This is a genomic window from Microbulbifer hainanensis (assembly GCF_014904735.1).
Lineage (GTDB): Bacteria > Pseudomonadota > Gammaproteobacteria > Pseudomonadales > Cellvibrionaceae > Microbulbifer > Microbulbifer hainanensis.
In genome coordinates, this window is record NZ_JACZCR010000054.1 from 1 (window position 1) to 57,671 (window position 57,671).

General features: G+C 57.7%; 52 protein-coding genes and 1 tRNA gene. 10 read left to right on the top strand and 43 right to left on the bottom strand.

The annotated features are described in order from the left end of the window. Positions 1-544: 544 nt before the first annotated feature. The 9 genes from IG168_RS19085 to IG168_RS19125 form a co-directional block, all read right to left on the bottom strand. Positions 545-1,015, bottom strand: a complete 471-nt coding sequence (locus IG168_RS19085) for a hypothetical protein (protein ID WP_193166208.1) — start codon at positions 1,013-1,015, stop codon at positions 545-547. Positions 1,016-1,123: 108 nt separating this feature from the next. Further along, the gene (locus IG168_RS20730) at positions 1,124-1,465 is read right to left on the bottom strand and encodes a DUF6500 family protein (protein ID WP_319024760.1); all 342 of its coding nucleotides are present in this window, start codon (positions 1,463-1,465) and stop codon (positions 1,124-1,126) included. Next, the gene (locus tag IG168_RS19095) at positions 1,458-1,724 is read right to left on the bottom strand and encodes a hypothetical protein (RefSeq protein WP_193166209.1); all 267 of its coding nucleotides are present in this window, start codon (positions 1,722-1,724) and stop codon (positions 1,458-1,460) included. The genes IG168_RS20730 and IG168_RS19095 overlap by 8 nt, the downstream gene beginning before the upstream one ends. A gap of 157 nt (positions 1,725-1,881) precedes the next feature. Then, a complete protein-coding gene (locus IG168_RS19100) occupies positions 1,882-2,337 on the bottom strand; it encodes a hypothetical protein (RefSeq protein ID WP_193166210.1) in 456 nt (151 codons plus the stop codon). 99 nt (positions 2,338-2,436) lie between these two features. Then, entirely contained in the window at positions 2,437-2,802 is a 366-nt protein-coding gene (locus IG168_RS19105) for a hypothetical protein (protein WP_193166211.1), read from the bottom strand. Positions 2,803-2,952: 150 nt separating this feature from the next. Continuing rightward, positions 2,953-3,465 carry an ankyrin repeat domain-containing protein gene (locus IG168_RS19110; protein WP_193166212.1) on the bottom strand — a complete coding sequence of 171 codons (513 nt, stop codon included), beginning with the start codon at positions 3,463-3,465 and terminating at the stop codon, positions 2,953-2,955. Positions 3,466-4,377: 912 nt separating this feature from the next. Then, the gene (locus IG168_RS19115; RefSeq protein WP_193166213.1) at positions 4,378-4,791 is read right to left on the bottom strand and encodes a hypothetical protein; all 414 of its coding nucleotides are present in this window, start codon (positions 4,789-4,791) and stop codon (positions 4,378-4,380) included. A 159-nt stretch (positions 4,792-4,950) separates the two neighbouring features. Then, on the bottom strand, positions 4,951-5,481 hold the full coding sequence (locus IG168_RS19120) for a hypothetical protein (protein ID WP_193166214.1): 531 nt from the start codon (positions 5,479-5,481) through the stop codon (positions 4,951-4,953). A gap of 159 nt (positions 5,482-5,640) precedes the next feature. Next, complete coding sequence (locus IG168_RS19125) at positions 5,641-6,036, bottom strand: hypothetical protein (RefSeq protein ID WP_193166215.1); 396 nt, start codon at positions 6,034-6,036, stop codon at positions 5,641-5,643. Between the two features lie 754 nt (positions 6,037-6,790). Between IG168_RS19125 and IG168_RS19130 the strand changes: the two genes are divergently transcribed. Further along, complete coding sequence (locus tag IG168_RS19130) at positions 6,791-7,843, top strand: integron integrase (protein ID WP_193166216.1); 1,053 nt, start codon at positions 6,791-6,793, stop codon at positions 7,841-7,843. Positions 7,844-7,909: 66 nt separating this feature from the next. Here IG168_RS19130 and groL read toward each other — a convergent pair whose 3' ends face one another. The 3 genes from groL to IG168_RS19145 form a co-directional block, all read right to left on the bottom strand. Continuing rightward, on the bottom strand, positions 7,910-9,550 hold the full coding sequence (gene groL, locus IG168_RS19135) for a chaperonin GroEL (RefSeq protein ID WP_193166217.1): 1,641 nt from the start codon (positions 9,548-9,550) through the stop codon (positions 7,910-7,912). Positions 9,551-9,602: 52 nt separating this feature from the next. Next, a complete protein-coding gene (locus IG168_RS19140) occupies positions 9,603-9,896 on the bottom strand; it encodes a co-chaperone GroES (protein WP_160153101.1) in 294 nt (97 codons plus the stop codon). Positions 9,897-10,127: 231 nt separating this feature from the next. Then, positions 10,128-10,619 (bottom strand): FxsA family protein, encoded by a 492-nt coding sequence (locus IG168_RS19145; protein ID WP_193166218.1) that lies wholly within the window; start codon positions 10,617-10,619, stop codon positions 10,128-10,130. A 150-nt stretch (positions 10,620-10,769) separates the two neighbouring features. On the opposite strand from IG168_RS19145, the gene cfa reads away from it, so the two are divergent. Then, entirely contained in the window at positions 10,770-11,921 is a 1,152-nt protein-coding gene (gene cfa / locus IG168_RS19150; protein WP_226877157.1) for a cyclopropane fatty acyl phospholipid synthase, read from the top strand. Between the two features lie 65 nt (positions 11,922-11,986). Here cfa and IG168_RS19155 read toward each other — a convergent pair whose 3' ends face one another. Continuing rightward, positions 11,987-12,748 carry an SDR family oxidoreductase gene (locus IG168_RS19155; RefSeq protein ID WP_193166219.1) on the bottom strand — a complete coding sequence of 254 codons (762 nt, stop codon included), beginning with the start codon at positions 12,746-12,748 and terminating at the stop codon, positions 11,987-11,989. Between the two features lie 75 nt (positions 12,749-12,823). Beyond that, the gene (locus IG168_RS19160; protein ID WP_226877158.1) at positions 12,824-13,822 is read right to left on the bottom strand and encodes a DUF481 domain-containing protein; all 999 of its coding nucleotides are present in this window, start codon (positions 13,820-13,822) and stop codon (positions 12,824-12,826) included. A gap of 72 nt (positions 13,823-13,894) precedes the next feature. On the opposite strand from IG168_RS19160, the gene IG168_RS19165 reads away from it, so the two are divergent. Next, positions 13,895-14,218 (top strand): MGMT family protein, encoded by a 324-nt coding sequence (locus tag IG168_RS19165; protein ID WP_319024761.1) that lies wholly within the window; start codon positions 13,895-13,897, stop codon positions 14,216-14,218. A gap of 13 nt (positions 14,219-14,231) precedes the next feature. Here the strand turns inward: IG168_RS19165 and IG168_RS19170 are convergent, their stop codons facing one another. From IG168_RS19170 to IG168_RS19205, 8 genes are all read right to left on the bottom strand, one after another. After that, on the bottom strand, positions 14,232-15,584 hold the full coding sequence (locus IG168_RS19170) for an AmpG family muropeptide MFS transporter (RefSeq protein WP_193166221.1): 1,353 nt from the start codon (positions 15,582-15,584) through the stop codon (positions 14,232-14,234). A 47-nt stretch (positions 15,585-15,631) separates the two neighbouring features. Continuing rightward, positions 15,632-16,228 carry a YbhB/YbcL family Raf kinase inhibitor-like protein gene (locus tag IG168_RS19175; protein WP_193166222.1) on the bottom strand — a complete coding sequence of 199 codons (597 nt, stop codon included), beginning with the start codon at positions 16,226-16,228 and terminating at the stop codon, positions 15,632-15,634. Continuing rightward, a complete protein-coding gene (locus tag IG168_RS19180) occupies positions 16,225-17,217 on the bottom strand; it encodes a threonine ammonia-lyase (protein ID WP_193166223.1) in 993 nt (330 codons plus the stop codon). The genes IG168_RS19175 and IG168_RS19180 overlap by 4 nt, the downstream gene beginning before the upstream one ends. Positions 17,218-17,315: 98 nt before the next feature. Further along, entirely contained in the window at positions 17,316-18,740 is a 1,425-nt protein-coding gene (locus IG168_RS19185; RefSeq protein ID WP_193166224.1) for an aldehyde dehydrogenase family protein, read from the bottom strand. Between the two features lie 203 nt (positions 18,741-18,943). Further along, complete coding sequence (gene ampE, locus IG168_RS19190) at positions 18,944-19,822, bottom strand: regulatory signaling modulator protein AmpE (protein ID WP_193166225.1); 879 nt, start codon at positions 19,820-19,822, stop codon at positions 18,944-18,946. A gap of 121 nt (positions 19,823-19,943) precedes the next feature. Then, positions 19,944-20,513, bottom strand: a complete 570-nt coding sequence (ampD, locus tag IG168_RS19195) for a 1,6-anhydro-N-acetylmuramyl-L-alanine amidase AmpD (RefSeq protein ID WP_193166226.1) — start codon at positions 20,511-20,513, stop codon at positions 19,944-19,946. A 128-nt stretch (positions 20,514-20,641) separates the two neighbouring features. Continuing rightward, complete coding sequence (locus tag IG168_RS19200; protein WP_193166227.1) at positions 20,642-23,203, bottom strand: DUF1631 domain-containing protein; 2,562 nt, start codon at positions 23,201-23,203, stop codon at positions 20,642-20,644. Between the two features lie 435 nt (positions 23,204-23,638). After that, on the bottom strand, positions 23,639-25,987 hold the full coding sequence (locus IG168_RS19205; protein WP_193166228.1) for a DUF1631 domain-containing protein: 2,349 nt from the start codon (positions 25,985-25,987) through the stop codon (positions 23,639-23,641). Between the two features lie 336 nt (positions 25,988-26,323). Between IG168_RS19205 and nadC the strand changes: the two genes are divergently transcribed. After that, positions 26,324-27,178, top strand: a complete 855-nt coding sequence (gene nadC, locus IG168_RS19210; protein WP_193166229.1) for a carboxylating nicotinate-nucleotide diphosphorylase — start codon at positions 26,324-26,326, stop codon at positions 27,176-27,178. A gap of 24 nt (positions 27,179-27,202) precedes the next feature. Here the strand turns inward: nadC and IG168_RS19215 are convergent, their stop codons facing one another. The 14 genes from IG168_RS19215 to IG168_RS19280 form a co-directional block, all read right to left on the bottom strand. Next, entirely contained in the window at positions 27,203-27,499 is a 297-nt protein-coding gene (locus IG168_RS19215; RefSeq protein ID WP_193166230.1) for a sll1863 family stress response protein, read from the bottom strand. Between the two features lie 155 nt (positions 27,500-27,654). Next, positions 27,655-29,214 carry a glycosyl hydrolase family 18 protein gene (locus IG168_RS19220; RefSeq protein WP_193166231.1) on the bottom strand — a complete coding sequence of 520 codons (1,560 nt, stop codon included), beginning with the start codon at positions 29,212-29,214 and terminating at the stop codon, positions 27,655-27,657. Positions 29,215-29,225: 11 nt separating this feature from the next. Beyond that, positions 29,226-30,623, bottom strand: a complete 1,398-nt coding sequence (locus tag IG168_RS19225) for an isoprenylcysteine carboxylmethyltransferase family protein (protein ID WP_193166232.1) — start codon at positions 30,621-30,623, stop codon at positions 29,226-29,228. 84 nt (positions 30,624-30,707) lie between these two features. Then, positions 30,708-32,444, bottom strand: coding sequence for a glycosyl hydrolase family 18 protein (locus IG168_RS19230; RefSeq protein WP_193166233.1), 1,737 nt, complete (start codon positions 32,442-32,444; stop codon positions 30,708-30,710). 476 nt (positions 32,445-32,920) lie between these two features. Beyond that, positions 32,921-33,652, bottom strand: a complete 732-nt coding sequence (locus IG168_RS19235; RefSeq protein WP_193166234.1) for a sulfite exporter TauE/SafE family protein — start codon at positions 33,650-33,652, stop codon at positions 32,921-32,923. Then, the gene (gene ccoS, locus IG168_RS19240) at positions 33,653-33,859 is read right to left on the bottom strand and encodes a cbb3-type cytochrome oxidase assembly protein CcoS (RefSeq protein ID WP_193166235.1); all 207 of its coding nucleotides are present in this window, start codon (positions 33,857-33,859) and stop codon (positions 33,653-33,655) included. Positions 33,860-33,879: 20 nt separating this feature from the next. After that, positions 33,880-36,321 (bottom strand): heavy metal translocating P-type ATPase, encoded by a 2,442-nt coding sequence (locus IG168_RS19245; RefSeq protein WP_193166236.1) that lies wholly within the window; start codon positions 36,319-36,321, stop codon positions 33,880-33,882. Then, positions 36,318-36,842: a FixH family protein gene (locus tag IG168_RS19250; RefSeq protein WP_193166237.1), complete on the bottom strand. Its 525-nt coding sequence runs from the start codon at positions 36,840-36,842 to the stop codon at positions 36,318-36,320. The genes IG168_RS19245 and IG168_RS19250 overlap by 4 nt, the downstream gene beginning before the upstream one ends. Positions 36,843-36,857: 15 nt before the next feature. Next, positions 36,858-38,276: a cytochrome c oxidase accessory protein CcoG gene (gene ccoG / locus IG168_RS19255; protein ID WP_319024762.1), complete on the bottom strand. Its 1,419-nt coding sequence runs from the start codon at positions 38,274-38,276 to the stop codon at positions 36,858-36,860. Positions 38,277-38,683: 407 nt separating this feature from the next. Further along, entirely contained in the window at positions 38,684-39,592 is a 909-nt protein-coding gene (gene ccoP / locus IG168_RS19260) for a cytochrome-c oxidase, cbb3-type subunit III (protein ID WP_193166238.1), read from the bottom strand. Then, positions 39,589-39,807, bottom strand: coding sequence for a cbb3-type cytochrome oxidase subunit 3 (locus tag IG168_RS19265; protein ID WP_193166239.1), 219 nt, complete (start codon positions 39,805-39,807; stop codon positions 39,589-39,591). The genes ccoP and IG168_RS19265 overlap by 4 nt, the downstream gene beginning before the upstream one ends. A 12-nt stretch (positions 39,808-39,819) precedes the next feature. Further along, positions 39,820-40,437, bottom strand: coding sequence for a cytochrome-c oxidase, cbb3-type subunit II (gene ccoO / locus IG168_RS19270; RefSeq protein WP_193166240.1), 618 nt, complete (start codon positions 40,435-40,437; stop codon positions 39,820-39,822). A gap of 11 nt (positions 40,438-40,448) precedes the next feature. Then, complete coding sequence (gene ccoN / locus IG168_RS19275; protein ID WP_193166241.1) at positions 40,449-41,906, bottom strand: cytochrome-c oxidase, cbb3-type subunit I; 1,458 nt, start codon at positions 41,904-41,906, stop codon at positions 40,449-40,451. Positions 41,907-42,049: 143 nt separating this feature from the next. Next, on the bottom strand, positions 42,050-43,270 hold the full coding sequence (locus tag IG168_RS19280) for an argininosuccinate synthase (RefSeq protein ID WP_193166242.1): 1,221 nt from the start codon (positions 43,268-43,270) through the stop codon (positions 42,050-42,052). 295 nt (positions 43,271-43,565) lie between these two features. On the opposite strand from IG168_RS19280, the gene pyrC reads away from it, so the two are divergent. The 5 genes from pyrC (at position 43,566) to IG168_RS19305 (ending at position 48,124) form a co-directional block, all read left to right on the top strand. Beyond that, positions 43,566-44,597, top strand: coding sequence for a dihydroorotase (pyrC, locus tag IG168_RS19285; protein ID WP_193166243.1), 1,032 nt, complete (start codon positions 43,566-43,568; stop codon positions 44,595-44,597). A 95-nt stretch (positions 44,598-44,692) separates the two neighbouring features. Next, entirely contained in the window at positions 44,693-45,370 is a 678-nt protein-coding gene (rnt, locus tag IG168_RS19290; RefSeq protein ID WP_193166244.1) for a ribonuclease T, read from the top strand. Between the two features lie 116 nt (positions 45,371-45,486). Beyond that, positions 45,487-47,427 carry an extracellular catalytic domain type 1 short-chain-length polyhydroxyalkanoate depolymerase gene (locus IG168_RS19295; RefSeq protein WP_226877159.1) on the top strand — a complete coding sequence of 647 codons (1,941 nt, stop codon included), beginning with the start codon at positions 45,487-45,489 and terminating at the stop codon, positions 47,425-47,427. 106 nt (positions 47,428-47,533) lie between these two features. Then, on the top strand, positions 47,534-47,737 hold the full coding sequence (locus IG168_RS19300; RefSeq protein WP_193166245.1) for a hypothetical protein: 204 nt from the start codon (positions 47,534-47,536) through the stop codon (positions 47,735-47,737). A gap of 192 nt (positions 47,738-47,929) precedes the next feature. Then, positions 47,930-48,124, top strand: a complete 195-nt coding sequence (locus IG168_RS19305; RefSeq protein WP_193166246.1) for a hypothetical protein — start codon at positions 47,930-47,932, stop codon at positions 48,122-48,124. Between the two features lie 75 nt (positions 48,125-48,199). Here IG168_RS19305 and secF read toward each other — a convergent pair whose 3' ends face one another. The 4 genes from secF to queA form a co-directional block, all read right to left on the bottom strand. Then, positions 48,200-49,201: a protein translocase subunit SecF gene (secF, locus tag IG168_RS19310; protein WP_193166247.1), complete on the bottom strand. Its 1,002-nt coding sequence runs from the start codon at positions 49,199-49,201 to the stop codon at positions 48,200-48,202. A 25-nt stretch (positions 49,202-49,226) separates the two neighbouring features. Further along, a complete protein-coding gene (secD, locus tag IG168_RS19315) occupies positions 49,227-51,095 on the bottom strand; it encodes a protein translocase subunit SecD (RefSeq protein ID WP_193166248.1) in 1,869 nt (622 codons plus the stop codon). 358 nt (positions 51,096-51,453) lie between these two features. Then, positions 51,454-52,572 carry a tRNA guanosine(34) transglycosylase Tgt gene (gene tgt / locus IG168_RS19320; protein ID WP_193166309.1) on the bottom strand — a complete coding sequence of 373 codons (1,119 nt, stop codon included), beginning with the start codon at positions 52,570-52,572 and terminating at the stop codon, positions 51,454-51,456. Positions 52,573-52,634: 62 nt separating this feature from the next. Beyond that, positions 52,635-53,699: a tRNA preQ1(34) S-adenosylmethionine ribosyltransferase-isomerase QueA gene (gene queA / locus IG168_RS19325; RefSeq protein ID WP_193166249.1), complete on the bottom strand. Its 1,065-nt coding sequence runs from the start codon at positions 53,697-53,699 to the stop codon at positions 52,635-52,637. Positions 53,700-53,841: 142 nt separating this feature from the next. Between queA and IG168_RS19330 the strand changes: the two genes are divergently transcribed. Then, positions 53,842-53,928: transfer RNA gene (locus IG168_RS19330), tRNA-Leu, on the top strand. A gap of 199 nt (positions 53,929-54,127) precedes the next feature. Here the strand turns inward: IG168_RS19330 and IG168_RS19335 are convergent. The 3 genes from IG168_RS19335 to IG168_RS19345 all read right to left on the bottom strand — a co-directional run bounded on the left by IG168_RS19335 (position 54,128) and on the right by IG168_RS19345 (position 56,158). Next, entirely contained in the window at positions 54,128-54,571 is a 444-nt protein-coding gene (locus tag IG168_RS19335) for a GIY-YIG nuclease family protein (protein WP_193166250.1), read from the bottom strand. A gap of 348 nt (positions 54,572-54,919) precedes the next feature. Continuing rightward, on the bottom strand, positions 54,920-55,585 hold the full coding sequence (locus IG168_RS19340; RefSeq protein ID WP_193166251.1) for a hypothetical protein: 666 nt from the start codon (positions 55,583-55,585) through the stop codon (positions 54,920-54,922). Positions 55,586-55,654: 69 nt separating this feature from the next. Continuing rightward, on the bottom strand, positions 55,655-56,158 hold the full coding sequence (locus tag IG168_RS19345) for a hypothetical protein (protein WP_193166252.1): 504 nt from the start codon (positions 56,156-56,158) through the stop codon (positions 55,655-55,657). Between the last annotated feature and the right edge of the window lie 1,513 nt (positions 56,159-57,671).

Here is a 57,671-nt window from a genome sequence, read left to right on the forward strand (position 1 = left end):
AAGCCTGAGTTCTCTTCTTACCCATGGTACACCTCCGTGTTAGGCCGAAACCTAACTATACAGAGTGTCTACTAAGCGTGGGTAAGTCTTGAACCTAACGCCGCCAGCATGCGCAGCTTTGCAGTGGAGGCGAAGCCGCAACGAAAAAGCCGTCGCCGTGCCTGGCCTTGTTAGGTGTTCCCTCAGGTTTGCAGCTATTTTTTATAGGCATAGTAGGTTCTTACTGCCTTTTTATCCCCATTTGCGACCGTTACTCGTAGCATTCCGTCGTCGATGGATATGTTTCCACAAGTGCTACTGTGGCAACCGTCCTTTTCTAACAGGTCTCTACAGATGGGGCACTCCAAGTAGTGACCCGACCAACCCTTTTCAGTTGGTCCGTGCGAACAAAACTCGACTTTAAAGTTGCTAGAAAGCTCATCTAGTGTCGTGCGCCCTGGGAATTTCACATTTACACCTAACGCTCGGTTTAGGGGCGGCTGGAGCGTAGCGTAAGCCGTCCCAGCCGCGCATTTCGCGGCGATTACAACCGCTTGTTAGGTTGCTAGAACACTACGTAGCGCGGACTTTCTTGAGTCGAAGCAGGGCTGAGTTCCGCGGGCCAATGCCCTTTTTCGAACCATTCCCACTGTGCTTCCAATTCAATTGGAGGACATATTTCCTCCAAAATAAATATCGCTTGTAATGCAAACGTCCATGCCGCATGGTATGCAGCTATATTTGGCGCATACCATACGTCCTCCCCTTCAACAAATGGTACTCTTTCTTTTGCTTTCTCCAAGCAAAAGTCCAATAACTTATCCCAGTAAACAATCAAGTCTTGATCTTCTGATATTAATTTATCGCAGTATGCTTGTTGCTGAAAATGTATGGCGCTTACACGCTCACATTCTGGCCCTTGCCATTCATCCCAAGACAATATGCGTTCAGGATAATCTATCAGATTTTTTCCCACTGAACCGAACAGATCTACGCTGTCTAGATTTTGTACGAAAGCTTCAAAAGCTTGATTCATGCGAAAACCTAACGCCTTGCTTTGGGGCCGAAGTGAAGCATAGCAGAACGGAGGTCCCGGCCGCGAAGCGGCGAAAACAGCAACTTGTTATGTGGTTGGTGGATAACATTAAACACCGGCTTTGACCATTTCTTTAATTTTGCTGGCCTTTTCGAAATGATCTAATTTATGGGTTTCAATCCACCACCGGGCTGCTTCCATAAGAACTTCGGACTGATCGTTCTTGTTTTTAAAAAACGCATAGAAGGATAGTCCCACATCCGCGCCTTTTTTCTCAATTTTCTGATCACATACTTCAATGATCTTTTCTCTAAGTTTTTCTCGCAAATCACTATTCCTTTGATGCAGCACATAACGACCCGCACAGGGGCAGGCAAATAAGCGCAGCGTTTTGGCTGTCCCAGCGACCAACGGGAGCGATTGCTGCGGCTTGTTAGTTGCTTCAGACACCAAGGTTTCTCCGAAGCACTTCAGCTGATTTGATAATACGGTCAGTTCTGTACAATTCTGGGTGCTTCTCGGAGTCTTTGTAATCCGTGGGCTCACCTGTATTAGCATTTACGACCCAAGACACCTCTGGGCGACGCTCACCCAAGTGCAAGCCTACAGACTGAGAATTTCCGCCAAGTATCTCGGCAACAACGCCGTAGGTACAGCGAGTTTTTACCTTATTCAGGTATTCGATAATTATCTGAATTTTCTCTTCCATATCTCAAATATCCTTGAGCAACTAACGCCCACAGTAGGGGCGGCTTACCTTGTGCGCCTTTTGCGCAAAACTGGGAGCGTAGCGACCTGCGCAAAGGGCGCACAAGGTAAGACGTCCCGCGGAGGCCCGAAGGGCCATAGCATACTATCTGTGATTGTTAGGCTTTTCGGACTGACCGAACCATGGCTTGAATAGATTTTTCCTCTAAACCCTTGTATTCCAGATCACAGTTATAAGTAATTAACAAAAATTCATTTTCGACGGCAATGTACCAAACTTTCCAGTAAACCCCAGAATCAACATACTCGGATGTTAATGCCGGCAGCGATTGAATTGGAAATTTACTCAAGATCGCGTTACTTGGATTATTATCCACAGCAATCTCTTTAAATTGTTGCTCTGAAATTTTTTCAGTAAATTTATAAACACTTATCTGCAAAGCTCCGGCGCCATCGTCTTTATAGAAAGACCATAAATCATCATCTGCTTGTAACTTCCACTCGTTCAGCTTAGTAATTTTCCAATTACTACCTTCTGGCTGCACAACTGCATCTTTAGCAAAGACGACAGCGGAAATAGTTAGTGAAAATATGAATGATGCGAGTTTTCTCATGTCTATAGCCTAACGCCTCAAACACCGGCTTGGTGAAGTTGGCGGCTTTTTTGGAACAAAAAAGGTGACAGCTTTACCAAGTCCGCGTGCTTTGACTTGTTAAGCGACTGGCTGTGGAGGGCCACTACGACCAGCTGAATCATAACCGTCACCTAACATATTAATAACATTTTGAACTGCCCACTCTAGCTCGTCTTGGTTACACCAATACTCGTCGATAACTCCGAACTTGCTATATTTCGACTGGTTGTAACCGTCTTCTATATCGTTGTACCAGACAACAGAACTTCCAATTATTGCGACCACCCAAAAACCACCGCCTTCAGCTCCATAAGTTGCCTCCTGCCACTTTTCAGGTGGAACTTTAATCAATTCCCAAACCTTTCTTTGCTCCGGGCTCATGCGATCAAATGCATCGTTTATATCGTCCCACAAAGCAGCTTCTGATATTGGTTCCCAGCTCATGCTTATTTTCGCTTAACGCCGCCAGCAGGGGCAGCTTATCTTGTGCACATTTTGCGCGAAAATGGGAGCGTAGCGACCCGCGCAAAAATGTGCACAAGGTAAGCTGTCCTGCGGAGGGCCGAAGGCCCGAAGCTTCACTGCCTGGCATTGTTATGAGTTTACCACCTGCTCAATGTACTGGCGTAAGTTTTTAGGCAGGTGAAAACATTCAGAAAACCAGACACCATTTAGGCTCTTATCACCGTCTTCAACTACCGCACTCGTATTACAACCAGCGCTAACTAATAGCTGTAACATCTTTAGAGACTGTCTACAGCAAGCTCTCAAGAATGGTGTTTTATCCATGTACGCTCGGAGCTCAATATCCGCATTTGAATCAAGTAGGACCTTAACAATTTCAACTGATTTTGATTCATCATGGTGAACCGTATCTATCAAAACGTGAATAGGTGAGTCACCACACTCATTAACATAGTTCACGTCCGCCCCGAGCTTTAAGTAGTGCCTCACATAATCAATTTGCTTGTTTTTGCACGAAGCAAGTAAAAGTGTATCTCCAAATGAATCGACTTCATCTATGTTATCGAAAGGGCCATAGCAAGCTTCGATCTCACTTGGAGTTAGTTCTTTTAATTCCGATTCGTAGCAAGAATTATGAATCATGCTTTACTCATAACGCCCGTAGCACGGGTAAATTTGGAGCGTAGCGAAAAATTTATCCCTGTGCCTACGCTTGTTAAGGTGAATTCACTTAATAGAAACCACTGCCCCTAGAGACTATAGCGTATGAATCAAAGCCGACGCCTTATTTTCATCAACACCTTCGACTGCCAAAAGCTCACCTTTCATCAACTGTCGAGCGACTCGCTTTAACTCTGTTGCATGAAGGCTCGTACACATCTGAATTCGGTCGCAAAACGCACTTAACGGCCAACTATTCTCACCCGCCCAGCGACGACCTTCACTCCAAGATTCGATTACAAGCGTTGCCATGTCGAAACCTTAACGCCCGTAGCACGGGTAAATTTGGAGCGCAGCGGAAAATTTATCCCCGTTCCTACGCTTGTTAACTGTTGGTTACTAGCCACCTGTACAGTAGCCAGAAAAATATAACCCCCATTACAGCGACTACGTTGCAATACCACTTTTTCGCTGTAGAGGTAGTTTGCCTTTGGAAGTAGCCGAGCGCACATCCAAGAATGACCAGAGGGAAAGCTATTATTGATCCCCATAGCATGAAATTTCCAGTAACCCTATTAGAGCCACCTTCAACATCTCTCAACCAAGCAATAAATTTTCGAACTAGCCCGGGCTCAGTGTTTTCATCACAATCGTAAATTGAAGCAAGAACTGACAAATATGCCAATGCATATGTCAAAAGCCCTAAAGGAATTATTATTGCCAACCACTCTTTATTCATTGCTTACAGTTAACGCCGCGAGCAGCGGCAGCTTGCTTTGTGCGCTTTATGCGCGAAAATGGGAGCAAAGCTACCTGCGCATAAAGTGCACAAAGTAAGCTGTCCGGTGTAGGCCCGTAGGGCCGGAACGAAATGCCTCGCCTTGTTATAGGTTTTCACCAAAGTTTCCACCAAGGCCTGACTTTAGATGCAACTGGCTCACCAGGACGATAAATTTTTTCACTTTGCCCATCTGCTACCGTAATATCCAAAAGTAATGCTTTTTCTAAGATGAATGGAAAAAGCTCATCAGCTCTTGAATACAGAATTGCTAGCATCCCCATCTTACTCGCGAAATTGTTTAGCATTGGTCCATCGGCCCACGGACTATTTTCCATTTCAGGATCATCGTCTTCATAGCTACACAAGCATGGATATTTATCTGTCAGAATTTTATGCAATGCTATGAGCTTCTCATGAGCTCCAGACTTATCCTCATAGTACTCTTCTCTGAGCTCTTCAATATATTTCCAGGCTGCATCATTTTCATCTGGTACATCTGTGAGTATTAAATCTAAAGTAAAGCTCATACTACTTTTGACCTATAACGCCGCCAGCAGGGGCAGCTTACCTTGTGCGCGTTTTGTACAAAAATGGGAGCGCAGCGACCTGCGCAAAACGTGCACAAGGTAAGCTGTCCCGCGGAGGGCCGAAGGCCCGGAGCTTTACTGCCTGGCTTTGTTACGTTTTCACTTGAACAGGGCTTCCAAATCGAAAGGCTCCAGTATATCCGTATGGTTATGCTTCAGTGCGTACTCGGAGGTACTGGCATTATATGTTTTACAATTTATTCCGGTGTCATACTTTGTGGCACAGATAGTGACGAGATCGAAATATATTCGGATTGACTTTACCTTTGGGGAACCATATAAATTTACCTTCTCTGAATCTGGCGGCCAGAATTTTACAACTTCAAAGTTCGTATCACGATTGAGAAAAATTTGCCCTTTCTCATTTTTTCCAAACTCCCAAATTCTTCCATTCGTTTCACACTGTTCGTTTTCAATGTCATCTAGGGGGTAGATCATATACTTCTCCCCGACCAAATCTTTGCTCTGTTCTTGATCTACGTGTTCATTGAAAACCAGATAGTCAAAATCCAAAGTCAACAACGAAAGCTCTTCCATACACATGTAATGGTAAAAGGTTACATTTGCCTGGGCGTGAATGGTTCCCGAATAGAACACTAGAAAAGCTATTGTAAATATTGTACTTCTCAATTTAATTTTCCTTAACGTAACGCCGCGCTCAGCCGCGGGCAATTTGGGGCGCTTTATGCGTAATAATGGGAGCGCAGCGACCGCGCATAAAGTGCACAAAGTTGGCTGTCGGTTGCAGCGCCTTGTTCAATATTTCCACCAGCACCCCCGCCATGCAGGCTAAATAAGCATGTTCTCAATTTTGTACAATACGAATTCTTTATCTACCACACGAAAATACAAACTTACAACGTACGAACCGCTTTCTGATGACTGAATATCAACTCTATAGTTGTTCTCATCGATCTCTAGAAATTGGTGCTCATAATATCCTGAGATTGATTCCGGAAAGAAAAAGGTCTTTCCCTTCAAAATTTCTATACCTCCTTGCGATACTTGGTCCTCGCCTTCTAAGTAAGTTTCGGTATAGATTAAATCTTGAGCAACGTGCGCCTTTCTCACCTCCTGATTTTTGTAGAAAACCTGAAGAAAGGATTTTAAATCTTCTACATCAGAAGCAGCCACTCCTGACGAAATGGTCAAAAAAATTGACACTGCAATTAGCTTCAATTTCATATGTATTTTCCTTTTTATTGAACGCCGCGCTCAGGCGCGGCTTGCTTTGGGCGCTTTACGCGCGAAAATTGGAGCGCAGCGACCGCGCGTAAAGTGCACAAAGTGAGCCGTCGGCTGCAGCGCCTGGTTATGAGCGCTTACGAAGTACACTTTTTACCCCGCCCAACTTGACCGGACCAAATTTTCTGAATAGTTGGTCTACCAATAGTGGTAGAATTACAAGCACGACAAAAAGCCCGACCCAACTAAAGTAAAATAATAAATAAAAGAAGGCCGCCGTACCAAATGCTGATGCAATTATTGCCTCTAGTAAATTGGCCCACCATGGTTGGTGAAATATTGACACGCACTCTGAGCATACGTAGTTGTTGCTCAGCACTGGCACACTCAGTGTGTTCCGAGAGCAGTTTGGGCACTTCCGTTTAAGCATGCTCGATTAGCTCATAACAGTTTATTCAAAAGACGTGTCTTTATATCAAGCTGTCGTCTATCCACGACAGAAATTGACTGAGAAAAAATTAAAGTTCTTATTTTTCAATGTCTTATCAATCCCATGTGGCAATTATTTCCGGCGAAACGCGACGCGTCACTTATTACCACATGAATTCCCGTCGTTTGATCATAATCTGAACCCTTTTAAAGTCAATGACTTAGGGTGATATGCAGGTAGATAGGCGATGCGTCTCGTGATCTATGGCTTGACTCTTGTCCACCGCCCTTAATACTGTATATAAAAACAGCATGAGTTTGAGTCATGGATGACATTCGCCATCGAATCCCAAAAGCTCAGTCCAGTCGCTTCATGCAGAAGCTGAGACTTCATATGCGCGATTCGGGACTATCGTATCGTACAGAGCAGACCTATACACACTGGATCAAGCGCTTTATTCACTTTTATAAGTTACGCCACCCTGCAGAAATGGGTATCGTGGAAGTAGAACGGTTTCTGAGCCAGCTCGCTGTGGAAAGAGACTGTTCTGTAAACACGCAGCGCGTTGCGTTGAATGCACTGGTATATCTCTACAAACGCTTTCTCGGACGGGATACAGAATCACTGAACTTCAATCCGGCCCAGCGTCCGCGACGATTGCCCGTTGTTTACAGCCCCGCCGAGATCAAGGCAATTCTCGCGGAAATGGATGGTATTTACAGGCTTCAAGTGGAGTTGATGTACGGCTCAGGGCTGCGCAGTGCAGAGCTGCTGTCCCTCAGGGTCAAGGACATCGATTACGGTAGTAATAATATTTACGTCCGCGCAGGAAAGGGTAATAAGGACCGTACCACCATGCTGCCGCAGGTGCTGATACCCGAACTCAGACAGCAGATTCGGCGAGTAGCGCTACTTCATGCACAGGACTGCAATGATGGCTTTGGGGAGGTGTATCTGCCGGATGCGCTTGCACGAAAATACCCTTCCGCAGCTCGCGAGCTGGGCTGGCAGTTTTTGTTTCCAGCTGCCGGAATAGGCACCGACCCTCGATCCGGTGTTGAGCGGCGACATCACATGCATGCTTCGACTCTGGCGAAGCATGTTCGCCTCGCCGTGCGTAAGGCCGGGATTCACAAACCCGCGCGCACCCATGCGTTTCGTCACAGCTTCGCGACTCACTTGCTCGAATCTGGTTACGATCTACGGACCATACAGGAGCTGCTGGGGCACGCGGACATCAACACGACAGAAATCTACACTCATGTCGTCAACCGCGGTGGCAGGGGCGTGCTCAGCCCATCTGATCGCCTGCGCTCGGACAACCTGGTTACGGAGAGCCGAGCCACGTACCGTCTCGCAGTGGGTATCAGACAATAGGGATCCGTGGATACAAAAAAGCCCCGCATTTGCGGGGCTTTTCGTTGGAAAGGCTGCTAAGCCGGCTTACATCATGCCGCCCATACCGCCCATACCACCCATACCACCCATGTCCGGGGCAGCCGGCTTGTCTTCCGGCAGCTCGGCAACCATGGCTTCGGTGGTGATCATCAGGCCGGCAATGGAGGCAGCCGCCTGCAGTGCAGAGCGGGTTACCTTGGCCGGGTCCAGGATGCCCATTTCCAGCATGTCGCCGTACTCGCCGGTAGCAGCGTTGTAACCGAAGTTACCAGAGCCCTGCTTGACCTTGTCGACAACAACGGAAGACTCGTCGCCGGCATTGGCTACGATCTGGCGCAGCGGCATCTCCATCGCGCGCAGTGCAGCGGCGATACCGTGGTTCTGGTCTTCGTTGTCACCGATTACGGCAACGGTCTGTACAGCGCGAACCAGGGCAGTACCGCCGCCCGGTACCACGCCCTCTTCAACTGCGGCGCGGGTAGCGTGCAGTGCGTCTTCGACGCGGGCTTTCTTCTCTTTCATTTCGACTTCGGTGGCAGCGCCAACCTTGATCACTGCAACACCGCCGGCCAGTTTGGCAACGCGCTCTTGCAGCTTCTCTTTGTCGTAGTCAGAGGAGGATTCTTCGATCTGGGCACGGATCTGCTTAACACGCGCTTCGATGTCGGCCACTTCGCCAGCACCGTCGACGATTACGGTGTTTTCCTTGGACAGGGTTACGCGCTTGGCGGTACCCAGGTGCTCCAGAGTGGTAGCTTCCAGCTCCAGGCCTACTTCTTCGGAAATTACGGTACCACCGGTCAGGATGGCGATATCCTGCAGCATGGCCTTGCGGCGGTCGCCGAAGCCCGGTGCTTTAACCGCAGCAACTTTCACGATACCGCGCATGCTGTTTACAACCAGGGTTGCCAGCGCTTCGCCTTCAACGTCTTCGGCGATGATCAGCAGCGGCTTGGAGGCCTTGGCTACCTGCTCCAGCAGCGGCAGCAGATCGCGGATGTTGGAGATCTTCTTGTCGACCAGCAGGATGAACGGGCTGTCCAGCTCGGCAGTCATGTTTTCCTGGTTGGTGATGAAGTATGGGGACAGGTAGCCGCGATCAAACTGCATGCCTTCAACGACGTCCAGCTCGTTTTCCAGACCGGAACCTTCCTCAACAGTGATCACGCCTTCTTTGCCAACTTTTTCCATGGCTTCGGCAATGATGGTACCGACATTCTCGTCGCTGTTGGCGGAGATGGTGCCTACCTGGGCAATGGACTTGCTGTCTTCACAGGGAGTGGACAGGCTGGCGATGTGATCGACAGCGGCGGCAACGGCCTTGTCGATACCACGCTTCAGGTCCATCGGATTGAAGCCGGCTGCAACTGACTTCAGGCCTTCGGTCACGATAGCCTGGGCCAGAACGGTTGCAGTGGTGGTGCCGTCACCGGCGGTGTCGGAGGCCTTGGAAGCAACTTCCTTCACCATCTGCGCGCCCATGTTCTCGAACTTGTCTTTCAGCTCGATTTCTTTGGCGACGGACACGCCGTCTTTGGTTACGGTCGGCGCGCCGAAGGACTTGTCCAGTACCACGTTGCGGCCTTTCGGGCCCAGGGTGGTTTTTACGGCGTCTGCCAGGATGTTTACACCAGCCAGCATCTTCTGGCGGGCATCATCACCAAATTTAACGTCTTTTGCTGCCATGATTCTTGTTCCTCAAATTCTGTGTGTGCGGATGAAGTGAGCGCTGGGCTGCTTAGCCTTCCAGCACGCCGTAGATGTCACCTTCGCTCATGATGATCAGCTCTTCGCCGTCCACCTTGAGGGTGTTGCTGTCGGCGTAGCGGCCGAATACAACGGTGTCGCCAACTTTCACGGACAGCGCGCGCACGTCGCCGTTATCCAGCAGCTTGCCTTCGCCTACGGCGACAACTTCGCCCTGATTCGGCTTTTCTTTGGCAGCGCCCGGCAGCACGATGCCACCGGCGGATTTCGCTTCTTCTTCCTTACGGCGCACTACGACGCGGTCGTGTAAAGGACGAATTTTCATGGATAAGCTCTCCATTGAGTCGTTTATCAAGGTTTTCAAAGTCGGGAGACCGTCGGCCCAGGGGGCCTCGGGTCTCGGTGCCCCGCTCTGGCCGGCAGAGCCGGGGCAAAATCTTGGGGTGCAGCCTATCTATGGGCTGCATGGGGAATTTCAACAGCGGCAATCAAAAAAACTGTGAAGATTGGGTGAGATCGACGGTAAAGCGGCGATATAGATCACATTTTGTACAGATCAGTCCGGATCTCGCCGGTTGCGGTTGCGCTCGTCCTCCCGCGAATAATCCCCCTCGATGACGTCGTGATCGCGGCTTTGGGGGCCCTGGTGGCCGCGACCCGACGGATCGCCGCCCGGCGTGAACCCCGGCCCCCGGACCACCGTCACGTGGCGCAGAATCCGTCCTAAGAGTAGCTGGCGCAATCCCGGAATCAGGCAGGCGAAGCCCAGCGCATCGGTAAAGAAACCGGGCGTCAGCAGCAGTGCGCCCCCCACCGCGAGAAAGATGCCCTCTGCCATTTCGCGGGCCGGCATCTCTCCGGCCTGCATCTTCTGCTGGGCGCGCAGTACCGTGGACAGCCCCTGGCGGCGCAGCAGCGCCAGGCCCACCACGGCGGTAAGCAGTACCAGGCCGATGGTCGGCAATGCGCCGATGGCGCGTCCCACGGTGATCAGGAGCCACATTTCAAAAATGGGAACGGCGATAAACAGCAGTAGCAATAGGCGCATCGGCAGGCTTCCTCGGGGCCAGTCGCTTGTTGCGACAGGCGAAACTGAGTATTTTCGATATGCTGTATTAATTGAGGGGCGGAGGCAATTCTTCAAGGGCGCCTTAATCAACCGGGCGCGCCGCGGATACGATCAAGGCCAAGGAGGCTAATGATGGCAAGCGAGCAGCAGGATTTGGTGGATACCCCGTCAGTGAGCCGCAGTCGGCATCTCGTGGACGAGATCCTGGCGGAAGCGGATATCCAGATCAACGGAGACAGACCCTGGGATCTGCGGTTACACCGGGAGGCGGCACTGGACGAAATCATCGCCCGCCACAGCCTCGGACTCGGGGAGACCTACATGCGCGGCGACTGGGATGTGCCGGCACTGGACCAGTTTTTCTGCCGCATCCTGCGCGCCGACCTGCCCCGCCACATCAAGCCGTGGCGAAATGCCTGGCGCATCCTGCGCAGCTACCTGGTCAATCTACAGAGCCGCCGCCGCGCCTTCGAGGTTGGCGAACACCACTACGATCTGGGCAACGACTTCTACCAGGCCATGCTCGACAGCCGCATGACCTACAGTTGCGGCTACTGGCGCGAGGCGGACAACCTAGAGGACGCCCAGACCGCCAAGCTGGACCTGATCTGCCGCAAGCTGGGCCTGAAACCCGGCATGCGCCTGCTGGATATCGGCTGCGGCTGGGGCAGCCTGGTGGGTTACGCCGCGGAGAACTACGGCGTGGAATGCGTCGGGGTCACTGTATCCAAAGAACAGAAGGCCTATATCGACGCACACTTCGGCAACTTGCCCATTAGCGTGGAACTGCAGGACTACCGCAGCCTGAACCAGCCCTTTGACCGCATTGCCAGCGTGGGCATGTTCGAACACGTGGGGCGCAAGAATCACCGCACGTTCATGGATGTGGCGAAGCGCTGCCTGAAGAACGACGGCCTGATGCTGTTGCACACCATCGGCAAGAACCAGCGCCGCTCCACTTGCGACCCGTGGATCGAAAAGTACATCTTTCCCAACGGCGACCTGCCCTCTGCCGGCCAGATCAGCGATGCCGCCGATAATTTGCTGGTTTGCGAGGACCTGCACAATTTCGGCAGCGACTACGACAAAACCCTGATGGCCTGGCACCACAATTTCGAGCAGCACTGGCAGCGGTTTGCAGAGCAGTACGGGCAGCCTTTTTACCGGATGTGGCGCTACTACCTGCTCTCCTGCGCCGGCGCCTTTCGCGCGCGCCATATCCAGTTGTGGCAGTGGATGTTTACCGAGGGACTGGCGGGGGGGGTTGAGCGCGTCTGCTGACACCCGCGGGAAACAAAAAGGGCGAACCATTTGGGTTCGCCCTTTTTTAACGGTCGGCCGACCAATCAGATGCGCGCGCCGCCATCGATATCCAGTACACGCCCGCTCACGAAATCATTTTCCAGGATAAAGCTGACGGTCGAGGCAATCTCTTCCTGCTGCCCCAGGCGGCGCAGTGGTACCTGCTTGACCAGGCCCTCGAGAATCTCCGGACGCATCTGTGCGACCATGTCGGTCTTGATGAATCCCGGAGCGATAGCCGCCACGCGCACGCCGTAGCGCGCCAGTTCCCGCGCCCAGCTCACCGTCATCGCGGCTACCCCGGCCTTACTCGCGGAGTAGTTGGTCTGGCCCATATTGCCGGCGCGGGACAGGCTGGAGATATTCACGATCACCCCGCCCTTGCCGCTCTCGGCCATAATGCCGGCTGCGGCGCGGCCGCAGAGGAAAACACCGGTCAGGTTGACGTCGATGACCGACTGCCACTGCGACAGGGACATACGGTCAGTCAGTTTGCCGTCCTTGACCTTGATCAGCATCCCGTCGCGCATGATACCGGCATTGTTCACCAGTACCTGCAGGCCGCCGAAATCCGCCGCGATCTGTGCGAACCCTTTGTCGACCTCTTCCTCGCTGGCCACATTGATCATGTAGCTGCGGGCCTCTGCACCCAGTGCCTTGCAGGCCCCGACACTCTCTTCCAGGCCCTCTGCATTAACGTCGATCAGCGCCAGGCGGGCGCCGCGCTCGGCCAGGTATTCGGCCATCGCACGGCCGAGCCCCTGCCCGGCACCGGTAATGGCTACGATACTGTCGGCAATCTGCATGGGAATTCCTCGTCTTCTATTTCTCTATTTGTACCCAGTGTCCCCAACTACTGCGGCCGCAAGCCGCCGCGGAAATTACCACTGGTAACCGACCCCGACGGTCAGCTTGGTATCTTCTTTTTCGCTTTCCAGTGACGGGGTGTTGTCGTACTGCCAGTAGTAGGCAATCTCCATCAGTACACCTTCCACCAGCGGGGTGCGCACTCCCAGTTTGGCATTGGCCTGGTAATCGTCACTACTGTCCACGGATTGCAGCACCTCCTGGTCGAGGTACACCTCGGGGCCCAGCCCGAATTTATAGCGGTAGTTCACCGCGGCCCGCGCCGCCGTGTAGTGCTTGTCCTGGTTATCGCTCAGGTCCGAGTTAATGAAATCCTCGCTCAGGCTACTGAGGCCACTTTCCACGGAGAATGCAGTTTTCTCGGTATCGTAGAACAGGTAACCCATACCGAGACCGAGTGTAGTGCCCATATCCAGGTTGCGCGCCTCTTCCCGCTCCAGCGCGCTGTTGGCTGCGGCGAACCACTTCTCGGCGAAGATCCAGCGCAGGTTGTAGGACAGCTGGTATTTCTCCTGTGCATCGGCATCCGGCGTGGACAGGCTTTCGTAGAGGGTCTTCACCAGGTGGTGGAAGTCGCCGCTGCGGATATCCAGGTTGACGTTGACATCCAGGTCATCGCGCTCGGTGTTGCCGTGTTCAAAGTCCCCGCCCGCATTGACGTTACCGTGAAACACCACCGGGTTGCCGACAAAATTGATATAGGGCTCTGCGCGGTCGATCGCCGGAAAATCGATCAGCCAGCCGGAACCCTCGTCGCAGTACAGTTCCCACTTCTCGCGCAGGTGCCCGGCCAGGGCGCAGGGGCCGTCATGCCCGGCAATCTTCAGGTCGACATCGGTATCCAGCGACAGGACCTTATCCTTGGGAATGGTGATCTGGCCAAAATTGTCCGCATTCCAGGTCACCTGGTCGCGCTCCACCACCACCAGGGTACCGTGCACACGGTCGCCGTTGGTCAGTGTCAGCACGCCGGCGGCGGCGGGCAGGGAGACAACGGCGAGTAAAACCAGCAAGATACCTGCGATCTGACGGACACCTCGAACCACGGAATGCAACCTTAGAATTTTTTAACAGCGGATTTAAAAGTGGGGAAAAGCTCAAATACAGATGGCAATGATGCCATATCCAGGATGTGCCGTGTACTGGCAGAAATCCCCCAGGGGCGAGTGATCACTTACGGCGATCTGGCCGAAATGGCGGGATATCCCCGCGCGGCGCGGCTCGCCGGTCAGACGCTGCGCAAGCTACCGCGCGGGACCAAATTGCCGTGGCACCGGGTCATCAACGCCCAGGGGCGTATCTCACTGCCGGAACCGGCTGCACAGCGGCAGATTGCGAGGCTGGAAAAAGAGGGAATCACGCTACTGAACGGCAGGATCGACCTGGTCAGATATCGCTGGCAGCCCTGAGGCGGCAGGGATGCTAGCCCGCCGCCGGCTCGGACTCTTCTTCGCCGCGGCTCCTGTGCCACAGGTAGGCCGCCAGCAGCACTGCCGGAATCCCCAGCGTGGCCGAGTAGACGAAGAAGTGTGAATAGCCCTGGGCGTCCACCACGACGCCAGAGAAGCCGGCGATGATCTTGCCCGGCAACTTCATCAATGAACTGAACAGGGCGTACTGGGTGGCCGTATACGCCTGGTTGGTCAGACTCGACATATAGGCGATAAACACCGCATTGGAGATACCCCCGCTGATATTGTCAGCGCTGATCACCACAGCCAGCCAGGCCCGGCTGGGACCGACCTGGGCAAGATGCGCAAACAGCAGGTTCGCCACTGACAACAGTATCGCGCCCAGAATCAGCGGGCGCATGATGCCGTATTTCACCACCAGCAAACCGCCGAGATAGGCGCCGATAATCGTACAGAAAAAGCCGAAGACCTTGCCGATTTCGGCGATATCCGTCTTGGTAAAGCCCAAGTCCAGATAGAAAGGGTTCGCCATGATCCCCATGACGATGTCACTGAGCAGATAAATGCTGATAAACAGCAACAACACAAAGGAAAAACGACCATTGCGCTGGAAGAACTCGAGGAATGGACAGGCCACGGCGCGCACGAGCCACTCTTTGAACGGTCCGTGTTCACCACTGCCCAGCACCTTGTCCACCCATTCGTGCTGGAATTCTTCCGCCTGCTTTTTCACCTTGCTGTGGTCGGGCTCGGCAATCAGGAATGTAGTGACGATACCCACCGCCATCAGCGCCGCCATCGTGGTATAGGAAACCGCCCAACTCGCGTTGTCGGCAATCAGCAGCGCACCGGCACCGGAGATCAATACAGCCACCCGGTAGCCGAATACATAGTTCGCCGCCATGGCCCCCTGCAACTCCTTATCCACGGCCTCGATGCGGTAGGCGTCAATGACGACATCCTGGGAAGCGGAGCACAGGGCGACCCACAGGGACGACAGTGCAACCGGCAACAGTGACATCTGCGGGTTCAGGTGGGACATATACAGCAGCCCCCCCACCAGGCCCGCCTGCGCAACCAGCATCCAGCTGCGGCGCTTGCCGAGCCAGCGGGTCAGATATGGCACCGGCAGTGAGTCGATGATAGGGGCGAGGATAAACTTGAAGGAAAAAATGATGCCCACCCAGGCGAAGAAACCGATCACGGTGCGACTGGCACCGTAGTCGCGCAGCCAGGCACTCAGGGTGGAAAACACCAGCAGATAGGGGAGGCCCGACGAGAAGCCGAGGAAGAACATCGCCATGACGCGGGGCTTCAGATAAACCCCGAGCGCCTGCCACCAGCTTAATTTTTGTTCTTGCATGCTGCTGTATTGCGTCCTTATGGTCGGCCCGCTTACGCGGGCGTTTTCTAGCGGCCGTAGTGCACTTCCAGCTCCGCCTCCGCCAGTTTGTTGGCATTGACGTTAAAACCCACCTGCGCCGGGGTCGCGTTGAAATCCAGCGGCAACTGCTCAACTTTCAGCGCATAGATCCTGAACTGGTAGCGGTGATCACCGTGCCCCTTTGGCGGACAGGCGCCGCCATAGCCCGGATTACCGTAATCGTTGCGAACCTGAATGGCCTCGGGAATCAAACCGTTTTTCAGCTCCCCTGCCCCTTCCGGCAAACTGGTCGTCTCGGCCGGGATATTGAACACCACCCAGTGCCACCAGCCGCTGCCAGTGGGCGCGTCGGGGTCGTAGACCATCAGCGCAAAACTCTTGGTGCCCTCCGGCGCGCCACTCCAGCTCAACTGTGGCGAAATGTTATCGCCTCCACAGGCCTCAAACACATTGGCATTGGGCATGCGTCCGCCCGGCTTCAGCGTATCGGAAGTGAGCGTGAACTCCTCTGCGCTTGACACCGCGGCAAGCCCCCACAGAATACTGAATGCCACCAGTTTAGCAGCCCAGCCGTTACAAAAGCCGCCACGCCCGCGGCGGTCATTTGGCAGAAAAAGTTTCATTGCGCCTCCTCAGCCTCACCGAATAATTCGGAAACCCGATTCAGATCCATATTGCCACCGGTCAACACCGCAACGACATTCTTGTTGCGGAAACGCGCATCGTGTTCCAGTACTGCAGCCAGGGCCACCGCTGCAGAGGGCTCCACCAGCTGTTTGGTACGCGTCCACAGCAGTTGCATCGCGCGGATAATGCCCTGCTCCGATACCGTCACCACATCCCGCACCGTGCTGCGAATCACTGCAAAGTTGCGCTGGCCAAGTGTCGTGCGCAGACCGTCGGCAATGGTATCAGGGGTCTGCGTGGTAATGTGCACGCCGCCGCGCAGAGAACGCTGGGCATCATCGGCACCCGCAGGTTCGGCGCCGATGACTATGATTTCCGGCGCCAGCGCAGCCACCGCCAGGCCGATACCCGCCAGCAAACCCCCGCCGCCCACTGGCGCAATAATGATGTCGGGCGTAAATCCCTGCGCGCGGCACTGCTTTACTATTTCCAGCGCCACGGTGCCCTGCCCAGCGATAATACGGCTGTCGTCAAACGGCGGGACGACGTGGGCAGCGGTCTGCTCCACCACGCGTTGCAATGCCTGTTCGCGATCCGCCAGTGTCGGTCCACAAATTACGATTTCTGCACCGTAACCGGCCACCGCTGCGCGCTTCGCCAGCGGCGCAGTCTCGGGCATCACCACGGTACAGGCGAGGCCCCGCTCGGCAGCGGCCCAGGCCAGCGCCGCGCCGTGGTTGCCGGAAGAGTGCGTGGCGACCATCGCCGTTTCCGCCGGCAGCTGTGATAGCGCATTGCAGGCGCCACGCGCCTTGAATGCACCGACTTTCTGCAGATGCTCACACTTGAACCACACGCTGGCGCAGCTCAGGTCGTTGATCTGGCGGCTGTTGATCAGTGGCGTACAGTGGATAAAGTCGGAGATTCTCTGCGCAGCACTGAAGACATCGGCACTACTGGGCAGGTCGTTGAGGTCGGTCGGCATAAATCGCTGGGCCTGTCGAATTTGGGACAACCCTTCAGGGGGTTACAAGCTGCCGCAGTGAAGCGGGGCCACCGCGGCAATTGCTCTGATCACTCAGCCTAGCGCAACAGTCGCAGCAATTTGAATTTCCGCGCACTGAAGGGCGCATAGCGAAGATCCAAATCGAAGATATTGCTGCGCTTCATGACCGCTTTGTAATGGCTGAAAGTCCGGAAACCGTGTTCGCCGTGGTATGCGCCGATGCCACTCGGCCCAACGCCGCCGAATGGCAGGTCGTGGGCCGCCATAAACATCATGCAGTCGTTGATACAGGCGTTACCGGAACTGCAGCGGGCGAGAATGCGATCGGCCGTCGCCTCATTCTGGGTAAACACATAGAGCGCCAGGGGTTTGTCTCGCTCATTGACGAACTGCTCAGCCTGGCTGAATTCGTCGAGTTCAATGACCGGCAGTACCGGCCCGAAAATTTCTTCCTGCATCACCGCCGTTTCCAGCCCGACATTGCGCAGCAACGTAGGGGCGACATAGCGGTTTTCCACGTCGACTTCGCCGCCGAAGAATACTTCGCCATCGGCAATATAGGCTGCGACGCGCTCGGCATGGCGCCGATTGACGATACGGCCATAATCGCTCGATGTGCGCGGATCCGCGCCGAACATCTCGCGCACGACTTTCTCGATCTCCGGCAACAGCCGCTCCGCCGTGGCGCGGGTGCACAGCAGGTAATCCGGTGCGATGCAGGTCTGTCCCGCATTGGTGAATTTGCCCCAGGCAATCCGCCGCGCGGCGACTTCGATATTGGCGTCGTCGGCGACGATACAGGGGCTCTTGCCGCCCAGCTCCAGGGTAACCGGCGTCAGATGGCGGGCGGCCGCAGTCATGACGATCTTGCCTACCTGGCCACCACCGGTGTACAGAATGTGATCCCAGCGCTGCTCCAGCAGCGCTGTGGTTTCCGGCACCGCCCCTTCGACACAGGCGAAAGCATCATTGTCCAGGTAGCGCGGCAGCAGTTCCGCCACCAGCTTTGAGGTGGCCGGCGCCAGCTCCGACGGCTTCAATACCGCGCAGTTGCCGGCAGCGATGGCCGGAACCAACGGAGACAGCAGCAGCTGCAGCGGGTAGTTCCAGGCACCGATAATCAGCACCACTCCTAGCGGCTCCGGCAAGATGTAACTCTTGCCCGGCTGCGCGACAATCGGCGTGGACGCGCGGCGGGGGCGAACCCATTTTTTCAGGTGCTTGAGGGCGTGGTCGATATCGCCGCAGACTCCGGCGACCTCGGTCAGGAAACCCTCCTGGGGCGCTTTGTGCAGATCCTTTTCCAGGGCCTGCAGAAAACGGGATTCGTTATCGAGAATCATCCGCCGCAGCTGTCCCAACTGCTGGCGCCGCCAGTTCAGATCGGCTGTCGTGCCGCTGCGGAAGTAGGTGCGCAATCCCGCGACCAGCGCCGCCGCATCGAGGCCATCACCGGCGTTCAGGGGCGAGGTCACAGGAGAATCTGTCGTTGGTGCTTCCATCGAGTGTTTCTCGCGAATTTGTCGTTGTTATTGGAGTTCAAACTTGCAGTGATAAGGTATCAGACTAGGGACTTCGTGACTGCAAGCGCCTGTTTTTTCGCGCAATATCCGGGGAAGCCTGGGGCAAGTCAAGGCGCCAATTGGAACAATGTTCCAAATTTGGCGCCAGTTCACCAACAGCGTGCTGGCCGCTTGGCGAATGACTAGGAATCGAACAGCACCGCCAGCGCCAGTACCGTCACCCACAACAGCAGCGCGCGGGACAGCAGCGCCTGCAACCCCTCCAGTTGCGCGCCGCAAACCCTCTGGCCCTCGGCCACTTCGAAACCGGCGCTGCACTCGCCCGCATCGATACCACCGAGCGCACCCTCGAGATAGTCTTCCAGTACTTCTGCCGTATTGCGCTCGCGGCAGGTCAGGCACTGGCGCCAAGCGCGATAGCAACCGGCGAAATTTCCCACAATGGCAAAAGTGAAGCCCATGACCCGCACCGGCAACCATTCCAGCAGCCACAACCAGCGCGCCGCCGTGGCATCCGCATTGCCCTCGTTGGCGCGCTCGGCGTACAGGGCGCTGAGGCGAAAGAGCAGTGCGCCGGGTATTCCCAGCAGAATGAACCAGAACAGCACCGCGAACAGGCGCTCAAATGCGCAGTAGGCCGCACCGCGAAACACCTGTTCGTGCAATTGCTGGCCGCTGCCGGCCTCCTCGCCGATATCCTGCAACAGCGGCGCCGCAGCAGTCCGCGCCGCCTCCAGATCGCCCTGGTACCAGTGGCGCAGGTAGTTCGACAGCATTTCGTTGAAATTGCCGCGTCCGAGGCAGTACAGCAGCAGCGGCACGCCGCACACCAGCGCGCCCAGCCAGCCGAGCAACGCATCGGCGAGCACCATGACGATGGCGACAGCCACCACCGGAGGCAGGATGGTCACCCCCAGCAACAGGCCCGGATTGCGCTGCAGGTCTCCGCGCGCTGCAAGGCGCCGGCGCCACCAGTGAAACCAGTCATCCCGGTGCAGGGGCGCCCCGGATCCCCAGAGCTGCACCAGCCCCAAAGCCAGCAACACCGTCAGAAGTGCCATAGTTCACACTCGAATAAAAATTGGATTAGGTAGGCAAGAATAACGCCAGCAGGCACAGGAAAAAACCACTGGGACGCAATTGCGGCTCCGCGGCTTGCGGAACAGGGGCCAACCCGGACGGTCAGGCCCGGGCTTCCAGTACCCGATCCAGGATGTCGCGGTAGCGCTGCCAGTCAAATCCGGGACCCGGATCCAGCTTGCGGCCGGGCGCGATATCGGAGTGACCGGTGATGGTGTCCCTGGTGATCAGCGGATAGGCATCCATGATGGCCGCCGTCACTTCCGCCAGCGACTCGTACTGGGCATCGGTATAGGTGTCGGTATCGAGCCCTTCCAGCTCGATACCTATGGAGAAGTCGTTGCAGTTGCAGCGCCCGCAAAATTCGGACTGCCCGGCGTGCCAGGCACGACGGTCGAGGGGCACATACTGGGTAACGGAGCCGTTGCGGTCGATCAGGATGTGCGCAGAAACCTGCAGGCCGGCGATCTCGGCAAAGTAGGGATGGGCGTCGCTGTCGAGCTGACCGAGAAACAGGGCATCGATATAGGGGCCACCGTATTCACCGGGCGGCAGGCTGATGCTGTGGATCACCAGCAGGTCTACGGCCTCACCTTCCGGCCGGCTGTTGCAGTGCGGGCTGGGTACCCGGCGCACATCAGACAGCCAGCCGGATTCCAATTGGTATTTCACGCGATCTCTCCGCTCTTGCACTCCGTCATATACTCGGGCCGGGCAGATAAAGCGGATACGCCGCTAGAACCTGCCTGGCAAGAGCCATTTTATGGAAGCGTTGATCGATATACCAATGCCACAACGGCTCAAACGGCTGCGGCTTCCTCTGCTTTCGATTCATCCACGCTGACCGCAATCTTTATCTCGCCGATATTACCGACGACGTACTGCAGCGCGCGCTCGAACAGTGGTCCCTTTTCCAGCGGCTTCATCACACCATCGCGCAGCGCGTGCGCCAGCTCCAGCCGGGCGTAGACAGCTACCTTAGCACCGGCACGATTCACGAACATGAACTGATCGAGATCCCGGATAATCGCCGCCAGACGGCAGCGCATCGGCGGTTTTCCCGAATTCTCCAGCATGAACCAGCTGTCTTTGAGGTGATAGGTTTGCTGCCAGTGTTCGTCGCTGATGGCCAGGGGCGACAGGCTGTGGTCTTTTTCCAGCGGCGCAGACTGTGCGACCTGCTGCAACTCTTCCACCGCCGGCAGATCGGTTTCCTGATCCAGCAGCTCAAGGGTCTCCACGCCAGGCATTTCCGCCACCTCTGCGGGCTCGACGATGGCGTCTCTGGCCAGTTCCTCCTCGGCTTCTGAGATGCCCGGTACCTCGGGAATCGCAACGATACTGTCGGCCTCCCGGCGCAGCTCCTGGACAAGGCGCTCGCGGGTGCGGCGCTCACGCTCGGATTCCACCCGTTCACCGAGCGCCTGGCGCTCGCGGTAAAGGCGGTCGAGCCCTCCCATCAGGCGCTGGCGGTCGCCGGCACCCAGCGACAGAGAGCGGGCCCCTTCGTCGAGTCGCTTGCGCAAGCCGGGCAACAATTGCTGCATTTTGAAACGGCTCTCCGGCATCGGTGCCACCACACTCCACACCAGGTCCCGCGCGGTCAGCACCGCGCGGCGCCAGTTGTCACTATCGGTTCCCTCTTTCAGGCAGGTTCCGAACAAGACGCTGTTCCACACCCGGTTGAGCCACTCGTGAACGACTTTGGGCAGCTTGCGTTCCGCAGTGAGCGCATCGAAAACTGCCGCCACGCGTGCCCGCGCGGCTTCCACCCGGGCATTGCCCTGTGCCTCGTCGACGGTGCGCCGCTCCAGAACCTGGGCGCGGCGGCGCTCGCGAGCGACAAACTCTTCAAAGTCCTGTAGCAATCCGGTGAAGATTTCTTCGTCCCGATCAAAGTCCTGCAGAACGCGTTCGACGATTTCGCAGATCTCGCAATAAAAAGGTTCCTTGCGGAAGTTTTCACCCGGCTGCCAGCCGATGGCCGCATCCGCCAGCGCGTTGAATAATTTGCGCGCAGGGTGGCCACCCTTGCTGAAAAACGACTTGTCGGCGACCGCCAGCTTCAGCAATGGTAGCTGCAGACGGATCAGCTGAACCTTGATCGGCTCGGCCAGGTTGCGGTCCTCCAGCATGAAGGAAAACAGCATATCCACCATGCGGATGACTTCGGTATCCAGCTCCTGCAGAGAGGCTCCCTGCTTCGCCTCCACCAACCGCTGCTCCAACAGGCTGTTGACGTCCAGTACCTGTCCGACCGGACCGGACTGCAGTGGCACCAGTTGCAGGGCACCCAGGTGCTGCAACAGATCCGGGGTCGCCAGCGGCGCGGCGCCCGCACCGGGAGGCAGCAGGCCGTAGCCACCGGCGCCCGACTGAGCGGGCGCGCCACCAGCATGTGCACCGGCACCCGCCATGCCGGGCGCAGCGCCTGCAGCAACTCCGCTCGCAGCCACACCTCCAGGCATGCCATAACCGCCGGTCATTCCGGCACCACCAGGTATTCCGCCGACACCTGGCATTCCCAGGCCCGGCGCTTGCCCAGACTGCGGCGCGCTGGCACTGCCATCGACTGGCGCACCCGCAGGGGCGCCCATTTGCGGCGCCACCGGCGTTGCCGGTGTTGCCGGTCGGGCACCCAGGCGCCGCTGCAACAGCGGGTCTTTCAGGGAGGGCAGCACGCCTTTGTCGATCAGCAGCTGGTTGCAATTCTGATAGAGGGAATTGAGTTTGATCCCGAGCAACTGCTCGAATTTCTTCAGCAGAATCAGCCGTGCGCGCAGGTGAATATCGAGGGGCTTGAGTGCGCGCTGCAGTGCCCGGCACAGTACACCCGGTGACAGCGGCATATTCTCGTCGTATACCTTGGTCGGCAGCAGCGTATCCAGGCGCAGTGACAACTCGGCAATCGGCGTGGCAAAGTCGCGCTTCGCCGCGGCAATGATGCTCTTCAGGGCGACCTGCTGCTCCAGGTCATCGTTCTGCACCAGAGAGAGTCCGGCGCTGTCCTGCGACTCCTCGGCTTCGAGCCCGCGGTACTCTTTTTCAATCTCGTGGAATCCCGCCTGCACCGCGTTGACGAAACGCTCGGTTATCCGGGTGCGCTCCAGCCGCAGCACGCGCAGTGCCTGGAACAGACCATCCTGTTCTTCCTGTAGATGCACCTTTTCCGCGGTGGCGAACAATGTGTCGTCGACACCCGCGAAAACCTCTTTCATCCGAGCGAATAGCCAGCTGCATGCGGTATCGCGCACACTGACGACAAATGGGGGCAAAGGGCGGGCCTGCGCCTCCCCTGCCGAAGAATTTTTGGAGTTATTCGCGGAAAACGCCACAACGCGCGGAAAATCTTTGGTGTCCATTCGTTCCTCTCTGCGCTATCGGGCGCCGAGTAATATCGTTGCTCCGTCGGTCGGCCTTGACCACAGCGGATACTACGTGCAACTGAAAAGGTCATCGTTTGTTATTTGCCAGATAAGGCTGGCGCCCGCCCCGAACGGGAAAGTCAATTTATTTTCGTTGTCAAAGTGCGACACACCTCACAATTTGAGGGTGACTGAACGCCTGCAGCGACTATCGGTTAATTGATCTGACAGATCAAGTCCTCGACAGTCATTGAGACGTCGATTTATTCGAAATTTTTTCAGAAGTTATCGGGTAGTCAGGTAAGACAGATGAATAAGACGCAATTCAAGCGGAATCGGTGGGCAATTCGTCGGCTCGGGGGGTCATGGCGACTGTGTCCCGAGCCGGGAGGGAATCAGGCCGACGGCCCTGAAAGTGGTACGGATTAACCGCTATTTTTCGCTGCGATTTTTGCGCACATTGCCGATAACGGACTGCAGCGCCCGCTCGAACAACATGCCGTCATCAAGCGGCATCAACTGGGTGGAGCGCAGAGCATGTGCCAGCTCGAGTCGCGCAAACTCGGCAACCTTGGCTCCGTTGCGATTCACAAAAATAAATTGATCGATATCCCGGATCACCGCCGCCAGGCGGCAACGGAACTGCTCTTCGCCGGAGCGCTTGAGTTCGAACCAGCTGCCCTGCGCCAGGCGGAATGTCATCTGCCAGTGCGGATCGCTCTCTTCCATCGGCGCCAGGCCCTCCTGCTCCGCTTCCGCGGGTGTCACCTCGGCCTTGGCAACGACCTGTTCTAGCTCTTCCATCTGCGGAACCGTGATTTCTTCCGCAGTTTCTACCGTTCCAGCTTCAACTTCGGTCTCCTGGACCACGGCCACGGCATCGGCCTCTTCTGCCGTCTGCTCATTGCGCAGCGCTTCTTCAGCCTGCTCGCGGGCCTCAAGCTCACGCTCCTCAGCCAGCTTCTGCGCCAGCGCAAAGCGTTCCCGGTAAATTTCCTTCAGGCCGGCAAAGAGTCCACGCGCCTCAAACGGATTCAGGGATACGGCTTCCACACCTTCGCGCAGGCGCTCCTGCAACGCCGGCAACAGGCCAAGCAATTGCTGGCGGCTGTCGGGCATCGGCGCCTGCACACTCCAGACGAGGTCTCGCGCTGTCCGCACGTCGCGGCTCCAGGCTTCGCTCTCCGTCCCTTCTTTCACACAGGTCAGGAAAAGCACGTTGTTCCAGACCTTTTGCAACCAGTCCTGCACGACCTCGGGCAGGTCGCGCTCCGCCATCAAAGCGTCCATCACGGCCGCTACCCGCGCCCGCGCAGCCTGGGTCTTGGCGCGACCGTCAGCCTCGTCGACCACCCGGCGCTCCAGCATCTCGGCACGCTTGCGCTCGCGCAGAATAAACTGGCGGAAGGATTCCGACAGCTGGGCAAAAATATCCACATCCTGATCGAACTCGTTCTGCACGCGGTCGACCACTTGGCTGACTTCCCGATACAGCGGATCCGATTCGTAATTGTCGCCGGCCTGCCAGCCGGTGGTGGCATCGGCCAGTTCATTGAGTAATTTGCGGGCGGGGTGTCCGCCCTTGCTGAAAAACGACTTGTCGGCGATCGCCACTTTCAACAGGGGCAGTTGCAGGCGCCCCAGCAGGGATTTGATCGGCTCGGCAAGGTTGCGGTCTTCCAGAATAAAAGAGAACAGCATCTCGACCAGCTTGATGATATCGCTGTCCACTTTCGCCAGCGAAGCGGACTGGTTGGCCTGGACCAGACGCTGCTGCAGCAGGCTGCCTACTTTGAGCAGCTGCACGCCGTCGGCCTGATATTCGACACTGGACTGCAGTTCGCCCAGATGCGCAATCAGGTCCGTGGAGGCCATTGGGGACAATCCGGCCGTGGCCGGCAGCAACCCCGGGGCAAACTGACCCGCGGGAATGGTTCCGCCCTGCATACCGCCGCCCTGAGCGCCTTCGCCATACGCACCACCGGCAATACCAGCTGAGGTCACAGTTCCCTGCGCACCGGCCATAACACTACCTGCACCGGGCGCAGGCTTCGGCCGCTGCGGGGCGGAACGCTGGCGGGCGACGCGGCGTTGCTCGTGCAGCGTCGGTAGAATCCCCTGCTCCACCATCAGGCGGTTGCACTGCTCATAGAAATCCTTCAGCTGTGCCATGACGACCTGCTCGAATTTTTTCAGCAGGGTCAGGCGGGCGCGGATATGGATTTCCAGCGGGCGTACGGCTTCAACAAAGGCATCGCAGATCGCATCCGGGCCGAGCGGGTTGTTCTTTTCGTAGATTTTGACCGAATAGAGGGTATCGAGACGCAGGCTCAACTCGGTAATCGGTTCGGCGAAATCGCGCTTGGCATTCGCCACCATGGTATCGACCGCGACCAGCTGCTCCAGGTCATCGTTATGGACCAGCGACAGGTTGTCGGAGGCAAAGTCATTATCATCCCCATCCGCGTCGCGGACCTCAAAGGCCCCGTCGATATTGGCACCGAAGCGCGCGGCAACATGGCGCCGCTCCACCCGCAGCAGGCGCAGCGCCTGGAACAGGCCGTCCTGCTCATCTTGGCCATGCGCCCGCTCGGCCATCGAAAACAGGGAGTCGTCGACCTTGGCAAACAGTTGCTTGATCTGCTCCAGCAACAATCCGCGGGCCTTCTCGCGCAGGGTGACCACTGAGGACGCCAGGACAACCGATTTCTTGCGAAGGGAGAAATCCAGTCCGCCGGCACTCTTTTCCGCCAGGGAAACCACGTTATTGGACTCGCTCATTTTCACGTCGACCTCGGGGTGCCGACCCGGCACCCTGCGCTGTTGATAGAGTGTGTGATGAACGCGGATGTCCCGCGCAAACCGTCGAATTCTTGGTATCTCGCGGCGGCGAATTGTTGTCCACCGCGGGCGGTATTACCGCAAGCCCCCATTCTACCGGGCCGTTCAGGGGCATGAACAAGTGCCAAGCTTGGATTTGAGACGCCTGTCACAGCTGCATAACCAGGAAAATGAGCGCCTCCCGTCAATGCGCCCGCGAGTCATGACAGCGTTGGCATTTACAATCCAAACCCCGCCACATTTGTTAGACTTGCGCCGACCAAGTAGAGGTTGACTATGCACCCACAAGACACCGACATCCCCAACCTGATTCCGGATATCCAGCGTGCGGTGGTTGCCGCACTTGCCGAGGATATCGGCAATGGCGACATCACCGCCCAGCTGATCCCCGCCGACCGCGATGCCCGCGCCCGGGTCATCACCCGTGAGGACTGTACCCTGTGTGGCCGCGCCTGGGTGGACGCTGTGTTCCAGCAACTGGATCCGACGCTGAAAGTCACCTGGCACTATGAGGATGGCGAACAGGTGGCCGCCGACTCGGTGCTGTTCGAACTCGACGGCAACGCCCGTGCCATCCTCACCGGCGAGCGCACGGCCCTGAACTTCCTGCAGACGCTGTCCGGCACGGCTACGGTGGCTGCGGCTTACGCCGCGCGCACCGCCGGCACTGAGATCAAGATTCTCGATACCCGCAAAACAATCCCCGGGCTGCGTACCGCGCAGAAATACGCGGTGCTCTGCGGCGGTTGCTACAACCATCGTATCGGCCTCTACGACGCCTTCCTGATCAAGGAAAACCACATTGCCGCCGCCGGCGGTATCGATCGGGCCGTCGCCCAGGCGCGCAGCATCAAGCCGGACGCATTAGTAGAAGTGGAGGTGGAAAACCTCGGTGAACTGCAGCAGGCGCTGGACAGCGGTGCCGACGTCATCATGCTCGACGAGTTTTCCGACGCGGACACCAAAACCGCCCTGCAGCTGGCCAGCGGCAAGGCGAAAATCGAGATTTCAGGCAGTGTTGACAGCGACCGGCTGCAACAGCTGGCCGGACTCAAGGTGGATTACATTTCATCCGGCAGCCTGACCAAGCACATGCGGGCTATCGACCTCTCACTGCGCCTGGAGCTCTGACTCGCGCTTTGGACCGGGCGAGACTCAGCGCATGCGATCCCGCGCCCGGTCCAGGGACTCCTTCAGTTCTCCCCAGGCCGTCTCCACACCGCTCTTGACTTCATCCCAGGCGTCGCCGCTCTGGTCGTGCAGGTGTTGGAGCTTCTCTTTCAGGTCATCGCGCTTACTGCGCAGCTCGTCCAGCTGCTCGCGGTAGCGGATCTCGGCGTCGGCCCCCGCCTCTTCGGTTTTTGCCTCGAGCTGGTCTATTTTGGCATTCCACTCTTTCAGCCTGGCCGCCATTTTCTTTTCGTAAGCCGTATGCACTTTGTCATCACTCATTGCCGCTGCTCCCATTTCGCTGTGGTTCCGCAAAGTGTAATCAGGCACCGGGCCATTTCACCGCCGGGAAATCTCTGGCCATTCCCGGTCACTGTCACCAAATAAAAAACGGGGCCTTGCGGCCCCGCTTTTGTCGTTCAAACAGCGGTTATCAGTTACGGCAGGTTGTGCACATGGCTCCCCACCGGTCCGGAGAAGATGCCACCGTCGTGCATATCCCAGTTGATTGACCAGGTCATGACACCGTTGAAAGTAGGATACGCCTGGCTCGGAGTCAGCGTGCCGCAATTGACCTGCGCCGTCAGGCAGTCCAGTGCGCGATTGATGTCCGCTGTCGTGGCAAAGCCACTGCTGGCGGAATTGGGACCCGAGGGAAGCGCCAGACCTATCTGTTCCGGTGCGAGTCCCTGGAAGTAGCCGGCCGAGCCGCCGCCCAGGGGGAAGCCCTCGATCAGCATCAGCGCCGAGGCCACCATCATATCCACCGATCCGGCCGCATAGGCCTGACTCTGATAGGGCGTGGACAGGCCACCGTTGTTGTAGAGCTGCACATGTAAAAGATCCAGCTCGCTACGCAGCTGGTCGATCATCGGCAGATAGGCGCCCCAGATACCGGTATAGGCCACATAGCCGCCCTGCACATAGGGGTGCTCCGGAGCCATCGACAGGTACATATTCGGGTACTGGGTCTTGAACTGCTTGACGGCCTTGACCAGATTATCCACCACCGGTGCTCCGTGCATGACACCGGCCCCGGATTCCAGGTCGATATCGATACCGTCAAAGCCGTATTCGTCCAGCATCGCCGCCGTGCTGCTGACAAAGTTCGCCACGTTTTCATCGCTGTTCAGCGTCACCGTGCCGTTCTGACCGCCGAAAGACACCACAACGATTTTGCCGGCGGCGCGCTTGGCGGCGATATCGGCAATGAACTGCTGTTTGTCCAGTCCCGGATCCAGATTGAACGCGACGCTGCCGTTGCCGGCGTCATCGGCGAATGCCACCACAATCACGTCCCAAACATCGGAGACTTCACTGATCCGATACAGGCCCGAGCCATTGTCGAAATTGTGCCAGTAGCCCACCAGCGCATGGTTCGGCAGCAGACCGCTGTTACCGCCGGATGAGTTCCCCCCGGACGAACTGCTGCCGGAACTACTGGATCCACCTGAAGAGCTGCTGGAGCCGCCTCCGGAACAGTCACCCACCTGGCTCCATGCATCCTGCCAGTATGTGCCCTCCCCCGGCGCATAGGCCCAGGCCGCGGTAGAGGAACACCAGCCAGCGATTTCACAGCGGAACTCGAGGCCGACGTTCTGCACCAGGTCTCCCTCGGCGTAGCTGTCGCCGGCCACATACTGCGGTGAGGTGCAGCTGCCGGTACTGCCGGAGGAAGAGCCGCCTGACGAGGACGAGCTGGAAGAAGAGGAGCTGGAAGAAGACGAACTGGAAGAAGAGCTGGACGAGGAACTGGAGGAACCGGCACCGTCGCAGGCACCGTCGTAGTGCCAGACGTCCCAGGTACCCGAGTGGGTCACCGGGTCCTCAGCTTGAGTCCACCAGTTCGCGGTGTAGGCGTTACTCAAGTGCTGGACGCTATCGCCGCCTACATAGACCGATGAATTTTCCCAGTCGGGGAGGTTGCTGCAGTCCACGGCAGCGGCATTCGCAGCTGCCAGGCAAAGGGCCGCGAATACAAACCATAACTTTTTCATTGTTGATTTCCTTATTCTGTCGCCAGGCGCCCCGTGGCCACGGCCGTTGCGGGCGGTCTGGTGGGTTCCCCGGAATCGTTGAACAGCCTTCCGGGCTTGAAGCGCAACAGCGGCAGCCAACGGCCGACAAAGGCAAACAGGCCGCGCTGTTCGATATAGCGCGCATAGGCGACGTAGTCCGGATCCCAGGACAGGTGTCGCTCCTCGGTGCGCGCGCGCATGAAGTAAACGAAATTGACCAGCAGCAACAACAGCGAATGGCGCAGGGCTTCCCCGCCAGTTGAACTCACCATAAAAGGCATTGAGATCATCCACCACGAGAGGTTCTTGCTGATATAGGCCGGGTGTTTGGTGTAACGGTAGGGACCGTTGGTGAGGATGCCCCGATGGGTGAGGTTGGAAAAACGAATTCCAAACGGCACGCTCGCCCAGACATAAAGGACAATCAACAACAGGATCACGCTGCCCCAGAGGATGTAGACCAACGGCGTATTCCAGAACCAGTAGCCCCAGGCCGGGCCCTGGTCGTATTTCAGGTAAGTGCCGGAAAACGCGCTCCAGAAGGGCTGGTAGCTGATCAGCGCAATGCCCCAGCCGAGAAAACTCGGCTCCGCGGTACGGATATGGGAGTCGAACAGCCGCAGCGTACAGGTGTATCCGACCGTTACGAATAGCAGGTCAATGTAATAGAGAAAGTTGAAACTGAAATCGAAAACCGCCTTGAAGCTGCCCTGCGCCCCACCCGCGACAAAACGCGTGAAGTCAAAATTCAGCAGCGTGGTGAGGTTATTGCCGAGATACACAAACATCAGCGGCAGGAAGAAGAGCTTCACCAGCCAGCCCAGCAACAGCTGGCCGATTGCACGGGTATCGGCATTTTTCCGACGCCCCAGCAACCAGCTGCCGAACTGCCAGTAGCTGTCTTTCGGTTTCAGCATAAAGCCATCGAGCCAGTAAAAATACGGCACTGCCAACAGCAACCACCAGGGCAGTACCGCTTTCACAACCGCGTAGTAATTGTCGTAGAAGGAACCGTGGTATTCGGGAAACAACCAGTAAACCCCGGCCACCAGTCCGACACAGGCGTAAAAGCCCAGCAGTTTCACTGCCGTGCGTGATCCTCCGCCGCGCTTGCGCTGTATCCGGAAATCCAGCCCCGCCGAGGCATTGCGATAGGGCTTCAGAAACAGCCACTCCAGCACAATGATCGGCACGGCGAGCGATACACAGACTACGACCAGCCCAACCGTCCGTGACGGCAGATGCTGCCCGTAGTCCCGCAACCACCACACCGCCAGTAGCGAAATGGCCAGCGCTATCAGGTTGATCAGGACACTGGTCGGCGCCTCAGGGCAAGCCGGCAACCCAGTCGCGGAAACTGCCTTTGCGGACTTTCTTATTTTTTTCATACGCGGGTCTCAGTAATTTGCCGCCCCGGGCCCGGGGCGGCAACCGTTACCTGACGGTATCGCATTTCAGGGTATTGGCAAAAATTACTGGTTACTGTGCATGGCTTCAATCAATTCGCCATTGCTGGTATCGCCGGACAGCTCCCAGAAGAAGGAACCACCCAGGTTCTGATTGGCAATGTACTGCATCTTGCCGGCAATGCTTGCGGGCGTGTCATAACTCCACCACTGATTGCCACAGAACGCGTAGGCGGTGCCTGCTACGGTGCCGGTTGAGGGACAGGTGTTTTTCAGCACCTTGTAGTCTTCAATACCCGTCTCGTAGGTACCCGGTGCTGCGCCGGTAGCGGAACCACCCGGTGCAGCCTGAGTCACACCGGTCCAGCCGCGGCCGTAGAAGCCAATGCCCAGATTCAGCTTGCTGGCCGGTACGCCCTTGTTCTCCAGAGCCTGGATGGCGTTATCGGAATAGAAGCCATCGATGGGGATACCCGCGTAGCTCGTCAGCGGCGAATGCGGCGCTGTTGGGCCGGTATCAGCCCAGGCACCGAAATAGTCGTAGGTCATGACATTGTAAAAGTCGACATAAGCCGCCGCGCCCTCGTAATCCGCCGCCGAGATCTTGCCCCCAGCGGTACCGTCGGCAGTGATCGCTGCAGTGACCAGCTTGTTGCCGAAGCGATTGCGCAGAGCGGACATCAGGTTCGAGAAAGACGAGTAACCGCTGGTATCGCAGCTGAGGCCACAGTCGTTCGGGTATTCCCAGTCGATATCGATACCATCAAAGACATCAGACCAGCGGGGATCGAACACCAGGTTGTAACAGGAATCGGCAAAGGCCTGCGGATTCGCCGCCGCCTGACCGAACCCACCGGACCAGGTCCAGCCGCCGAAGGACCAGAGCACCTTGATGTGCGGATACATCTGCTTGAGCTTGCGCAGCTGGTTGAAGGACCCGCGCAGGGCACCGGCATCCCAGGTATCGGCAACACCGTCGACACTCTCTGCAGCGCTGTAGAAACGATCGTAATCCGCATAGGAATCACCGATGGTGCACTGGCCGTTCTGCACGTTGCCGAACGCGTAGTAGATATGGGTGAGTTTTTCCGCGGAGCCGCTGGTAACGATATTTTTCACGTGGTAGTTGCGCTGGTAGACGCCCCACTCCACAAAATAGCCACCGAGACGCTCGCCACCGCTGCTGGAACCACCGGTGCCACCGGACGAGGATGAGGAGGTGGTACCGCCGGACGAAGAGGAGCCGCCGGACGAGCTGGTGCCGCCCGAACTGCTGGAACTGGAACTGGAGCCAGTACAGGCACCGACCAGCATCCACACATCGTATTCACCGGAGTGGGTAGAGGGATCTTCGCCCTGGGTCCACCACTTGGCCTCGTATTCGCTGCCCGATTGCTGTACCCGGTCGCCGCCGGTATAGACATCAGTGGCAGACCAGACCGGCAGGCTGCCGCAATCGCCGGTGCCGCCACCGGATGTACCGCCGGAGCTGCTAGAAGAACTACTGGACGAGGAGCTGCTGGAGCTCGAAGAACTGGATGAGCTGCCGTCGCAGGCGCCGAGATCGCTCCAGGCCTCAGTCCAGGCCCAGCCGACGCCGGGCTCGTAGGCGCCGCCCTGGCTGCACCAGCCACCCACATCACAGCGGTAGGCGACAGAGTTGTTCTGCACGATATCACCCGCGCTGTAAGCGGAACCGTCCACGTAACCCTGGACGCCGCCGCAATCGTAGGCATAGCTCTGTCCGGCCAGCAGGCCGAGCAGCAGCGCCGCCGCCAGTCGCAAAGGACTCAGTATTTTCATCGTTATCACCGTTATTGTTGGATTGAATCCGAAGAGGGGCTACGGCGATACGACTGTCACAAACCCCGAAAAACTCTACGCCGCGACCCCACGGGCGCCGTACTTCTTCAAGACCACTCAGCGCGATGTATCGAACGAAAGTACAAACTGTTACGCGGCAGCTGCAGTGGCGACTTCCATCAACGAAACGGAAATACCAGGCACCGCTCCGGACAACGCGCAGACAGCGCTGTCATTTCTAAAAATGATAGCGCTGTCATCTGTACGTAACAGACGATAACGACAATTATCTTTTGATGCCAGCGGATTGGCGCCAATTTGTGTTAGGGAGTACTCAGAATTCGGGGGAATATTGCGCCCCCTCTCACCGCAACCCGGAATGGCTCACTTTGTACCATTCCGCTAGCCGTTTCTTTGGGGAGAGTAATGAGCGGTGGCGCCTGTGTGGGAGGGAAACGGCGGGTTACCCCCGCCGTTCAGTGCTGGTGATGTGGCTCTGATGTATTCGGCGCCATTTGGCCACCGTCCATCGACATGCTCTGGTGATGCTGTCCGCCGTGGCCCAGAGCGCCCCACAGAGTCCATAATCCGAACAGCAGAATCGCGCCGGCAAACAGCAGGCGTACCTGCGGGCGCTGTACGAAGCCCCGCACCCGCGCCGCGGCAGCCCCGGTGGCCAGCACCGCCGGCACGGTCCCTAAGCCGAAGGCCAGCATCGCCAGTGCTGCATTCAGACTGCCGCCCTGGGCCAGGGCAAATGTCAGCGCGCTGTAGACCAATCCGCAGGGCAACCAGCCCCACAGTGAACCGAGCACCAAGGCCTGAGGAGCTGTACGTACCGGCAGCAACTGCGCCGACAGCGGCTGCAGATAGCGCCACAGGTAGGAACCACCCTTTTCCAGCCACACCAGTCCCCGCCAGATTCCGCCGATATACAGCGCCATCGCAATGAGCATCAGACCCGCAACCAGGCGTAGCGGTGCCAGCGCCGGCAGCACAGCCGCACCCAGGGCACCGGCCAGCGCGCCCATTAGCGTATAGCTGGCAATTCGCCCGGCGGAATAGGACACCAGCTGCCCCCAGGCCGTTTTCTGGCCGGGCACAGCCATCCCCAGCGCACCGGCGATGCCTCCGCACATACCGATACAGTGGCTGCTGCCGAGAAAGCCGATGACTAGCGCGGCGGCGACAAATCCCCAGTCGCCCATTTAGCGCTCTCCCTCTTCTTCCCCGGCCTCATCCGCAGGTTCGTCGACCTGGTGCGACTCCGGTGGCACGTCATCGTCAAACAGAATACGGCGCCCCTCGGTTTCCAGGTCGTCGTACTGGCCGTTGTTCACTGCCCAGAAGAACAGCTTTACCGCGCTGCCGATAAACAGGATCGCAATGGGAATCAGGAAAAACAGGCTATCCACAATCTACTCCAGCTTCGCGGTTACTGCGCCTCGGCTGCCGCGGGCGCCGGCCGTGCGGCTGCATCCGCGCCGCCACTGCGCGCGAGACGCATGGCGTTCAACACAACCACCAGTGAACTGATCGACATACCGATCGCGGCAGCCCAGGGTGGCACCAGGCCACAGGCGGCCAGAGGCAGTGCCAGCGCATTGTAACCCAGTGCCCAGAGCAGGTTCTGGCGTACGATTGCGCGACACCGCCGGGCCAGCGCCACGGCGCGCGGCAGCACCGTCAGGTCGCCGCCGAGAAGAATCGCATCGGCGCGCGACTGTGCGAGATCCGCTGCCGACAGCATCGCCACCGAGGCGTCGGCACCGCTCAGCACCGGCACATCGTTGAGGCCGTCGCCAACCATCAGTATCCGCTCCCCATGCTGCTGTAACTGCTGCAAGTGCGCCAGCTTGTCTTCCGGCGAGGCGCCGCCACGGAAGTTGCCGATGCCGGCGGCGGAGGCCAAACGCCCCACTTCGTCAGACTGATCCCCGCTGAGGAGTTCAACTGCCAGCCCGGTAGCGGACAGCTGCGCAACCGCCGCAGTCGCGGAAGTTCGCAGGCGGTCCCCGACGGAAATCCACGCGACCGGACCCACATCGTCTCCGAGCAACAGCCACTGCCCCGCCCCCTCCGGGAACGCGGGAGCCTCATTCGCGGCAAAATCCGCGCGCCCGAGGCGGAATCGATCTCCGGCAATCGTCCCCTCGAGTCCGCGGCCGGTGCGCACCCGTATCGCCGTCGCGGAGGCGTTGCCCCGCCAGGCGCGGAAAGCGCGCGCCAGTGGGTGATTGCTGCGGGATTCCAGTGCAGCGGCCACGTCCTTGACCCGCTGTTCCGTCCAGTCCTGCCGCAGCAGCTGAATCTGCAGAATTCGCGGCTCGCCCCGGGTCAAAGTGCCGGTCTTGTCGAACACAACGCGGGTCAGGCGCGGCAGCGTTTCCAGCAGTTGCCCGCCGGCAACCAGCAATCCCATCTGCTGCAGGCGCAGGGTGGCCGCGGCCAGGGCGGCCGGTGTTGCCAGCGACAACGCGCAGGGACAGGTCACCACCAGTACCGACAGCGCCACCCAGAAGGCGCGCGCCGAATCTATCTGCCACCAGACTGCGAAGGCCGCCAATGCTGCAAGTAATACGAAGCCGACAAAGATACCTGCGACGCGATCGGCCAGCGCCACCTGGCGCGGCTTTTCCAATTGCGCCCGTTCCACGAGCCGCTCGATCGCGGACAGTCGCGTGGACTTCCCGGCGGCTGTGACCCGCACTGTCAGGGAGGAGTCACCGTTGACGCTGCCGGCGAAAACGCGGCTGCCGATGGTCTTCTGCTGCAGGGCTGCCTCACCACTCAGCAGCGATTCGTCGACACCGCTCTCTCCGTCCTCGACCTCGCCATCGGCGGCAATCGTGTCGCCCGGCCGCAGCAGGATGCGGTCGCCGGGTTGCAGCGCCGCCACCGGCACGCTGTCCACCTGATCGCCGTCAAGTCGCGCTGCCGTCAGCGGCAGTAGCTGGGCCAGGCCACCACTGGCGAGACCCGCCCGGTGGCGGGCGCGCATCTCGATGGTGCGCCCCAGCAGCAGGAAAAACGTGAACATCGAAATGGATTCGAAATAGACATCCCCGGTATTGAATACCGTGGCATAAAAGCTGGCGACATAGGCGAGGCCGATGGCCAGTGAGACCGGCACGTCCATGCTCAGGTGACGCTGCCGCAAGCTGCGCAGGGCGGCGGCGAAAAAGGGCCGCGCCGCATAGAGCACCACCGGCGTCGCCACCAGCAGTGACACCCAACGCAGGTAGCCCTGCAGTCCCGAGTCGATCCCGGTATCGGCGCCGAAATACAGGGCGATGGCGAACATCATCACCTGCATGGTGCCGAGGCCGGCGACGCCGAGGCGCCGCAGGGCGGCGCGCCGCTCGCCTTGGATCAGTTGTTCGCTGTTGGCTGCCGTGGCCGGTGCGGGGCGGTAACCGATGCGCGCCAATTCGGCGAACAGGCGCGAGGGCTGGATCCGCGCCGGATCAAAACCGACTTGCGCCCGCTGGGTACTGGCGTTGACGGAGACCTTCTCCACCCCGTCGAGAACACCGAGGTGCTTTTCGATCAACCATACGCAGGCGGCGCAGGTAATGCCACCAATCAGCAGACCGGCCACCTTGTGGCCGCCCTCCCATTCGCGCACGAACTGCTCCTGCACTTCCGGCAGGTCGTAAGCGGACCAGGGATCTCGTTGCACCGGCGCCGAATCCGGGCGCTCGCTGCGCGTTTCGCGGAAGCGGTAAAAGTTGTCGAGCCCACCGGCCACAATCGCGCCCGCCACCGCCTCGCAACCGGGGCAGCACATGGGTTGCTCAGTTCCGTTGATCAGTACCGAGTGGCGACTGCCGGCAGGTACCGGCAGTCCGCAGTGGAAGCAGGGGCGCGCGGTCATTGCTCAATGGGATTCAGGGGGATGGCATTGCCCTGGTCGAAATCAATCACGCCCTTGAGATGCCAGTCAGCCTGCAGGTGTTTTGCCGGATCCAGCTCCGGCAGCAGGCGTACATACCAGCGGTGCTCCAGCTTGCCCTGTAGTTCGCCGGTATAGTGATTCGCCCCCTGGCGGCTCACGATAATCTGCTCGTCGAGATGCTCGTCCAGCGGGTGGCTGAGTGTCAGCAGCAGTTGGTCCGGGAAGGTCATATTGCCTCGCAGGTCGAGAGACACGGTGCCGGCCTCGCGATCAAACTGCAGAAACCCCGCCAGTCCCAGTTCGGCCGAACGCTCGTCCTGGCGCGCGATATAGTTATAGGCGCGGCCGTCCTTGTAGTAGGTATCGCTGACGGTATCGTCGGCATTTTTCAGCGCGATAGTCACGGTAATGGAGCACACCACCAGCACCAGGATCAGCGGCGCCAGAACGACCCATACCATCGCCTCGCGATACCAGGGTTTGGAAACTTCTTCACTCAAGGTCAATTCCACCAATTATTGTTTTGGCCCGATAAACACAGTCTGGTGTCGATCAGACAGCGACGGCTCGTCCTCCGCCCGCACCACAATGTAAATATTGTGCTTGGTATCCTTCAGCTGCGCCTTGGGCACACTCACGCGGATAGGCACCGAAAAGAGCTCGCCGGGTTGCAGATAAATATCCCGAGGCTTGCGCAGTGAGTAATCGTATCCCTCCTTGCCCTCGATGCTGATTTCAAACTCGTGCGGTGACTGATCCATATTGTTGATCTTCACCGTGTAGACGTTCTGGATGGTGCCCCGGGATTCGCGGTACATGCGTGCGCCGCGGTCGCGGAGAACTTCGGCGGTGACCGGCGAGCGGGTGGCAACCTGGTGAACAAACAGACCCGTCATCGCCAGCAGGATAAGGGCGTAACCGAACAGGCGCGGACGCAGGTAGTTGGTCTTGCCTGTCTCCAGCTCATCCTCCGACGTAAAGCGGATCAGGCCACGCGGATAGCTCATTTTATCCATGACGCTGTTGCACGCGTCCACGCACAGGCCGCAGTTGATGCACTCGTATTGCATACCATCGCGGATATCGATATCCACCGGGCACACCTGCACACACCAGTAGCAATCAATACAGTCGCCCATCCCCTGTGCTTTGTAATCGACGCCTTTCTTGCGCGGCCCGCGCGTCTCGCCGCGCTGCGCATCGTAATAAACGGCCAGGGTATCCTGATCGTACATCACCGACTGGAAACGCGCGTAGGGGCACATGTACTTGCATACCTGCTCACGCATGAAGCCCGCATTCAGATAGGTCGCGAGCGTGAAAAAGGCCACCCAGAACACACCCTGTGGGTGGGCGCGGAAGTGGGCCAGGTCCAGTACCAGGTCGCGGATCCCGTAAAAATAGCCGACAAATGCGAGCGCCGTTGCCAGGGCAATCAGCAGCCAGATCAAGTGGGTACCGCCCTTGCGCAGGACTTTCTCCGCATTCCAGGGCGCGGCGTCCAGCTTCATCCGTTTGTTGCGGTCACCCTCGCAAACCCGCTCGGCCCACATGAACATCATGGTCCACACCGTCTGCGGGCAGGTAAAACCGCACCAGACCCGTCCCAGCCAGGTGGTGATCGCAAACAGCGCAAACGCGGCGATGATGAGAAGCCAGGCCAGCAGGAAGCCGTCCTGGGGACCGAAGGTGGCCCAGAAGATATGGAATTTTCGCGCGGGAAGATCGAAGAGCACTGCCTGGTGTCCTTCGATATTCAGCCAGGGCAGGAAAAAGAAACCCAGTAGCAGCGGGAGCCCGGTGTATTTGCGAACCCGGGTATAGAGTCCGCGGATATGCCGGGTATAGACCTTGTCTTCAGACTCGTAGAGCATGCGGTAGCGGACTTCGCCATCGCCATCCTGCTCTTCACGTGTTGGGATCAAATCGCTCACGTAACCTCACTTAGATCCATTCCACCAGACGCAAAACGGATACCTGTATTGAATACCAGGGCCTGTTCACACGAATTTAGATGGCCGCGACGGAAGCCGTTTTTTCGTAAGACCAGGCGCTGTGAGCGTCGTGTGGTCATTCCACATAAGCGAACAGCAACGCCGGATTTCGGAAAAACGGTCCCGTCCCTTCGGGTTGCGCCCCAAAGCAGGCCATACCGTGTTGCTCGTCGCTCTTTTAGCGTGCTAAACCACGCTTCTCGCGCCTTGCCTGACCTGCTTTGGGGCACAACGCGGCTATCGAAATTCGTGTGAACAGACCCCAACAATGAGGCTTTTCTTATTCGTCCTTGTCGCGCCCGGATCCTGATTGGCCCCCGCCATCGTGGCGGGGGCTCCGAGTAGATTTACTGCTCAACCTCTTCCTGGCGGGACAGGCTGTAGACATAGGCCGCCACCAGGCGAATCTTGTCTTCACGCAGTTTATCTTCCTGTGCCGGCATCTCATTGTGACGGCCGTTGCGGATGGTGTGCCGGATCTCTTCGCGGCTACTACCGTAAAGCCAGATATCGTCGGTCAGGTTCGGGGCACCGATGGCCTGATTCCCCTTGCCGTCCATACCGTGACACGCCATACACACGGTGCCGAAAATCTTCTTGCCCTTTTCAGCCATGGCCGCGTCGTGCTCCTGGCCACTGAGCGCCAGTACATATTCCGCCGCATCCTTGACGCCCTCTTCACCGATTATCGGTTCCTGGGGTGGCATCACACCCTGGCGGCCCTTGTGAATGGTCTCCAGGATTTTTTCCGGCGTGCCGCCCCAGCGCCAGTAGTTGTCGGTCAAGTTCGGGAAGCCGTAGTTACCGCCACCGTCCGCACCGTGGCAGACGGAACAGTTGTTGGCAAAGATCCGCGCGCCCATTTTCAGCGCTTCACGGCTCTCGGCGATCTGCGCAATCGGCATGGTTTCATATTTGCCGAAGGTCTCGCTGAACTTCTCCTGCGCCTTTTCCTGACGGTGCTCGAGCTGTTTGTGCGAGGTCCAGCCGGACAGGCCTTTGAAGTTCCCCAGCCCCGGATAGATGGCCAGGTATCCCGCGGCAAATACCAGCGTGAAAACAAACAGCAGGAACCACCAGCGCGGCAGAGGGTTATCGAACTCTTCGATACCGTCGTACACGTGTCCAGTGGTACGGTTTTCCGGTTCATTCTGGTCGCTCACCGCCACCTTGCGGTTGGCGAACAACACCCAGACCACCAGCCCGAGGTTGGTAAGCGTGAGTACGATGACCCAGATACTCCAAAAGGTACTCATTTTTCTTCCTGCCCCTTGTTCTGTTTCACGGCTGACCCGCCTGTTTCTTCCTTTCTGTCAGCCGACCCGGGTTGCTCTTCTTCGTCGGCAAACGGCAATTTCGCATCTTCTTCGAAACGCTTTTTACGTTTCGGTGAAAATGCCCACCAGCAAACACCTAAGAAAGCAATCGACCCCAGGACGACGGAAATCACTCGTAACGTATTGATGTCCACCCAGTTACCCCACTAGCGCTTCTGCTTAACGAGCGTGCCGAGCTGCTGCAGATAAGCCACCAGTGCGTCGACTTCCATCACCTTGCCACCGGCAAAAGGCTTGGCGGCATTGGCGATGTCCTCATCGGTGTACGGCACACCGACTGCACGCAGTGCGCGCATTTTGTTAGCGGTGTGTTCGCCGGTCACAACGTTGTCAAACAACCAGGGAAATGCCGGCATGATGGATTCCGGCACCACGTTGCGCGGGTTGTACAGGTGCGCACGCTGCCACTCATCGGAGTAGCGGCCGCCCACACGGTCAAGATCCGGGCCGGTGCGTTTGGAGCCCCACAGGAAGGGATGCTCGTAAACATCTTCCTGGGCCATGGTGTAGTGGCCGTAGCGCTCTACTTCGGCGCGCAGCGGGCGAATCATCTGCGTGTGGCAGACGTGGCAACCCTCACGGATATAAATGTCGCGCCCTTCCAGCTCCACCGGACCCAGCGGTTTGAGGCCGGCAATCGGCTCCTTGTTGGCCTGGGTGAAGAACTGCGGGACGATTTCCACCAGCGCGCCAAAGCTGATGGCGACGCAGGTGAAAATGATCAAAATGCCGATATTTTTTTCTACGATGTCATGGTTTTTCACGATTCGACCTCCTAGACCGCCTGCGCCATCGGCACTGTATTATCTTGCCGAGCTGTGTTTGTCGTCTCTGTGATGGTGCGGAACACGTTGTAAACCATCAACAGCATGCCGGTCAGGAAGAAGCTGCCGCCGATCCAGCGCACGATATAACCCGGATGGCTGGCGATCACGCTCTCGACAAAGCTGTAAGTCAGCGTGCCGTCAGCGTTAAATGCGCGCCACATCAGACCCTGGGTAATGCCGTTGACCCACATCGCCGCGATGTACAGCACGGTGCCGACAGTGGCCAGCCAGAAGTGCGCATTGATCAGTTTCACGCTGTACATTTCCTTGCGCTTCCACAGCACCGGTACCAGGTGATACAGCGCACCGATGGAGATCATGGCTACCCAGCCGAGCGCACCGGAATGCACGTGTCCGACAGTCCAGTCGGTGTCGTGGGACAGGGCGTTGACCGTCTTGATGGACATCATCGGTCCTTCGAAGGTGGACATGCCGTAGAAAGACAGCGATACCACGAGGAAACGCAGAGTCGGGTCGGTGCGCAGTTTGTGCCAGGCGCCAGACAGGGTCATGATGCCGTTGATCATGCCGCCCCAGGACGGTGCCAGCAGGATGACAGACATCACCATCGCCAGGCTCTGGGTCCAGTCCGGCAGCGAGGAATAGTGCAGGTGGTGGCCGCCGGCCCATACGTAGATGGAGATCAGGGCCCAGAAGTGCACGATGGACAGCTGGTAGGAATATACCGGGCGACCTGCCTGCTTGGGCACGAAGTAATACATGATGCCGAGGAAGGCCGCAGTCAGGAAGAAACCCACCGCATTGTGGCCGTACCACCACTGGATCATCGCATCCTTGGTACCGGAGTAGATGGAATAGGATTTCCACGCAGTGACCGGAATTTCGAGGTTATTGACGATGTGCAGTACGGCAATGGTGATGATGTAAGCACCGAAGAACCAGTTAGCCACATAGATGTGCGAGGTTCTGCGCTTGGCGATGGTACCGAAGAATACCAGCGCGTAGGCAACCCAGATCAAGGCGATCAGGATATCCAGCGGCCACTCGAGCTCAGCGTATTCTTTGGTGGATGTCAGGCCCTGCGGCAGGGTGATAGCGGCCCCGACGATGACAACCTGCCATCCCCAGAAAGTGAACGGGATCAGCCAGCCACCCCAGAGGCGCGTCTGACAGGTGCGCTGCACCACATAGTAGGAAGTGGCAAACAACACGCTGCCACCGAAGGCGAAAATCACCGCATTGGTGTGCAGCGGGCGCAGTCGGCCGAAATGGCTGAACGGCTGGAAGAAGTCGTTCAACTGGGGCCACGCCAGCTGTGCGGCGATGAGCACGCCCATCCCCATGCCGAAGATACCCCAGACCACCGACATGATGGTGAACTGGCGCACGATATTGTAGTCATAGTCCGGCGCGTGGTGCCCGGTCTCTGCCACCGTAGTCGTCATTGTGTTACTTCCGTTGCTTTTTAAAATTCGTTTCCGTTAAGCGAGCGCATGCGCACCAGAGACTCCTGGCCTTACCCCTCACATTAGCTCGCGATAGCCAGTTGGCGACGATTTAAGCGCATCTATCGCCGACTGGAACTGATCTACATCAATTTACGTCCCTTACCCGCGGCGATACGCATACGCAGGGCATTCAGCTTGATGAAGCCCTCGGCATCTTTCTGGTCGTAGGCACCGGCGTCATCTTCAAATGTGGCGATGCGCTCATCGAACAGACTGTCGGGAGAACGGCGCCCCACAGCGCTGACACTGCCCTTGTAAAGCTTCAGGCGGACTTCACCGTTCACAACCTGTTGGGACTCGTCGATGGCGGCCTGCAGCATGCGCCGTTCCGGGGACCACCAGTAGCCGTTGTAGATGAGTTTGGCGTAGCGCGGCATCAGCTCATCTTTCATATGGGCCACCTCGCGATCCAGCGTGATGGATTCGATCGCGCGGTGCGCCTTGAGCAGGATGGTGCCGCCGGGGGTTTCGTAGCAGCCGCGAGACTTCATGCCCACGTAGCGGTTCTCGACGATATCCAGGCGGCCGATACCATTGGCACCGCCGAGCTTATTGAGGCGCTCCAGCATGGTCGCCGGGCTCAGGCGCTCGCCGTCGAGAGCCACCGGGTCGCCGTTTTCGAATTCCAGGGTGATATAGGTGGGCTGGTCGGGTGCAGCCTCCGGGCTCACGCTCCAGCGCCACATATCCTCTTCGGCCTCCGCCCACGGATCCTCGAGGATGCCGCCCTCGTAGGAGATGTGCAGCAGGTTGGCGTCCATGGAGTAGGGGGACTTCTTCTTGCCGGAGGAGAAGTCGACAGGAATATTGTGCTGTTCGCAGTACTTCATCAGCTTTTCGCGCGAGGTCAGGTCCCACTCGCGCCAGGGTGCGATCACCTGAATCCCCGGCTTCAGGGCGTAGGCGCCGAGTTCGAAGCGCACCTGGTCGTTGCCCTTGCCGGTCGCACCGTGGGCAATGGCGTCCGCGCCGGTTTCGTTGGCAATTTCGATCAGGCGCTTGGCGATCAGCGGCCGGGCAATGGAGGTACCCAGCAGGTACTCGCCCTCATAGATGGTATTGGCGCGGAACATCGGGAAAACGAAATCGCGCACATACTCTTCGCGCAGATCGTCGATGTAGATTTCCTTGACGCCCAGGGCCTCGGCCTTGGCGCGCGCCGGCTCCACTTCTTCACCCTGGCCGATGTCGGCGGTAAAGGTCACCACCTCGCAGCCATAGGTCTCCTGCAGCCAGCGGACAATCACTGATGTATCGAGTCCGCCGGAATACGCCAGCACTACCTTTTCAATTTTGCTCATAGTAATCCTCAACCGGGAAATTGCCGCCATCAGTGATACCACTGCGGCAACACATGCAGCAGTGCACGGATCGAGAGTCGGTCTGGGAGAATTATTATTGGAGGTGTACCCAGGCTCGGCAGCTGCGCTGCCATTTTTGGGGCGCGATTGTAGCGCCTCAGATCGCGAACGACTAGCATCATGAGGCTCTGAGGCGCACTTTGGCTACTTTGTAGACAGAAATCCCGTCGCAATTTGGCAGAGGTTCGGTTAGCATCTGCGCCCCCAAGGCAGACACGAATACGCGGTATCGACTATGGAGCAACTCACCCTGCGCGCCCCCGACGACTGGCACATTCACCTGCGCGATGGCGACGCCCTCGCCCGCACGGTGGGCGATGCCGCGCGCCAGTTCCGCCGCGCGATTGTCATGCCGAATCTGGTGCCGCCGGTAGTCGACGCCGAAGACGCCCTCTTCTATCAACTGCGTATCCGCGAACAGATCCCGGCGGGCAACCCCTTCGAACCGCTGATGGTGATCTACCTCACCGACAAGACCGACGCCGAAGTGATCCGCCTGGCGCACGAGGCCGGCGTGGTTGCCGCAAAACTGTACCCCGCGGGCGCCACCACAAATTCAGATTCCGGCGTTACCGACATTGCCAATATCTATCCGGCCCTCGAAGAGATGCAGAACTGCGGCATGAAACTGCTGCTGCACGGGGAAGTGACCACTCACGACATCGACATCTTCGACCGCGAGCAGGTGTTTATCGAAAAGACCCTCGCCCGCCTGGTTGAGGACTTCCCCAGCCTGAAGATCGTGCTCGAGCACATCACCACCGCGCACGCGGCCGAGTTCGTGCAAAATGCCCGCGATGGCGTGGGCGCGACCATCACCGCGCACCACCTGCTTTACAACCGCAACCACATGCTGGTGGGCGGTATCCGCCCGCACTATTACTGCCTGCCGATTCTGAAGCGCGGCTACCACCAGTCGGCGCTGATCGAAGCGGCCACCAGCGGCAGCCCGAAGTTCTTCCTCGGCACTGACTCGGCGCCGCACGCCCAGAACAAAAAGGAAAACGCCTGCGGCTGCGCCGGCTGCTATACCGCCTTCAGCGCCATCGAGCTCTACGCGGAAGCCTTCGACCGCGCCGGCAAACTGGACAAGCTCGAGGGTTTCGCCAGTGAATTCGGCCCCGACTTCTACGGACTGCCGCGCAACGAGGGCAGCATTACTCTCGAGCGCAAACCCTGGGCGCTCCCCCAGAGCCTGGAGATGGGCGGTGAGGCCCTGGTGCCACTGGCCGCCGGTGAACCCCTGAACTGGCAGCTGGTACAATAAGCACCTGCCAACCGGCGCGCTGCGATTTAATTTGCGACTCGCCGGTTGAACCACCGGGCTCGCCCCGCCACACATCCATAATCTAAGGAATCCATGTGACCCCCGCCGAAGAACCGACCGGACCCAAAAGCCTGCTGGCACAGCGATTTCGCGGATTCCTGCCTGTGGTCCTGGACCTGGAGAGCGGTGGTTTCAATGCGCGCACGGATGCCCTGCTGGAAGTCTCGGCGGTTATTCTCGATATGGATGAGGACGGCCGGCTTTTCCCGGTCGAGACCCACAGTTTCCACCTGGAGCCTTTCGAGGGTGCCAATGTGGAGCAGTCCGCACTGGACTTCATCGGCATCGACCTGGAATCCCCCGACCGCGACGCGTGGCCAGAGGAAATCGCACTGCCCGAACTGTTCCGCAAGATCCGCTCGGCGATCAAGAAGCACAGCTGCACCCGCGCCGTGATGGTCGCCCACAATGCGCACTTCGATCTCGGCTTTATCAATGCCGCGGTCGAGCGTTGCGGCATCAAGCGCAACCCGTTCCACCCCTTCTCCTGCTTCGACACCGCCACCCTCGCCGGCCTCGCCTACGGCCAGACCGTACTGGCCAGGGCCTGCCAGGTGGCGGGAATCGCGTTCGACAACAGCAGCGCCCACTCCGCCGAATACGACGCGGAAAAGACGGCCGAGCTTTTCTGCGGCATCGTCAACAAGTGGCGCGAAATGGGCGGCTGGCCGCTGCCCGCAGTCGAAGAATCCCCTGCCGACAGCGACGAATAAGCCGCCCCCACCTTGAGCGGCGCCCCGGGCGCTACAACCAAGGTCGCATTCCCTGCAGCACACCGCCCTTCTAGGCTGATCGGTGCTCAACCCCAATAAAAATAATGGTGAATGCGATGATGACCCCGAAACCCGGGCGCGGACTCGTCCGCTGCCTGCTCATGACTGTCGCGCTCTGCGCGGCCGCGGCCGGCCACGCCGGCAGCTGGCAACAGAATGTCGCCATCGGCGGCTTCAATAATGTTCATATTTACACCCCCGACAGCGCCTCGCCGATCGGTAACGGCAAGGCCCTGTTGATCGTTCTGCACGGCTGCGTGCAGCCGATCGACAACTACCTGACCGCCAACCTGGAAGACGCCGCCGAGGAGTTCGGCATGGTCGTGGCGGTGCCGGATGCGATGAACAAGGCCGGTTACAGTTGCTGGTCTTACTGGGATGGCACCAAGTCCCGTACCGCCGGCGATTACAATAACCTGATCAACCTGGCGAATGCCCTGTCCGGCGACAACGCCCGCGGTATCGATGCCGACCAGGTATACATTGCCGGCTTGTCGTCCGGTGCCAGTTTTGCCAATACCACCGCCTGCCTGGCGCCGGATGTATTCGCGGGCATGGGTGTCAGCGCCGGCCCCAGCATCGGCACCAGTTCCAATGGCGCCCTGGGTCCCTGCGAAACCGCCGACGTCGCCAGCCGCTGCAGCACCTATGCGGGTAGCTACGCGAGCTTTTTCGATACGCAGATCGCCTCCATCGCCCAGGGCGATGCCGATACGACCGTAAACCAGTGCTACAACACCCAGAACTCTGACGGCATGGCGGAGCTCTACGGCGTCAGCAAGTTGGCGGGCACCAACACCATTGCCGAGGGCACCCGTACCGCCGGGGAAACCCTGTGGCAGGACGGCCGCGTCTCAATGCTCTGGTTCAATGGTGTCGATCACGCCTGGTCTGGCGGAGAGGGCGCGAGTGGCAGCTATATCAGCGATGCCAGCATCAACTACGCCCGCTATCTGGGCCAGTTCTTCGTCGACAACAACAAGCGTGTGGACCGCAACAAGGGCCCGGTACTCAGCGATGTACAGACCTCCACCAGCGGCGACCGCATCCTCGTCAGCGGCACAGCAACCGACGCCGAAGGCAGTGTCACCAGCGTGGAAGCGGATTTCGATGGCGACAGTGACAGCAGCGTCAGCGGAGGTGTCGACGGTAACGGTTTTTTTTCCCTGACGAGCGCCGCACTGGCGGATGACCTCTACGTGGTCACCGTTGTGGCCACCGACAATGACGGCGCTCAGGGTGAGGTCTACACCACCACCGTACGTGTCGGGCCAGAGCCTCCCGCTACCGCGCCGGCACTGAGCAACGTTGCGGCGCAAGCCAATGGTCAGTGCGTCACCGTCAGTGGCACGGTAGTCGATGAAAACCAGGATCTGGACTCGGTCGTCGTGACCTTCTCCAACGGCGATGTTCCCGCCGCCGTAGTGGGCACCGACTTCAGCGCCGAGCAGTGCGACCTGCCCGGTGGCAGCGGCAGTGCCCAGGTCACCGCCACTGACCTGGCCGGCCTCTCCAGTACCGCCAGCGCCTCCTTCACTGTCGACGCGGGCGTCACTGCGACACTCGACAACCACATCTCCGCTGGTCGCCTCGATTACACCAACTACGCCAATTGCTATCTGGAATACAGCACCGATCCGTTCCGCCTGGATGAATACAGCGTTGGCGCCGGCCAGTGCCAGTGGCGCGATGACGATGCCTCCTGCGTCGGCCCGCAGGTCACCTGTTCAAGCAGCGGTGGAAGCGGTGGTGGAAGCAGTAGTGGTGGCAGTAGCAGTAGTAGCGGCGGCAGCAGTGGCGGAAGCGGCAGCTGTACCGAGCAGTCGACTTACAATTACTACCACAAGACCGCGGGCCGCGCGTACAGCACAGGTAACGCTCTCGCCCCCGACTATTTTGCCAATGGCAGCGATGACGCCATGCCCGGCTCCACCTGGGGCCTGAACACGCTACACAGCACTGACGGATTTACCTGGGAAATCGGGGCCTGCCCCTGAAAAAAAGGGTCTTTTAGTCCCCCGTTTGTGCGGCCGCGGGAATCGCGGCCGCACAACACTACAATCTGCCGGTAGCGGAGGCTTTCCGTGCGCGAGGAGGTAAAGCATGAACTCCCCCAAATACGGGCTGCGCCTTTCCAGCATGCTCTTCGGGCTGATGTCACTGGGTCAGTTGTGGCGACTGATCGCGCAGCCCCAAGTACTCGTCGATGGCGCCATCGTGCCAGTGTGGCCCAGCGCTCTCGCTTTTGTGATCCTGCTGGTTCTGTGTCTGTGGCTGTGGCGCCTGTCCAACAAGGTCAGTTGCTAATAGTCCCGACCCTGCGCTACCGCAAAGCGAAAACCCGGCAGAATTACCGGGTTTTTTTATGGAACGCGCCAGACAGAAATAGGGAAAAACAGCGGCTGGGAAGTGGAAAACGGGCAATCCGACGGCAAATGGGTGATTTTTTATCCAAAACCCTGTAGAATACCCGGTTCACGTAGAAATCGGATAAATATTGTGGCCAAAAAAGCAACCACTGCTTCCAAACGCAAGCAACCCACCTCGGTGGAAACCCGTGAAAGTATCGAGGAACAGGTGCAGGCCTTCCTCGCTTCCGGCGGTGAAATTCAGCAGGTTCCCAAGGGGGTGAGCGGCCAGACCAACACTTCCGGGCCCAAACACATCACTCTCGGCAAAAAACCCCGCGCTTAACCTCCAACCGCTTTAGTGACCGGCCTGAACCGCGCGATTGCGCGGGGTAAGTGATACCTCACCCCGCGACGTGCCTCAGGGCATTTCGTCCTGCTCGGCTCCCTCTTTCACCGGCGGCATCAGGTCTTCCTTGGTGACCCGCATCAGCATAATCATGTTGACCGCCACGTAGATGGAAGAGTATGTACCCACCACGATCCCCACGATCAGCGCCAGCGAGAAGTTGTGGATCAGCTCACCACCGAAGAACTGCAGTGCCCACAGCACCAGCAAGGTGGTGAAGGAAGTCATCAGGGTACGGCCGAGAGTCTGGCTCAGGGAAATATTGATGATTTCTTCCGGGTCGGATTTACGCACCCGGCGGAAATTCTCCCGCACCCGGTCGTACACCACGATGGTGTCGTTGATCGAGTAACCGATCACCGCCAGCACTGCGGCCAGCACGGTCAGGTCAAAATCCAGCCGGAAGAAAGAGAAAAAGCCCAGCGTGATAATCACGTCGTGGATCAGGGCCACAACGGCGCCCACAGCGAACTTGTACTGGAAGCGCAACGCCACGTAGGCCATCACCACCACCAGCGCGAACAGCATACCCAGGCCGCCGTCATCGCGCAGCTCTTCACCGACCTGCGGACCGACCATTTCCACCCGGCGCAGCTCTACCTTGCTACCGCTGCCCTGGCTCAGGATCGCCACAACCTTGTCACCCACCGACTGGGTCGCTTTTTCGTCACGCGCATTCTGCTGTGCCTGCTCCGCGGCCACTTTCGGCGGCAGCTTTATCAGCAGTTCGTTGTCCGAGCCAAACCGCACCACCGAGGCACCTTCAAAACCCGCTGTTTCCAGCTGGTCGCGCACTTTCTCCAGTTCCGGCGCCTGCTGGTAGCCCACTTCAATCTGGGTACCGCCGGTGAAATCCAGCCCCAGCTTGAGGCCGTTGATCGACAGCGCGATGATCGAACCGATCACCAGCGCGATGGATACCGCCGCGGCCACCTTGCGCCAGCGCATGAAATCGTACACGCGCTTGCCCATGTACTCGGTAATTTTGCCGCTTTCTACTTTGGTCTCGCTCATTGCAGTCCCCTTAAATCCCCAAGCCTTAAATCCAAAGTTTCTGCACACGGCGACCGCCGTAGAACAAATTGATCAGCGCGCGGGTACCCATAATGGCACTGAACATGGAAGTCAGAATACCGATCGACAGGGTCACCGCGAAGCCCTGTACGGGTCCGGAACCGATTGCGTACAGAATCACCGCCACGATCAGGGTGGTGATGTTCGCGTCCACGATTGCGCTGTAGGCGTTGTCAAAGCCGGCACTGATTGCCGACTGTGGTGGCACCCCGTTGCGCAGTTCCTCCCGTATTCGCGAGAAGATCAGCACGTTGGCATCCACCGCCATACCGATGGTCAGCACCATACCCGCAATACCCGGCAGGGTCAGGGTCGCGCCGATGATCGACATCACCGCCACCAGCAGCACCATGTTCATGGCCAGGGCGATATTCGCCGCGAGACCAAATACCCGATACAGCAGCAACATGCAGATCACCACCGCCAGCATGCCGATCTTCACCGACGTGATACCCACGTCGATGTTATCCGCACCGAGTGACGGCCCGATCACGCGCTCCTCAACGAAGTACATAGGAGCTGCCAAGGCACCGGCGCGCAGCAGCAGCGCCAGTTCCTGGGCTTCGGCCGGGTTATCGAGGCCGGTGATACGGAACTGTTTGCCCAGCGCACTCTGTACGGTGGCCAAGCTGATGATCTTCTTGTCGTCGACCCGCTTCTGCACAACAGTCTTGTTGCCCTCGGCATCGATCTTGGTCTCGGGCACAAAGCGGCTCTCGATAAACAGGGTGCCCATACGGCGGCCGACATTTTTCCAGGTAGCGCGGTGCATCATTTCACCACCGCGGGAATCCAGGGTGATATTGACCTGCGGGAAGCCGTTCTCGTCGTAGCCGACGCGGGCATTGGTGACCCGGTCGCCCTTGATGATGACCTTGCGCTCCAGCCAGGCACCGCCGTAGGCCGCGCGCTGCTGTTCGTTGCGGTACTCAAAGTACTCCTTGTTGGTCACCAGAGTGTCCGGACGGGCCTCCATGCGGTATTCCAGGTTGGCTGTCTTACCGATGATACGCTTGGCCGCGGCGGTGTCCTGGACACCCGGCAGCTCCACCACAATACGGTTGCGGCCCTGGCGCTGCACGATCGGTTCCGCTACGCCCAGCTCGTTCACCCGGTTGCGCAGCGTCGTGAGGTTCTGGCTGACCGCGTAATCCTGCAATTGCTTGATTTCCGGCTGGGTCAGGGTCGCACGGATTTCCAGGTTGTTGCCGCTGCCCGCTTCCTGCAGCTGCAGCTGCGGAAATTCCTTGCGCATGGTCGACATGGCCAGGCTGCGCAGATCTTCGCTGCGGAAGCGCGCGACAATTTCCCGGTCATCCACCAGATCCACGCTGCGGTAGCGTGCTTTGGCCGCGCGCAGTTTGGCTTTCACATCCTGGGCGTAGCTCTCGAGGTTCGTCTTGACGATGGAATTGGTATCCACCTCCATCAGGAAGTGCACACCACCGGCCAGGTCGAGACCCAGCTTCATCGGGCTGGCACCCAGTTCACTCAGCCACTCTGGCGTGGTCGAGGCCAGGTTCAGGGCCACGACATACTGTTGGGTGCCCAGTGCTTCCTGGATGGCGCGCTTGGCCGGCAACTGCTGCTCGATGGACTTGAGCCGCAGCAGAACGGATTTTTCACCGACTTCGCCACCGAAATACTCGATTCCCGCGTCGTCCAGCACCTTCTCCGCCCGCTCGAGGACATCCGGTCCCAGCGTCATGGCACTGGACTGGCCGGAAATCTGCACGGCGGGATCCGGTGCGTAGAGGTTGGGCGCGGCGTAGATAAAACCGAAGGCCACGATGACGAGAATCAGAAGGTACTTCCAGACGGGGTAGCGATTCATGCTGCTCTCATTGTTTTGTTCTCGGCCCGCGGGCCTGTATCTATTCTGGTCAACCGATGAATTCGTCCCGAACCCCTCGATCTGTGCGCCCTTTGAACGGCACTTCCGGGCATCTGACCACCGCCAAACGCAAAAGTGCGCGGTTCCGCCGGCGCGCCGGCACCGGCCTCAACCGGCGGATTGACGTCCCTGTGCCGCATGCGCATTGCGACAATGTCGGAGGATATGCGGGCGCGCAGCCCTGTTTGCAAGGCGGGCCAACCGCTCCCGAATCGGGGGCCGATTATACGGGGATCCCTTCCCGGTACAAATGTGACCGGACGTACAGGGGCAAGCGGCAGGCGCAAACCGGGCCGCGCTAGCCCGCCAGCGGTGGCACTTCGCGGCCCAGGCGGCCGTAGAACTCCGCCACATACTGTTCCAGCTCACCGGCGGCGATGGCATCGCGCAGCCGCTGCATCAGCCGCTGGTAGTGGCGCAGGTTGTGGATGGTATTGAGCTGGGATCCGAGGATCTCGCCACAGCGGTCGAGGTGATGCAGGTAGCTGCGGGAGAAGTGCTCGCAGGTATAGCAGTCGCAGCCCTCTTCCAGCGGCCCGGTATCGTGGCGGTGCACGGCGTTGCGGATCTTGACCACGCCATCGAACGTGAACAGGTGGCCGTTGCGGGCATTGCGCGTAGGCATCACGCAATCGAACATATCCACACCGCGACGCACCGCCTCGACGATATCTTCTGGCTTGCCCACGCCCATCAGGTAGCGCGGCTTGTCCGCCGGCATCTTGTGGGCAAGGTGGTCGAGCACCTTGATCATTTCGTCCTTCGGCTCACCCACCGACAGGCCTCCGATCGCGTAACCGTCGAAGTCGATTTCGGTGAGGCCGCGCAGGGAGATATCCCGCAGCTCCGGGTACATGCCGCCCTGCACGATACCGAACAGCGCCGACGGGCTGTCACCGTGGGCTTTCTTGGAGCGATCGGCCCAGCGCAGCGACAATTCCATCGACTTGCGCGCCTCATCGGTGGTGGCCGGATAGGGCGTGCACTCGTCGAAGATCATCACGATGTCCGAACCCAGCGACTGTTGCACCTGCATGGACTCTTCCGGCCCCATGAACACCGGGCTGCCGTCCACCGGCGATTTGAAGGAAACCCCCTCTTCAGTGATCTTGCGCATCTTCCCCAGACTGAACACCTGGAAGCCTCCGGAGTCGGTCAGGATGGGGCCAGACCACTGCATGAAGTCATGCAGGTCGCCGTGCTCCTCGATCACCTGGGTGCCCGGGCGCAACATAAGATGGAAGGTATTGCCGAGAATGATATGCGCCCCGATGGCCTCCACGTCCCGCGGCAACATGCCTTTGACGGTGCCGTAGGTTCCCACCGGCATAAACGCAGGGGTCTCCACCACCCCGCGCGGGAAGCGCAGGCGCCCGCGGCGGGCCTTGCCATCGGTGGTATCCAATTCAAACTGCATGAAGCACTGGCGGCTCAAGGGAAACTCCTAGGTAGTGTGCGCAATCGAAACGCTATGAGTGGTTACCAACCACTCACATCGGGATTGCGGCTGATCAACATGGCGTCGCCATAACTGAAAAAGCGGTAATTCTGTGCCACCGCCTCGCGGTAGGCATCCATTGTCTGCTCGTAGCCGGCGAAGGCACTGACCAGCATCATCAGCGTCGATTCCGGCAGGTGAAAATTGGTGATCAGGCGATCCACCACCCGGAAGCGGTAGCCCGGGTAGATAAAGATATCGGTCTCACCGGTGGCCGGGGCCAGCTCGCCCTCGGCCAGACCGGCGCTTTCGGCCATTGCCGCCGCACTCTCCAGCGCGCGCACGCTCGTCGTGCCCACCGCTATCACCCGGCCGCCGCGGGCGCGACAGTCGGCCACGGCACGGCACACGGATTCCGGCACGTGCAGCACTTCGCTGTGCATCTGGTGCTCGAAGATATCGTCGACCCGCACCGGCTGGAAGGTGCCCGCGCCAACGTGCAGGGTCACGAATGCGGTCTCCACGCCCTTGTCACGCAGGGACGCCAGCATCTCGTCATCAAAATGCAGGCCCGCGGTGGGCGCCGCCACGGCGCCGGCGTTGCGGCTGTAGACCGTCTGGTAGCGCTCCTTGTCCGACTCCTCGTCGGGCCGGTCGATATAGGGAGGCAACGGCATGTGGCCGAGTCGCTCCAGCACCGCCAGTACCCCTTCCTGCGGGAATTCCAGTTCGAACAGCGCCTCGTGGCGCGCCACCATCGCCAGTGCGGTATTGTCTTCCAGCAGGATTTCAGAGCCCGGTTTGGGGGATTTGCTTGAACGGATATGGGCAAGTGCCCTGCGCTCATCCAGCACCCGCTCGATCAGGATCTCCAGTTTGCCGCCGCTGGCCTTGCGGCCAAACAGCCGCGCTGGGATCACCCGGGTGTCGTTGAATACCAGCAGGTCCCCGGGCTCCACCAGGTTCGCCAGTTCGGCAAATTGCTTGTGCTCCAGCCTACCGCTGGGCCCGTCCAGACACAGCAGGCGGCTCCCGCGGCGTTCTTTGGTGGGCGTGCGGGCTATCAGCTCATCGGGCAGATTGAAGTGGAAATCCTGGCGGCGCATGGCTTCAGTTTAGGTGGTCACGGAATGGGCGCGAAGAGTACCGGAAAGCCGCCCCACCGCCAAATCCGGTTGACCGGCCCCGGTCCATCGCTATAATCGTCCCCCTTACTGAGGCACACCAAACCACGCGCCTCGAACAACTGCCAGAGTGGTGAAATTGGTAGACACAGGGGATTCAAAATCCCCCGCCCTTAAAAGCGTGCCGGTTCGAGTCCGGCCTCTGGTACCAATAAAATCAAGGGGTTAGAAGACTTTCTTCAACCCCTTTGATACCTCATTTTCTCCCAAAGTGACAACAAAGTGTCAACGCAACTTCTGCGCCACTCAACATTAGGCCGTGAAGTAGCTAGTTTTGTCGCCCCATCTAAAAGCTACTCTATAAGATTTTCCAAGACTTCTTTGACCGCCCCGACCTCATAGAACCAAGCTTATTGCGTGACCTCCATACACCTTACAAATCGCTGCAATTTTTCACCCCTCCACTGAGTGACTCTCCCCTGAGACTTAACAACAGCTTTTTTAACCAGCTGATAGAAGATGGCTACTTGCTCACGAGAAAATGTTTCTGTCCTACCGTCAAACCTTCTTTTCGGCAGAAACATCTTGAACTCCCTTTTGCAAGCGGTCTCTAAATCAAGCGCAGCACCACCGACTTCAAAACACCACCACTCGACAAGAGTATGGAGATAAGGGGAGTCAACGTTGATCGCCGCTGTTCTTTTCTCCGGCCAGTCATTAGAGACCCCAAACTTAAAAAACTTCTCCCCCTTTCCTTGCACTCCCTGTAGGTACAAAAAACCAGGCAATGATTTATCAAACCCTGTCTTTCTCTTATAAAAACTAGCCGAATCAGAATAAAAGGGCGGAAGCACCTTCCCTTTCCACTTTCGACTTACCCCATCTGGAATATAACGATTCTGTCGCCCACCCTCCCTTAATACGCAACCACAAGACTTAGTTTTAGATCCCCTTAAATTTACCCCCGCAACTTTTGTTATATTCCCGCAGTCGCATTGACAGAACCAATACCTATGTCCCTTCTCAGTCCCAGCAAAAGCAACAACAAGCAAACGACCAAACCGAGAGCAACGGAGGTCAGAAAGTCTCTGCCTCCTAGTTTCCCTCGGAAAATAAACCTTTAGCCTATCGACATCATCAGTCGAATACTTTTTTGATCTCGCCATCTTTCCCAAGTACAGGTTTATCGACTAACCACATAGTTAACGCGAAAGCTCTTCATTACACATTTTCATAAGTGGCAAGATATGCCTACAAGCAATCACACTCTCTTTCAAAGCGCCAAGCATTAGAGTTTTTATATATGTTGGTTCAATATTCTCACGCTCATATACGCCAGCCAAACCTAACTTCGCCGTAATTAACACATCAAGTACTTTACGCTTAACCTGAAGAACCCTATGAATCATTTTCACATCCAGCTTGTCAATATTTGACCTACCGATAATAAATGTTCCATGATCCACATCCTCTCGCAAGCGGTCTATTTCATCCAAAATAAGATCAACTTCTCTCACAGAGAGAGACTTAACTTTTTTACAAAAACTTAAAACTTCATCATCAGATAAAATTTCTTCAGTATTCGCTTTTTCCTCAATACTTTCTATTTTTCGCAAAAAATCTTTGTAACTACTATCATCACCCGAAACCAAAGACTCCAAATAACGGTCATCAAGTATTGACCCCGCGATCACCAACTTACTCAGGTGTTCGTTACTTTGCACCTTTTCGATAAACAAAAATAAATTAGACCGCAATACTGCTATTGCTTTACGCTTTTCATTCCTAGACTGTATGTATTCACGCAAGTAGACACCTAAGAGGGCGCCCACAACACCAATAATTACAGCAACTATTTTTAAATCCATACCCGCTCCTAAAACCATGAAGCCAACATTCTTTTCGGCGAAAATCAAAACCCCTATAATATCGCCAACTCACCCAGGTGGAACGAACGCGTTAAACATATAAAATACACACGTTGCACCAAGTATCACCGCCACATTTTTAGCCGCCCCCCGAGACAAGTCCTGCGGCTCTTCACTAAAGGCATCAACGTAGGTTGACGGAGCCAAAGCCATCAGCAAAATCGCGACACCTAAACCCGAAATACCAAATACAAAGAAGAGCCAAAGCTTCCAATAAGAGTTGGACGTAAAAGCCGGGAAACTCCTGAGCATTCGTGAATGCTCTATATTGCCCGTTCGCACATAAGCTCCTGCGCCGACAAAAGATAATGCCCACATATCCATGAGTGGCTGAGGGAAAGTTACACCAAATAACTTCGCGGGCCACCCAAATAAGGCATTCAACACATTTCGGTAGTATTGCAAAAAGTCATTTGCCGCTGTGAATACATCAACATTACAAAGGTACTGAATAAAGCTTACAAAACTAATTGAACCAACTACTACTGATAGGATTCTTAAGGTTGAGTTCATGATTATTTTTTAACCAACGAAAGCTGGAGCTGGTGGGTAGGAACTGGATATTGCTGATATGAATAGATCGATAATAAGAGTCACAATGGGAAAATCAATCAACTAGGTACCTTACAGCCGTTTTTTGACTCTCAGTATGCTACCGACGCTTCCGGAGTAGTGCGCCACACCAAGATAGATCGCTTTGGCAGAAATATGCTGGGGAACACCAGATTAAAACAAAAACTATTACAAAATTACAGCCAATAAAATTAGACTACTAAAGATTCAGCATTCTGCCACTCTGGTTTTGAACACCAAATACATAGCTAAAGCGACACTGTCTATCTCACAACTACGCAGCGAAATGCCCCCCCCCCTTAATCTCTAAAGGTGTCAACAAAGTGTCAACGCAAACGTGTAGAAACGCGCCCCAACCAGCTACGATTCAGCCGTAAGTTATTGATTTATGGTGGTATGGCGCCCAACTTGCGTCTTCCTGGAGGCTTCCCGGGGGCTTCAAAATCCCCCGCCCTTAAAAGCGTGCCGGTTCGAGTCCGGCCTCTGACCAACAAAATCAAGGGTTTAGCGAACTTCGCAAAATTCTGATAAGTGAAAATCCCGCGAGTGTGGCAACAAAGTGTCAACGCTGTTCGCGGTCGGCACCTGGCACAGCGGCATCTTTTCGTTTACGGCCGCCCATCTCCCAATACCGCATGGCATCTAACATCGGCCAGATTTGGCCTCTGCAAACTCCTTTCGCGGCTCTTCTTCTTTCTTCCTTTTATGCACACTGCAAAAGCGCAAAGGCCCAGGAACCGCGGCACACGAAGCCACATTGCCATTTCTTCGCCTCAAATAAGGCCCAAAATCTGCAGGCGTGGGGAGGAGTGAATTTCGCCCCCGCGCGTATTCATTTTCTGCACAAAAAAAGCCAGGACGGCGCCCGGCTATTTTGGTAGCGACCGATACCCTACACGGTGTCCATCACTCGATTTTTCGCTTCATGGTATTCGTCGTCTGTTAGCGCCCCTTACTCGCGTAGCTTTGCTAGGCGTTCCAGCTGGGCCAGGCTGCTTTCAAAGGCTGAAGGCTCCGCAGTTGAGCGAGTAGCCACCGTTTCCTGATTCTGCGGCCGGCCGGCATCAATCGCGGCCGCGTAGGCTTGGTCGCGTGTCTTGTCCGAACTCTTCCTTTGCCATACACACCTCCTTAAAATTTTACGACAAACGTTAGGGGAAATACGACACGTGCGTCCAATCAATGGCCTTCGTGACGGTTAGCTAACCAGCTCATATTACTTTCAATAGCCCGAAATTGAGATAACCGACCAGTAATTTCATCACGTAAATCACACCACGCCGATATGTGCGAACGCGCCCCATATAAATTCGCAAAGTTTGGGAAAAAAATTTCGTACACGGTCCCACAGTCAAAACGGCGTGACCGCACGCGCCGGATCTCCACTGGTTCGCCATCGAAAATTATGACTCTCGGTTTCATAGATCACTAAAAACTGTACATTTATACAGTA

What these genes read in the sequence shown, in the direction of transcription:
- IG168_RS19085 (WP_193166208.1), bottom strand. Translation starts at nt 1,015, where the DNA reads ATGAATCAAGCTTTTGAAGCTTTCGTACAAAATCTAGACAGCGTAGAT.
- IG168_RS19095 (WP_193166209.1), bottom strand. Translation starts at nt 1,724, where the DNA reads ATGGAAGAGAAAATTCAGATAATTATCGAATACCTGAATAAGGTAAAA.
- IG168_RS19100 (WP_193166210.1), bottom strand. Translation starts at nt 2,337, where the DNA reads ATGAGAAAACTCGCATCATTCATATTTTCACTAACTATTTCCGCTGTC.
- IG168_RS19105 (WP_193166211.1), bottom strand. Translation starts at nt 2,802, where the DNA reads ATGAGCTGGGAACCAATATCAGAAGCTGCTTTGTGGGACGATATAAAC.
- IG168_RS19110 (WP_193166212.1), bottom strand. Translation starts at nt 3,465, where the DNA reads ATGATTCATAATTCTTGCTACGAATCGGAATTAAAAGAACTAACTCCA.
- IG168_RS19115 (WP_193166213.1), bottom strand. Translation starts at nt 4,791, where the DNA reads ATGAGCTTTACTTTAGATTTAATACTCACAGATGTACCAGATGAAAAT.
- IG168_RS19125 (WP_193166215.1), bottom strand. Translation starts at nt 6,036, where the DNA reads ATGAAATTGAAGCTAATTGCAGTGTCAATTTTTTTGACCATTTCGTCA.
- IG168_RS19130 (WP_193166216.1), top strand. Translation starts at nt 6,791, where the DNA reads ATGGATGACATTCGCCATCGAATCCCAAAAGCTCAGTCCAGTCGCTTC.
- groL (WP_193166217.1), bottom strand. Translation starts at nt 9,550, where the DNA reads ATGGCAGCAAAAGACGTTAAATTTGGTGATGATGCCCGCCAGAAGATG.
- IG168_RS19140 (WP_160153101.1), bottom strand. Translation starts at nt 9,896, where the DNA reads ATGAAAATTCGTCCTTTACACGACCGCGTCGTAGTGCGCCGTAAGGAA.
- IG168_RS19145 (WP_193166218.1), bottom strand. Translation starts at nt 10,619, where the DNA reads ATGCGCCTATTGCTACTGCTGTTTATCGCCGTTCCCATTTTTGAAATG.
- cfa (WP_226877157.1), top strand. Translation starts at nt 10,770, where the DNA reads ATGATGGCAAGCGAGCAGCAGGATTTGGTGGATACCCCGTCAGTGAGC.
- IG168_RS19155 (WP_193166219.1), bottom strand. Translation starts at nt 12,748, where the DNA reads ATGCAGATTGCCGACAGTATCGTAGCCATTACCGGTGCCGGGCAGGGG.
- IG168_RS19170 (WP_193166221.1), bottom strand. Translation starts at nt 15,584, where the DNA reads ATGCAAGAACAAAAATTAAGCTGGTGGCAGGCGCTCGGGGTTTATCTG.
- IG168_RS19175 (WP_193166222.1), bottom strand. Translation starts at nt 16,228, where the DNA reads ATGAAACTTTTTCTGCCAAATGACCGCCGCGGGCGTGGCGGCTTTTGT.
- IG168_RS19180 (WP_193166223.1), bottom strand. Translation starts at nt 17,217, where the DNA reads ATGCCGACCGACCTCAACGACCTGCCCAGTAGTGCCGATGTCTTCAGT.
- IG168_RS19185 (WP_193166224.1), bottom strand. Translation starts at nt 18,740, where the DNA reads ATGGAAGCACCAACGACAGATTCTCCTGTGACCTCGCCCCTGAACGCC.
- ampE (WP_193166225.1), bottom strand. Translation starts at nt 19,822, where the DNA reads ATGGCACTTCTGACGGTGTTGCTGGCTTTGGGGCTGGTGCAGCTCTGG.
- IG168_RS19200 (WP_193166227.1), bottom strand. Translation starts at nt 23,203, where the DNA reads ATGGACACCAAAGATTTTCCGCGCGTTGTGGCGTTTTCCGCGAATAAC.
- IG168_RS19205 (WP_193166228.1), bottom strand. Translation starts at nt 25,987, where the DNA reads ATGAGCGAGTCCAATAACGTGGTTTCCCTGGCGGAAAAGAGTGCCGGC.
- nadC (WP_193166229.1), top strand. Translation starts at nt 26,324, where the DNA reads ATGCACCCACAAGACACCGACATCCCCAACCTGATTCCGGATATCCAG.
- IG168_RS19215 (WP_193166230.1), bottom strand. Translation starts at nt 27,499, where the DNA reads ATGAGTGATGACAAAGTGCATACGGCTTACGAAAAGAAAATGGCGGCC.
- IG168_RS19220 (WP_193166231.1), bottom strand. Translation starts at nt 29,214, where the DNA reads ATGAAAAAGTTATGGTTTGTATTCGCGGCCCTTTGCCTGGCAGCTGCG.
- IG168_RS19225 (WP_193166232.1), bottom strand. Translation starts at nt 30,623, where the DNA reads ATGAAAAAAATAAGAAAGTCCGCAAAGGCAGTTTCCGCGACTGGGTTG.
- IG168_RS19230 (WP_193166233.1), bottom strand. Translation starts at nt 32,444, where the DNA reads ATGAAAATACTGAGTCCTTTGCGACTGGCGGCGGCGCTGCTGCTCGGC.
- IG168_RS19235 (WP_193166234.1), bottom strand. Translation starts at nt 33,652, where the DNA reads ATGGGCGACTGGGGATTTGTCGCCGCCGCGCTAGTCATCGGCTTTCTC.
- IG168_RS19245 (WP_193166236.1), bottom strand. Translation starts at nt 36,321, where the DNA reads ATGACCGCGCGCCCCTGCTTCCACTGCGGACTGCCGGTACCTGCCGGC.
- ccoP (WP_193166238.1), bottom strand. Translation starts at nt 39,592, where the DNA reads ATGAGTACCTTTTGGAGTATCTGGGTCATCGTACTCACGCTTACCAAC.
- ccoN (WP_193166241.1), bottom strand. Translation starts at nt 41,906, where the DNA reads ATGACGACTACGGTGGCAGAGACCGGGCACCACGCGCCGGACTATGAC.
- IG168_RS19280 (WP_193166242.1), bottom strand. Translation starts at nt 43,270, where the DNA reads ATGAGCAAAATTGAAAAGGTAGTGCTGGCGTATTCCGGCGGACTCGAT.
- pyrC (WP_193166243.1), top strand. Translation starts at nt 43,566, where the DNA reads ATGGAGCAACTCACCCTGCGCGCCCCCGACGACTGGCACATTCACCTG.
- IG168_RS19295 (WP_226877159.1), top strand. Translation starts at nt 45,487, where the DNA reads ATGATGACCCCGAAACCCGGGCGCGGACTCGTCCGCTGCCTGCTCATG.
- IG168_RS19300 (WP_193166245.1), top strand. Translation starts at nt 47,534, where the DNA reads ATGAACTCCCCCAAATACGGGCTGCGCCTTTCCAGCATGCTCTTCGGG.
- secF (WP_193166247.1), bottom strand. Translation starts at nt 49,201, where the DNA reads ATGAGCGAGACCAAAGTAGAAAGCGGCAAAATTACCGAGTACATGGGC.
- secD (WP_193166248.1), bottom strand. Translation starts at nt 51,095, where the DNA reads ATGAATCGCTACCCCGTCTGGAAGTACCTTCTGATTCTCGTCATCGTG.
- tgt (WP_193166309.1), bottom strand. Translation starts at nt 52,572, where the DNA reads ATGCAGTTTGAATTGGATACCACCGATGGCAAGGCCCGCCGCGGGCGC.
- queA (WP_193166249.1), bottom strand. Translation starts at nt 53,699, where the DNA reads ATGCGCCGCCAGGATTTCCACTTCAATCTGCCCGATGAGCTGATAGCC.
- IG168_RS19340 (WP_193166251.1), bottom strand. Translation starts at nt 55,585, where the DNA reads ATGGATTTAAAAATAGTTGCTGTAATTATTGGTGTTGTGGGCGCCCTC.
- IG168_RS19345 (WP_193166252.1), bottom strand. Translation starts at nt 56,158, where the DNA reads ATGAACTCAACCTTAAGAATCCTATCAGTAGTAGTTGGTTCAATTAGT.